Here is a 56046-nt window from a genome sequence, read left to right on the forward strand (position 1 = left end):
GCGGGCGGGCGCGGCGCGGGCCAGCAGCCGGGCGCGCTCGGCGCCGAGCCGGCCCTCGCTCCACTCCAGGGTGCGCAGCAGGAGTTCGTCCTTGGAGTGGAAGTAGTAGAGGAGATGGCCGCTGCTCATGCCGACCCGGCGGCCGAGCGCCGCCATGGTGAGCTTCTCCAGACCGCGTTCGGCGATCATCCCCATGGCGGCGGCGAGGACCTCCTCGCGGGGCGGGGCGTTCCTGCGTGCCCGTGCCGCTGCGGCCATGTCCCCGCTCCCCTGCTCTCGCTGCTCGCGTGCTCTCGTGCTCGCCCGTCGTCGGCCGGGGGTCAGACCCTCGGCTGCTGCTGGGTGACGCAGTGGATGCCACCGCCGCCGGAGAAGATCGTACGGGCGTCGACCAGTGTCACCGTCCGCCGCGGGAACAGCCGCCGGAAGACGTCCGCGGCGAGTTCGTCGCGCGGGTCGTCGAATCCGCAGAGCACCACGCCGCCGTTGCAGAGGTAGTGGTTGATGTACGACCAGTCGGCCCAGTGGCCGTCGGCCTCCAGCACGGTCGGGGCGGCGACCTCGACGACCTCCAGCCGGCGACCGCGCGCGTCGGTCTGCGCCCGCAGCAGTGCGACGGCCTCGCGGGTCACCTCGTGGTCGGGGTGCGCCGGGTCCGGCTGGCTGTGGGCGACGACGACTCCGGGGCGGGCGAAGGCGGCGACGATGTCCACATGGCCGAGGGTGCCGTAGCCGTGCGGGGGGTAGTCGGCGGTGAGGCCGCGCGGGAGCCAGATCGCCTTGCGGGTGCCGAGCATGGCGTGTATCTCCGCCTCGGCCTCCTCCCGCGTCCATCCCGGATTGCGTTCGGGGCCGAGCTGCACGGTCTCCGTCAGCAGGACCGTGCCCTCGCCGTCGACGTGGATCGCGCCGCCCTCGTTGACCAGCGGCGAGGCGTACGTCCGGGCTCCCGCGAGGTCCGCCACGTGCGCGGCGATCTTCGCGTCGTGCTCCCAGCGGGCCCAGGGCTGAGCGCCCCAGCCGTTGAACGTCCAGTCGACGGCGGCCAGTTCACGGCCGTTCGTGAGGAACGTGGGGCCGATGTCGCGCATCCAGGCGTCGTCGAGGTCGCGTTCGACCGTCTCCACGCCCGGGCCGAGGAGGGCGCGGGCCCCCGCCGACTGTCCGGGGCCGCACACCACGGTGACCGGCTCGAAGCGGCGGATCGCGCGGGCGACCCGGGCCCAGGCGGCGCGGGCGGCGGCCAGGCCGTCGGGGTCGTCGAAGGTGGGGTTGGGGCCCGGCCACGCCATCCAGGTGCGTTCGTGCGGGGCCCACTCGGCGGGCATGCGGAAGCCGTCGGCGGCTGCCTTGCTCATGGGACGGTCCTTGGTCGGTGGGGCGTCAGAGGAAGTAGAGGCGGTTGAGGGACACGGACTCGGCCGGTTCGGAGCGCAGCGGCTCGCCGTCGAGGGTGACCAGGCCGGTGCGCCCGTCGACGTCGACGGTTCCGGTGCGCGAGTTCAGGCGCAGGTCGGCGGGGCCGATGCCGCGGGTGCCGTGCACGGCGACCCGGCGGCGGCGGGTGGGCATCGAGTCGTTCCCCTGATCGAGGGCGGCCCGGGCGACGAAGGCGACGGAGAGGTCGGCGGGGGTGGCGCCGTACGCCCCGAACTGCGGCCCGAGGACGAGGGGTTCGCAGGTGTCGGTGGCCGCGTTCGGGTCGCCGGTCACCCCGTAGGCGGGGAAGCCGGACTTCAGCACGAGTTGCGGCTTGGCGCCGAAGAACTCGGGGCGCCACAGCACGATGTCGGCGAGCTTGCCGACCTCCAGGGAGCCGACCTCGTGCGACAGCCCGTGGGCGATGGCGGGGTTGACGGTCAGCTTGGCGATGTAGCGCAGGACGCGCTCGTTGTCGTGGTCGTCGTGCGGGGCGCCGAACTCGGCCTTCATCTTGCCGGCCATCGCGAAGGTGCGGCGCACGGTCTCGCCCGCGCGGCCCATGCCCTGCGCGTCGGACGAGGTGATGCCGATCGCGCCCAGGTCGTGCAGCACGTCCTCGGCGCCCATCGTCCCGGCGCGGATGCGGTCGCGGGCCATGGCGGCGTCGCCCGGCAGGTCGGTCTTGAGGTCGTGGACGGCGACGATCATCCCGTAGTGCTCGGCGACGGCGTCCCGGCCGAAGGGCAGGGTCGGGTTGGTGGAGGAGCCGATGACGTTCGGCACGCCCGCCATCTTCAGCACGTTGGGCACATGGCCGCCGCCGCAGCCCTCGATGTGGAAGGCGTGGATCGTGCGGCCCTCCAGGACGCTCAGGGTGTCCTCGACCGAGAGGCACTCGTTCAGCCCGTCGCTGTGCAGGGCGACCTGGACGTCGTGCTCCTCGGCGACGCGCAGCGCCGTGTCCAGCGCCCGGGTGTGGGCGCCCATGTCCTCGTGCACCTTGAAGCCCGAGGCGCCGCCCTCGGCCAGCGCCTCGGTCAGCGGGGCGTCGTGCGAGGACGAACCGCGGGCGAGGAAGCCGATGTTGACCGGCCAGGCGTCGAAGGCGCCGAACGCGTGCCGCAGCGCCCAGGGCGAGTTGACCCCGACGCCCCACACGGGCCCGAACTCCTGCCCGATGACCGTCGTCACGCCGGAGGCCAGCGAGGCTTCCATGACGCGCGGCGACAGCAGGTGGACGTGGGTGTCGACGGCGCCCGCGGTGGCGATGAGGCCCTCGCCCGAGACGATCGAGGTGCCGGTGCCGACGACGACGTCCACCCCGTCCAGGGTGTCGGGGTTGCCGGCGCGTCCGATCGCGTGGATGCGGCCCCGGCGGATCCCGATGGAGACCTTGCGGATCCCCAGCACCGCGTCGATCACGACGACGTTGCTGATCACGACGTCGCAGGTGTCGCGGACGGCGGCGGCCTTGAGGTGCAGGCCGTCGCGGGCGGTCTTGCCGAAGCCGGCGAGGAACTCGTCGCCGGGCTTCTGGGAGTCGGACTCGACGCGGACGACGAGGCCCGAGTCGCCGAGCCGGACGCGGTCGCCGGCGCGGGGGCCGTGGGTGGCGGCGTACTCGTGCGGGCTGAGGCGGCGGGCCTCGGCGGGGTGGCCTCCGGGGCGGCTCATCGCTCGTCCTCCCGGCCGCCCGGGGCCGCGGCGCCGAGGTAGCCGCAGGCGGCGGCGCGGGCCAGGGCCTCCTCGCGGGCGCCGGGGGCGTCCAGCGGGCCGTCGACCAGCCCGGCGAAACCGATGGCGACGCGGGCCCCGCCGATCGGTACGAGGCCGACCTCGAGCGACTCCCCCGGGCCGAACCGCACCGACGACCCCGCGGGTACCGCGAGCCGCATGCCGTAGGCCTCGGCACGCGCGAAGTCGAGGCGCGGGTTCGCCTCGAAGAAGTGGAAGTGGGAGGTGACGGAGACGGGCACGGCCGCGGTGTTGGTGACGGTGAGCCGCAGGGCCGCCCCGGGCTCGGGGTGCGCGGGCCCCGGCAGCAGCGCGCCCGGCCCGAGGCCGTCCGGTCGCCCGGTCCCCGCGCCGTCCGCCCCGACCGGGTCGCGGACGACGGCGAGCCGTGAGCCGTCGTCGAAGACGGCCTCGACGTGCACCTCGGTGACGACGTCCGCGACGCCCGGCAGGACGTCGCCGGGGCCGAGGACGGACCGGGCCCGCTCGATCGCCTCGGCGAGCCGGAGGCCGTCGCGGGCGGCCTCGCAGACGGTGTCGGCGACCAGCGCGGTCGCCTCCGGCACGTTGAGCCGCAGCCCGCGGGCCCTTCTCGCCCGGGCCAGCTCGGCGGCCCCGAAGAGCAGCAGCCGGTCCCGCTCGGTGGGGGTGAGTCGCACATGGCCTCCCTGAACGTTCTTAGAACGGCACTCTAAACGTTTCCCTCAATGATCAGAAGGCCTGACGGAAACTTTTAGAGCGCTGCTCAATAAGGAGGGCACGGCGGCGCGCGGGGGTGCGCAAACGCCGCAGGGCCGCCCGGTCCGGGGGCGGCCCTGCGGCGGCGTCGGAGGCGCCGGGGATCAGCCCAGGCGGTGCATCCAGCCGTGCTTGTCCTCGGCGGTGCCGCGCTGGATGTCCAGCAGGGCCTGCCGCAGCCGCAGGGTGACCTCGCCGGGCTCGCCGCCCGACTGCTGCCACTCGCCGCCGGTGCGCTTGACCGTGCCGACCGGGGTGATCACGGCCGCTGTGCCGCAGGCGAAGACCTCCCGCAGCGCGCCGCTCTCGGAGTCGCGCTGCCACTGGTCGACGGAGACGCGGCCCTCCTCGGCCTCGTAGCCCAGGTCGCGGGCGACGGTGAGGAGGCTGTCGCGGGTGACGCCCTCCAGGATGGAGCCGGTCAGCGAGGGCGTGACGATCTTGTTCCCGTAGACGAAGTACAGGTTCATGCCGCCGAGTTCCTCGACCCACTTGCGCTCGACCGCGTCGAGGTAGCAGACCTGGGCGCAGCCCTGTGCGGCGGCCTCGGCCTGGGCGAGCAGGGAGGCGGCGTAGTTGCCGCCGGTCTTGGCGTCGCCCATACCGCCGGGGACGGCGCGGACGTGGTCCTCGGAGACCCAGATGGAGACCGGCTTGACGCCGCCCGGGAAGTAGGCGCCGGCCGGCGAGGCGATCACGATGAAGAGGTACTCGTTGGCCGGCTTCACGCCCAGGCCCACCTCGGTCGCGATCATGAAGGGGCGCAGGTAGAGGGACTCCTCGCCGCCGTGCGCGGGCACCCAGTCCTTGTCCTGCGCGACGAGCGCGTCACAGGCCTCGATGAACGTCTCGACCGGCAGTTCCGGCATGGCCAGGCGGCGGGCGGACCGCTGGAACCGCTTGGCGTTCTGGTCCGGGCGGAAGGTGGCGACGGAGCCGTCGGGGCGGCGGTAGGCCTTCAGCCCCTCGAAGATCTCCTGCGCGTAGTGCAGGACGTTGGTGGCGGGGTCGAGGGGGATCGGCGCGTACGGAACGAGCTGACCGTCGTGCCAGCCGCGGCCCTCGGTCCACCGGATGGTCACCATGTGGTCGGTGAAGTGGCGGCCGAAGCCGGGGTTCGCCAGGATCGCCTCGCGCTCGGCGGCGGAGAGGGGGCTGGCGGAGGGCTTGAGCTCGATCGTGGGCGTCGTCATGAGTGGTTGTCCTTCACCGGTTGTGTGTGACGGGCCGCGCTCACGTCCGTACGGCCAGGGGCGTGTGCTAGGACGTCCGAGCATTGCCTGATACCGCGGCTCCGCGTTCGATTATCGCAAGCGGGGTGCACGGAGGAAAACGGCGTGCGTGCGACCCGGGGTCGATGGTGACACCCGGCAGGACATACGAGAAGCCGCCGGGTGCGAGGTGACCCGGCGGCTTCGTGGGGTGCCCCCGCTGCGGGAGCGGGAGTCGTGCGGTGCGCCGGGTCAGCCGGCTACTCGTGCGGAGAGCGCGTCGCCGATCTCGGAGGTGCTGCGGGCGGGCAGCGCGCCGCGCTCGGCCAGGTCGGCGGAGACGGCGTCCTCGATGCGGACCGCCTCGGCGTCGTGGCCGAGGTGGCGCAGCAGCAGGGCGACGGACAGCACCGTGGCGGTGGGGTCGGCCTTGCCCTGGCCCGCGATGTCCGGGGCCGAGCCGTGCACGGGCTCGAACATGGACGGGAACTCGCCGGAGGGGTTGATGTTCCCGCTCGCGGCGACGCCGATGCCGCCGGAGACGGCCGCGGCGAGGTCGGTGATGATGTCGCCGAAGAGGTTGTCGGTGACGATGACGTCGAACCGGCCGGGGTCGGTGACCAGGTAGATCGTCGCGGCGTCCACGTGGATGTAGTCCGTGGTGACGTCGGGGAACTCCTGGGCGACCCGGTTGAAGACGTTCGTCCACAGGTGGCCGGCGAAGGCCAGCACGTTGTTCTTGTGGACCAGCGTGAGCTTCTTGCGGGGGCGGGCCTGGGCGCGGGCGAAGGCGTCGCGGACCACGCGCTCGACACCGAAGGCCGTGTTCACGGAGACCTCGGTGGCGACCTCGTGCGGGGTGCCCTTGCGGATCGTGCCGCCGTTGCCGGTGTACGGCCCCTCGGTGCCCTCGCGGACCACGACGAAGTCGATCTCGGGCTGGCCGGCCAGCGGGGTGGCCACGCCGGGCAGCAGCTTCGAGGGCCGCAGGTTGACGTGGTGGTCGAAGAGGAAGCGCAGCTTGAGCAGGAAGCCCCGCTCCAGGACGCCGGAGGGCACGCTCGGGTCGCCGATCGCGCCGAGCAGGATGGCGTCGTGCCGCCTGAGCGCCTCGGCGTCGGCGTCGGTGAGGGTCTCACCGGTGGCGTGGTAGCGCCGGGCGCCGAAGTCGTACTCCTTGGTCTCCAGCTTCACGTCCTGCGGGAGGACGGCGGAGAGGACCTTGAGACCTTCGGCCACGACCTCCTGGCCGATGCCGTCACCGGGGATCACTGCGAGATTGAGGCTGCGAGACATACGGGAACCCTACTCCTCGTCCCATGGGATGACACGGACCGTCCGTCATGCGGACAGCATGTCGTGGGCGGGCGCGGGGTGCGCGGGGCGGCGCGGGGCCCGGCGTCCCGTGCGGTCGCCCGCGCCCACCCCTGTCCGACGGCCTGGGCTCAGTGGCCGGTCTCGCCGCCGTTGTCGCGGCGGTCGAGCGCGCGCTGGAGGGCGGCGGCTGCGTTCTTGCGGTCGGACTCGGTGCTGCGGGAGACGTGGCGGACTCGGCGGCGGACGGTCGTCTCGGCCATGGGAAATCGACTCCTTCTAGTTCCAGGGAGTGCGGAAGGGTTGCGAGACACCGGAAGGGGCGGGGAGCGGACCGCAGGGGTTGCCTGCACGGGGCCCGGCTCACGACCGCCGTTCGCTTGATCGAGCGAGACGTTCGGCTCCTACAAAACTAAGGGAGGAGCGCGCGCCTGTCTCCACAGTTACTCGGACTTCCTACTATCTGAGACGGAGACGGGTCATCTAACCGCTAAAAGTGCGTTGACTGGTTAGATGTGCTCGTGGTGCACTCGTGCCATGACCTTCCCAGCGCACCGTCAGGTCCGTCACCGCACCACCACCGTCCGCGGCCACGAGGTGTACTACCGGGAGGCGGGGCCCGCCGACGCGCCGGTCCTGCTGCTTCTGCACGGCTTCCCGAGCAGCTCGCACATGTTCCGCGACCTGATCCCGCTGCTGGCCGACCGCTACCGCGTCGTCGCCCCCGACCACCTCGGCTTCGGCCGCTCGGCGACGCCGGCCGCCTCGGAGTTCCGCTACCGCTTCGCCGAGCTGGCCGAGATCACCGACGCGTTCACCCGGCGGCTGGGCCTCGACCGGTACGCCCTCTACATCCAGGACTACGGCGCCCCCATCGGCCTGCGCCTGGCCCTCTCGCACCCGGAGCGGGTGACGGCGATCGTCACGCAGAACGGCAACGCCTACGAGGAGGGGCTGGGCGAGGAGGCCTGGGCGCCGGTACGGGCGCTGATCGAGCGGCGCACCCCGGAAACCGAGGCGGCCGTCCGGGAGATCAGCAGCCCGGAGGGCGTCAGGTGGCAGTACCTGCACGGCGTCCCCGAGGACCTGCGGGACCTCGTCGGCCCGGACGCCTACGAGCACGACGCGGCCCTCATGGCGCGGCCGGGTCAGGCGGAGATCCAGCTCGACCTGATCGCCGACTACGGCTCCAACTTCGCGCTGTACCCGGCCTTCCAGGAGTACTTCCGCACCAGCGGGGTCCCGCTGCTGGCGGTCTGGGGCGCGGGCGACGAGATCTTCGTCCCGGCGGGCGCGCTCGCGTACCGGCGCGACCTGCCGAAGGCCGAGGTGCATCTGCTGCCCACCGGCCACTTCGCCCTGGAGACGCACGCGGGGCAGATCGCCGCCCTCATGCGGGACTTCCTCGGCCGCGTCCTCTGAACGCGAACGCGAAGGGCCGGGCGGATCCCGCCCGGCCCTTCGCGTCACCCGGCCGCACCGGCCGGGCCGCTGGCGTCAGCCCATGTGCGGGTAGGTGTAGTCGGTCGGCGCGACCAGGGTCTCCTTGATGGCGCGGGTCAGGGTCCAGCGCATCAGGTTCTGCGGGGCGCCCGCCTTGTCGTTGGTGCCGGAGGCGCGGCCGCCGCCGAAGGGCTGCTGGCCGACGACGGCGCCGGTGGACTTGTCGTTGATGTAGAAGTTGCCGGCCGCGTAGCGCAGCTTCTCCATCGTGTACGCGGCCGCGGCACGGTCGCCCGAGATGACCGAGCCGGTCAGCGCGTAGTCCGACACCGACTCCATCTGCGTCAGCATGGCGTCGTACTGGTCGTCCTCGTAGACGTGCACGGCGAGGAACGGGCCGAAGTACTCGGTCGTGAAGACCTCGTTGGCCGGGTCCGTGCACTCGACGACGGTCGGGCGCACGAAGTAGCCGACGGAGTCGTCGTACGTGCCGCCCGCGACGACCGTGCAGGACGGGTCCGCCTTGGCGCGGTCGATGGCCGCCTTGTTCTTGGCGAAGGACCGCTCGTCGATGACCGCGCCGATGAAGTTCGACAGGTCGGCGACGTCGCCCATGGTCAGCTGGTCGACCTCGGCCGCGAACTCCTCCTTGAAGCCGGAGTTCCAGATCGACGCCGGGATGTAGGCCCGGGAGGTCGCGCTGCACTTCTGGCCCTGGTACTCGAAGGCGCCGCGGGTGAGGGCGGTCTTGAGCACCGCGCGGTCGGCGCTCGGGTGCGCGACGACGAAGTCCTTGCCGCCGGTCTCGCCGACCAGCCGCGGGTAGGAGCGGTACTTCTCGATGTTGGCGCCGACCGTCTTCCACAGGTACTGGAACGTCCTGGTGGAGCCGGTGAAGTGGATGCCGGCGAGGTCGCGGTGGTTCAGGGCGACCTCGGACACCTCAAGGCCGTCGCCGGTGACCAGGTTGATGACGCCCTTGGGCAGCCCGGCCTCCTCCAGCAGCCGCATCAGGAGCACGGCGGCGTGCGTCTGCGTCGGCGACGGCTTCCACACGACGACGTTGCCCATCAGCGCGGGCGCCGTCGGCAGGTTGCCCGCGATCGCCGTGAAGTTGAACGGCGTGATCGCGTAGACGAAGCCCTCCAGCGGGCGGTGGTCGAGACGGTTCCAGACGCCCGGGGAGTTGGCCGGGGGCTGCTCGGCGAGGATCTGGCGGGCGTAGGCGACGTTGAAGCGCCAGAAGTCGACCAGTTCGCAGGGACAGTCGATCTCCGCCTGCTGCGCGGTCTTCGACTGGCCGAGCATGGTCGACGCGGCGAGCGTCTCGCGCCAGGGGCCGGAGAGCAGTTCGGCGGCGCGCAGGATGATCGCCGCGCGGTCGTCGAAGGACATCGCGCGCCAGGCGGGCGCGGCGGCGAGGGCCGCGTCGATCGCGTCCTGGGCGTCCTGGCGGGTGGCGTTGGCGTAGGTGCCGAGGCGGGCCTTGTGGTTGTGCGGCTGCACGACGTCGAACCGCTCTCCGCCGCCCATCCGCCGCTCGCCGCCGATGGTGCAGGGCAGGTCGACCGGGTTGTCGGCCAGCTCCTTGAGCTTGGCCTCCAGCCGGGCGCGCTCCGGGGAGCCGGGGGCGTAGCCGTGCACCGGCTCGTTGACGGGGGTGGGGACCTGGGTCACAGCGTCCATGAGTTCCGTAACTCCTTACTGAGCGGTGTTGCGAGCGGGATGGCGAGCGGGGGCGGGGCTCAGCCCTTGCTGACCATCGAGCGGAGGAAGAACCGCAGGTTGGCGGGCTTCTCGGCCAGACGGCGCATGAAGTAGCCGTACCAGTCGGTGCCGTAGGCGGTGTAGACGCGCATGCGGTGGCCCTCGGCGGCCAGGCGCAGGTGCTCGTCGCCCCTGATGCCGTACAGCATCTGGAACTCGTACTCGTCGGGCTTGCGGCCGGCCCGGCGGGCCAGTTCCTGCGCGATGGAGATCAGGCGCGGGTCGTGGGACCCGATCATGGGGTATCCCTCGCCCTCCATCAGGATGCGCAGGACCCGGACGTACGCCTTGTCGATCTCGTGCTTCTGCTGGTACGCGACCTCCGCGGGCTCCTTGTACGCGCCCTTCACGAGCCGGACCCGGCTGCCGCTCGCGGCGAGGCGGCGGGCGTCGGCCTCGGTACGGAAGAGATAGGCCTGGATGACGCAGCCGGTCTGCGGGAAGTCCTTCCGCAGCTCCTCGTGGATGGCGAACATCGAGTCGAGGGTGGTGTGGTCCTCCGCGTCCAGGGTGACGGTGGTGCCGATGGCGGCGGCGGCCTCCACCACCGGGCGGACGTTGGCGAGGGCCAGCTCGTGCCCGCCCTCCAGCGCCTGCCCGAACATCGACAGCTTGACGGACATCTCGACGCGGTCGCCGAGCGTGAGCTCCGCCAGACGGTCGATCAGCGCCAGGTAGGCGTCGCGGGCGGCGCGGGCCTCGTCGGGGGTGGTGATGTCCTCGCCGACGACGTCCATCGTCAGCTCCAGCCCCTGGGCGGTGCGCTCCTCGATGATCGGCACGATGTCGTCGACGGTCTCACCGGGGATGAAGCGGTCCACGACCTGTTTCGTCACCGGGGCCGCCGAGATCAGGCGTCGCATCCGGTCGCTGCGCGACGCGGCGAGAATCACGGGACCCAGCACGGGGCACCTCCACAAACCAGCAGATAGAACCACCGTGAAACCTAAGGATCCCTCCGATCCTGAGCCATCGACAGCTGTCACGCATCCGTGCCGCAGATCTCAGACAGATGTATGAAGCGCCCGCGGGAATGAGGGAGAATGCCCCTGTGACGGCCGATGCTGCATCCTCCTCCCACGCGGGTGACTACCAGGAGCTCGTCGACGAGATCTCGGAGCTGCTCGGCGCCCCCGCGACCCTGGAGAACCGCGACTTCGAGCTGATCGCGTTCGGGGCCTACGACAGCGACGACGAGCTGGACGCGTCCGCGCTGGACCCGGTGCGCACCCGCTCGATCCTGACCCGGCGCTCGACGGCGGCCGTGCGCACGTGGTTCGAGGGCTTCGGCATCACCCGCGCCACCGGTCCGGTCCGCATCCCGCCCACCCCGGCGGCGGGGGTCCACCGCGGGCGCGTCTGCCTGCCCGTACGGCACCGGGGGGTGGCCCTCGGCTACGTCTGGCTGCTGGACGACGACCCCGGGCCCTCGGACGCCCAGCTCGCGGCCGCGATGGAGGTGACCGCGCGGATCGGCGCCCTGCTCGCGGACGAGGCACAGCACGGCGCGGATCTCACCCGGGAGCTGCGGGCGGTGCTCACCGCCGGCCGGGGCTGGCCCCGGGACATGGCGGTGGCGGAGCTGCGCACCGCGCTCGGCGCCCGCGCGGACGCGCCGCACACGGTGGTGTGCGTGGCCCCGTGGCCGACCGCCGACCCGGACGAGGCGCCCTCGCTGCGCACCCTGCCGGGGGCGACGGCGCTGTGCACGGTGCCGTGGGCGACGACCGGTCAGTGCCTGGCGGTGCTGGTGCGGCTGCGTTCCGCGGACACCCTCACCCCGGCGACCTCCGCGGCGGCACGGCTGCTGGAGCGGGCGGCGGGGGCGGCGGCGGGGGTGGCCGCCGGGCGCTTGGGGCTGGCCGGGCTCGGGGCGGCCTGGGAGGAGGCGTCGGCATCGGCGCGGGCCGCGCTGGCCGAGCCGCGCCTCGGCCCGGTCGCGCGGTGGGCGTCCGTCGGCCCCTACCGGCTGCTGACCTCGCTGCCGCCCGAGGTCGCCCGGGATCCCGGCGTGCTGCCCCTGCTGGCGCCCGCCCAGCGGGAACTGGCCCGCACCGCCGAGGTGTACCTCGACTGCGCGGGCCAGGCCGGCCGCACGGCCGCGGAGCTGGGCATCCACCGGCAGACGCTCTACTACCGGCTGTCGCGGGTCGAGCAGTTGACGGGCCTCGACCTGGACGACGGCGAGGACCGGCTGCTGCTGCACATGACGCTGAAGGCGGCCAAACTGCCCTGACCGACCGCCCTGCCCGGCGCGCGGGGGCGGTCAGTCGCGCGGGTCGCTCGGGTCGCTCGGGTCGCCCGCCGCGCCCGCGATCACCCGCCGCAGCCCCTCGGTGAGCTGCTCCGCGTCGGTCGCCGACGGGGGGTCGAAGAGCCACTGGACCATGAGCCCGTTGAGCAGGGTCTGGTAGAAGCGGCCCTCCGAGTCGACGGTCTCCTTGTCGAGTTCGCTCTCGGCGACGCCGGTGAACATGGGGACGATGCCGGCGCGGCCCTGCTCCTGCGCCACGGCGAGCAGCGAGCGCACCTCCTGCAACCGGTCGGCGTAGAGGATGACTTCGAGGCTCAGCATCCACACCCCCCGGGCCTCGGGCATCGACCGGATGATGTTCGCCCAGACCTCCTGGAAGCGCTCCAGCGACCTCGGGGCCGACGAACTGTCGCCGCCCGTACCCCAGCCGGGGTCGAAGGTGTCGCCGAGGCCCTCGATCAGCGAGACGTAGGCCTGCACGAGCAGGGCGTCCTTCGATCCGTAGTGGTAGCCGATCGACGCGAGGTTGGTCCCCGACTCCTTGACGATGTCGCGCGCCGTCGTGCGCACGAATCCCTTGTCCAGCAGGCAGCGCCGGGCGCCTTCGAGCAGATCCTCACGGTGTCCCATGCCCGCCACCCTACTCCGGATCCATACAGCCGTCCTAGACGCATGATTTATACAATCGTTCTAGACAACCGTTTAAGACGTCCGTACAGTCATCGGCATGACGAACCCGACGAGCACCGCCACACCCCCGGCCGCCCGCGCCGGACGACGCGAATGGACCGCCCTCGGCGTGCTGATGCTGCCGCTGCTGCTGGTCTCCATGGACGTCTCCGTCCTCTACTTCGCGATCCCCGCGATCAACGCCGACCTGCACCCCAGCGGCACCCAGCAGCTGTGGATCTTCGACGTCTACGCGTTCGTCCTGGCCGGGCTGCTGATGACGATGGGCTCGCTCGGCGACCGCATCGGCCGGCGCAGGCTGCTGCTGGTCGGCGCGGCCGCCTTCGGCGCCGCCTCGCTGACCGCCGCCTACGCCGACAGCGCCGGAACGCTGATCGCCGCCCGCGCGGTGCTCGGCATCGGCGGCGCGACCCTGATGCCCTCCACGATGGCCCTGATCCGCACGATGTTCGCCGACCCCGGCCAGCGCGCGAAGGCGATCGGCCTGTGGTCCGGCGTCATGACGGGCGGCATCGCGCTCGGCTCGGTGATGAGCGGCGTCCTGGTCCAGTACTTCTGGTGGGGCTCGGTCTTCCTGGTCAACCTGCCCGCGATGGCCCTGCTGCTGGTGCTCGGCCCGGTCCTGCTGCCCGAGTCGCGCGACCCCGCCCCGGGCCGCTTCGACTGGCCGAGCGTGCTGCTGTCGATGGCCGCCGTGCTCCCCGTGATCTACGGCCTCAAGGAGATCGCCGCGCAGGGCTGGCACACCGACTACGTCGTCTCGATCACCCTGGGCCTGCTCTTCGCCGCCCTCTTCGTCCACCGCCAGCGCACGACGGCCGACCCGATGATCTCCCCCGCCCTGTTCCGCGGCATGGGCTTCGGCCCCGCCGTCGTCCTGAACCTCGTGTCGTCGTTCGGGATGCTGGGCTCGGCGTTCTTCACCACGCAGTACCTGCAGTCGGTCCTCGGCAGGAGCGCGCTGGAGGCGGCGCTGTGGGCGCTGCTGCCCTCGGTCCCGATCGGCGCGGCGGCGCCCCTGGCCGCCTTTCTGGTCCAGAAGGGCGTCGACCGGGCCCACGTCGTCACCGCGGGCTTCGTGACCGGCGCGGCCGGCTACGGCCTGCTCACCCTCGCCGGCACCGACTCGATGTGGCTCGTCCTCACCGCCTGCGGGGTTCTCGCCTCCGGGATCGTCATGGTCCTGTCCCAGATGACGGACCTGGCGCTGGGCACGGCCCCCGTAGAGCGCGCCGGCTCCGCGTCCTCACTCCTGGAGACGGGCACCGAGTTCGGCGGCGCGCTGGGCATGGCGGTCCTGGGCTCCATCGGCACCGCGATCTACCGCCACGAGATGCCGGCCTCGGCCCCGGCGGAGGCCCGCGAGACCCTCGGCGGCGCCCTGGCCACCGCCGCCCACCTGCCCGGGCGCACGGGAGACGCCCTGGCCACCGCCGCCCGCGAGGCCTTCACCCAGGGGATGCAGGGGGCGGCGATCGCGGGAGCGGTGATCCTCGCCGCGGCGGGAATCGCGGCGACGGCCACCCTGCGACGAAGCCGCGTAGCCGGCGAATAACCGCACAGCACAAAAAAACGCCGGGCGGACCGGATCACTCCGGCCCGCCCGGCGTACACATTCGCCGAGCCCGGGCAGCGTCCACCTTCAAGCCCAGGTCGGATTTCCCAGCCCGTCCGGCGTTTGAGGACAAGGCCCGTTCAGGGCCGGAGCGGGGGCCGGGGGCGGCAGCCCCCGGACCGTGCGGCGAACCTCAGACCAGGTTCACGGCACGAGCAGACGTCGCGCCGATCTCCTCCGCCACCTCCGCCAGCACAGCCGCCGGCACCGTGTCGTCGACGGTCAGCACGGCCAGCGCCTCACCGCCGGCCACCGCACGGGCGACCTGCATGCCGGCGATGTTGATCCCGGCCTCGCCGAAGACCCGGCCGACCGTGCCGACGACGCCCGGCCGGTCCTCGTACCGCAGGACGACCATGTGGTCGGCGAGCGCGAGGTCGACGTCGTACTCGCCGACCGCGACGATCTTCTGGAGGTGCTTGGGGCCGGCCAGCGTGCCGGACACCGACACCTCCTCGCCGTCCGAGAGGGTGCCGCGCACGGTGACGACGTTGCGGTGGTCGGCCGACTCCGAGCTGGTCGTCAGCCGCACCTCGACACCGCGTTCCTGCGCGAACAGCGGGGCGTTGACGTAGGACACCGTCTCGTCGACGACGTCCTCGAAGACACCCTTGAGGGCCGACAGCTCCAGCACCTTCACGTCGTGCTGGGTGATCTCGCCGTACACCTCGACGTCGAGGCGGACGGCCACCTCGCCGGCCAGCGCGGTGAAGATCCGGCCGAGGCGCTCGGCGAGCGGCAGACCGGGCTTGACGTCCTCGGCGATGACGCCGCCCTGGACGTTCACCGCGTCGGGGACCAGCTCACCGGCGAGCGCGAGGCGTACCGAGCGGGCGACGGCGATGCCGGCCTTCTCCTGTGCCTCGTCGGTGGACGCGCCGAGGTGGGGGGTGGCCACGACCTGGTCGAACTCGAACAGCGGGGAGTCCGTGCAGGGCTCCTTCGCGTACACGTCGAGTCCGGCGCCGGCGACCCGGCCCTCCTTCAGCGCCGAGTACAGCGCCTCCTCGTCGACGATCCCGCCGCGCGCGGCGTTGACGATCCGCACGCTCGGCTTGACCTTGCGCAGCGCCTCGTCGCCGATCAGGCCGACCGTCTCGGGCGTCCTGGGCAGGTGGACGGTGATGAAGTCGGAGACCTCCAGCAGCTCGTCCAGCGACAGCACCTTGACGCCCATCTGCGCGGCGCGCGCGGGCTGCACGTAGGGGTCGTAGGCGACGACCTTCATGCCGAAGCCGGACATGCGCTGCGCGACGAGCGCGCCGATACGGCCCAGGCCGACCACGCCGAGCGTCTTCTCGGCCAGCTCCACACCCGTGTACTTGCTGCGCTTCCACTCGCCGTTCTTCAGCGCCGCGTTGGCCTGCGGGATGTGGCGGGCGGTGGCCAGCAGCAGACCGCAGGCCAGCTCGGCGGCGGTCACGATGTTCGAGGTGGGGGCGTTGACGACCATCACGCCGGCCTTGGTGGAGGCCGAGACGTCGACGTTGTCCAGGCCGACGCCGGCCCGCGCGACCACCTTCAGCCTGCTCGCGGCGGCGATCGCCTCGGCGTCCACCTTGGTGGCCGAGCGGATCAGGATCGCGTCCACGTCGGCGATGGCCGGGAGCAGTTCGGCCCGGTCCGCTCCGTTGCAGTGCCGGATCTCGAAGTCCGGGCCGAGCGCGTCCACGGTGGCGGGCGACAGCTCTTCAGCGATGAGTACGACAGGTTTCGAGCTCACGTGAGTCCTCACAAGTCCAGAGCGTGCGGACGGCCGTCCCGACGGCCGCAGGCGGAGGGAGGGGCTAGCCGCGTGGAAGACGCACGACGCTGTGGGCCTGAACGCGAATGTAGGCAGCAGTGTAGTGCTGCGACGGAGGTCGCCTCATGCCTCCGTGGAAGGATCACCCGTCCGTGGCCGGACGGAATGGCCAACGGGGCCGGAGCAGTAGGCTCCGGCCCCTCGTCCCGAGGCTACGCCTCTTCGTTCACCCAGCTCATCAGCTTGCGGAGCTGCTTGCCGGTGGTCTCCAGCAGGTGCTCGGAGTCGGCGTTTTTGTACTCGTTGTACTTCTTCAGACCGCCGTGGTACTCGTCCATCCAGTTCCGGGCGAAGGTGCCGTCCTGGATCTCGGCGAGGACCTGCTTCATCTCGGCCTTGGTGGCGTCGGTGATGATGCGCGGGCCGGTGACGTAGTCGCCCCACTCGGCGGTCTCGGAGACGCTCCAGCGCATCTTCTCCAGGCCGCCCTCGTACATGAGGTCCACGATCAGCTTCAGCTCGTGCAGGCACTCGAAGTAGGCGATCTCCGGCTGGTAGCCGGCCTCGACCAGGGTCTCGAAGCCCGCCTTGACCAGCGCCGAGGTGCCACCGCACAGGACGGCCTGCTCACCGAACAGGTCGGTCTCGGTCTCCTCGGTGAAGGTCGTCTTGATGACGCCCGCGCGGGTGCCGCCGATGCCCTTGGCGTACGACAGCGCCAGCGCGAAGGCGTTGCCCGTGGCGTCCTGCTCCACCGCGGCGATGGCGGGGACGCCGCGGCCCTCCTCGTACTGGCGGCGGACCAGGTGGCCCGGGCCCTTCGGGGCGACCAGGGCGACGTCGACGCCGGCCGGGGCCTTGATGAAGCCGAAGCGCACGTTGAAGCCGTGGGCGAAGAACAGCGCGTCGCCGTCCTTCAGGTTCGGGGCGATGGACTCCTCGTAGACCTGGGCCTGGATCGGGTCCGGGATGAGGATCATGATGACGTCGGCCTCGGCGGCGGCCTCTGCCGGGGTCACCACGCGCAGGCCCTGCTCCTCGGCCTTGGCCTTGGACTTGGAGCCCTCGTGCAGACCGACCCGGACGTCGACACCGGAGTCACGCAGCGACAGGGCGTGGGCGTGGCCCTGGCTGCCGTACCCGATGACCGCGACCTTGCGGCCCTGGATGATGGACAGGTCGGCGTCGGCGTCGTAGAACAGCTCGGCCACTTTGGGTTCTCTCCTTGGGGTGCAGGTGTTGCGTCCCACCGTATGACGGCGGGCGGAAGGGAAGTCTCGGGGTCTCGGCATACGGGCGGCCGGATGACGCCGGCCGCCCGTTCCGTGTCTTAAGCCGACCGGTCGAGGGAGCGCAGGGACCGGTCCGTGATCGAACGGGCGCCACGGCCGATCGCGATCGTTCCCGACTGGACCAGTTCCTTGATGCCGTACGGCTCCAGCATCTTGAGCATGGCGGACAGCTTGTCGCTGCTGCCGGTGGCCTCGATGGTCACGGCCTCCGGGGAGACGTCGACCGTCTTGGCGCGGAAGAGCTGGACGATCTCCACGATCTGGGAGCGCGTCTCGTTGTCGGAGCGCACCTTCACCAGAACGAGTTCGCGCTGGACGGCCTGTCCCGGTTCCAGCTCGACGATCTTCAGCACCTCGACGAGCTTGTTGAGCTGCTTGGTGACCTGCTCCAGCGGGAGGGCCTCCACGCTCACCACGATCGTGATGCGGGAGATGTCGGCGTGCTCGGTGACGCCGACGGCGAGCGAGTCGATGTTGAAGCCGCGGCGCGAGAACAGGGCGGCGATCCGGGCCAGGATGCCCGGCTTGTTCTCCACCAGGACGGAGAGCGTGTGCTTGGACATGTCTTCTTTACGTCTCTCTCGCTCAGTCGTCTTCGTTGTCGCCGAAGTCGGGGCGGACGTCACGGGCGGCCATGATCTCGTCGTTGGAGGTGCCGGCGGCGACCATCGGCCACACCATCGCGTCCTCGTGGACGATGAAGTCGACGACGACCGGGCGGTCGTTGATCGAGTTCGCCTCCTCGATGACCTTGTCGAGGTCGTCCGGGGACTCGCAGCGGATCGCGTGGCAGCCCATGGCCTCGGACAGCTTCACGAAGTCCGGGACGCGCGTGCCCCGGGCGTCCGGGTTCACGTCGTTCGGACCGGAGTGCAGCACCGTGTTGGAGTAGCGCTGGTTGTAGAACAGCGTCTGCCACTGGCGGACCATCCCGAGGGCGCCGTTGTTGATGATGGCGACCTTGATCGGGATGTTGTTCAGGGCGCAGGTGGTGAGCTCCTGGTTGGTCATCTGGAAGCAGCCGTCGCCGTCGATCGCCCAGACCGCCTGGTCCGGCGCGCCGGCCTTGGCTCCCATCGCGGCCGGGACCGCGTAGCCCATCGTGCCCGCTCCGCCGGAGTTCAGCCAGGTGGCGGGCTTCTCGTACTGGATGAAGTGGGCGGCCCACATCTGGTGCTGGCCGACGCCCGCGGCGAAGATCGTCCCCTCGGGGGCGAGCCGGCCGATCCGCTCGATGACCTGCTGCGGGGAGAGCGAGCCGTCGGAGGGCTGGTCGTAGCCGAGCGGGTAGGTCTCGCGCCAGCGGCTGAGGTCCTTCCACCAGGCGGTGTAGTCGCCCCGGTGGCCCTCGCTGTGCTCCTTCTGGACGGCCTGGACCAGGTCGGCGATGACCTCGCGCGCGTCGCCCACGATCGGGACGTCGGCGGTGCGGTTCTTGCCGATCTCCGCCGGGTCGATGTCCGCGTGGACGATCTTGGCGAAGGGCGCGAAGCTGTCCAGCTTGCCGGTGACGCGGTCGTCGAAGCGTGCGCCCAGCGCGACGATCAGGTCGGCCTTCTGAAGGCCGGTGACGGCGGCCACCGAGCCGTGCATGCCGGGCATGCCCAGGTGCTGCGGGTGGCTGTCGGGGAACGCGCCGAGCGCCATCAGCGTGGTGGTGACGGGTGCGCCGGTCAGCTCGGCGAGGACCTTCAGCTCGGCGGTGGCGCCGGCCTTGAGCACGCCGCCGCCGACGTACAGGATCGGCCGCTTGGCGGCGGTGATCAGCTTGGCGGCCTCACGGATCTGCTTGGCGTGCGGCTTGGTCACCGGCCGGTAGCCGGGCAGGTCCATGGCGGGCGGCCAGGAGAACGTGGTCTTCGCCTGGAGGGCGTCCTTGGCGATGTCGACCAGGACCGGTCCCGGACGGCCGGTGGAGGCGATGTGGAACGCCTGCGCGATGACCTGCGGGATGTCCTCGGCCCGGGTGACCAGGAAGTTGTGCTTGGTGATCGGCATGGTGATGCCGACGATGTCCGCCTCCTGGAAGGCGTCCGTGCCGATCGCCTTGGAGGCCACCTGGCCGGTGATCGCCACGAGCGGCACCGAGTCCATGTGGGCGTCGGCGATGGGGGTCACCAGGTTGGTGGCGCCGGGGCCCGAGGTCGCCATGCAGACGCCGACCCGGCCGGTGGCCTGCGCGTAGCCGGTGGCCGCGTGACCGGCGCCCTGCTCGTGCCGGACCAGGACGTGGCGGACCCGGGTGGAGTCCATCAGCGGGTCGTAGGCGGGAAGGATCGCACCGCCGGGAATGCCGAATACCGTGTCGGCGCCGACCTCCTCGAGAGAACGGATGAGGGACTGCGCACCCGTCACGTGCTCGACGGACGCGGAGTGCTGTCCTCCGGATCGGGGCCGCGGCTGCGGATGGGCCCCGGTGGCCTGCTCGGTCATCGGCATTCTCTTCTCGATGCTGAGGGTTTTACTGAGGGTCGTGCGGGTGGTGCGGGTCCTGCGGTGGTGCGGCCTGCGGGGTTTTGTGCAACAAAAAACCCCTCGTGCCAAAAGGCAAGCGAGGGGAGCGCGCCGGGTGTGGGTCGCGGTGTGTTCCGGTCCGACCGGACGTCACCAGCTTCAGCCGACGCGCTTTCCAAGTACGAGAATTCGGGTGCGCATGGCATTGACCCTCCCCTGGCGCGCACCGACTGTCAAGTGGGTGGGACGGGAGTCTCATTATGTGAGCGAAGGGCATTGCCGCTCCCGAGTACGGCCGTGACGCCGCCGGCGACGACGCCGCCTGCGTGGACACCACTGGTGTACACCCCCGCGCCCCCGCCCGCGAACGCGGGTTCCACGGGCTCGTGGGGCACCGGGAAGCGGCCCGTCGCCAGGGCCCGCCGCAGCCGGTACTCGTCCAGCGGCCCGGTGAAGGCCATGCCCTGGCCGTGGGTGCAGCCCATCGCGCGCAGGGCGACGACCTGCTCGGGAAGGTCCACCCCGTCGGCGACCGACTGAAGGCCCAGATCGCCGGCGATCCGCAGCAGCCCGCTGGTGATCTTGTGCAGTCGCGCGGACTCGACGACCCCCTCGACCAGCGAGCGGTCCAGCTTGAGGATGTCCACGGGAAGTCGGCGCAGCGCCGTGAGGGCCGCGTAGCCGCTGCCGAAGCCGTCCAGGGCGATGCGCACCCCGAGGCGCTTCAGAGCCCCCAGGCGGCGCTCCAGCTCGTCCAGCGGCACTCTGGGGTCGGTGTCGGAGAGTTCGATCACGAGGGAACCGGACGGCAGGCCGTGCCGGGTCAGCAGTGCCTCCACCGAGCCGAGGGGCAGCGAACGGTCCGTCAGCCGCCGGGCGCCCATGCGTACGACCACCGGCAGGACCAGTCCGCTCGCGGTGCGGTCGGCGGCCTGTTCGACGGCCTCCTCCAGCACCCAGCGGCCCAGCTCGGCCGTTCTGTCGCCGTCCTCCGCGACCCGCAGGAACTCGGCCGGCGTGAAGAGGACTCCCTGGGAGGAACGCCAGCGGGCCTGCGCGGCCACCGACGTGATCCGGCCGTCGTCCAGGCGCACCACGGGCTGGTGCAGCAGTGCGAACTCGCCGTCGTGCAGGGCGGCCCGCAGCCGTGTGGCCAGCTCCGCCTTGCGGACGACGTCCTGCTGCATCTGCGGCTTGTACAGCTCGACGCGGCCCTTGCCGCCGGCCTTGGCGCGGTACATGGCGAGGTCGGCGTTGCGCAGCAGTTCGCCCGCGCCGAGGCCGGGGTCGGCGAAGGCGACGCCGATGGACGCGGCGACCCGTACCTCGCCGCCGTCGATGAGGTAGGGCTGGGAGAGCGTGAGCCGCAGGCGGTCGGCGAGTTCCAGTATCTGCCGTTCCCGGGCGGCCCGGTCGCGGGCTCCGTCGCCGACGATCAGGGCCGCGAACTCGTCGCCGCCCAGCCGGGAGGCGGTGTCCGACTTGCGGACCGCTTCCTGGAGCCGGCGGGCGGCCTGGACCAGGAGCTGGTCGCCGGCCGCGTGGCCGATGGTGTCGTTGACGGCCTTGAACCCGTCGAGGTCGATGAACAGGACGGCCGTGCCCCGCAGGGCCTGGCCCCGGTCGGAGCTGCGCCGGCCGGACAGGGCCTGCTGGACGCGCCGGGTGAACAGGGCGCGGTTGGGCAGGTCGGTGAGCGGGTCGTGCTCGGCGTTGTGCTGGAGCTGGGCCTGGAGCCGCACGCGTTCGGTGACGTCCCGGCTGTTGAAGATCAGGCCGCCGTGGTGGCGGTTGACGGTGGACTCGACATTGAGCCAGCCGCCGTCGCCGGAGCGGAACCGGCACTCGATGCGGGTGGTGGGCTCGTCCTGGGGGCTGGCGGCGAGGAAGCGGCGCACCTCGTGCACCACGCAGCCGAGGTCCCCGGGGTGGATCAGGTCGGCCAGTTCGGTGCCCACCAGGTCCTCGGCGGGCCGGCCGTAGACGCCCGCGGCGGCCGGGGAGACGTAGCGCAGCACCCCGCTGGGCGCGGCGATCATGATGACGTCGCTGGAACCCTGCACCAGGGAGCGGAAGTGGTTCTCCTTCTGCGCCAGTTCCTGGGTGAGGGTGATGTTGTCGAGCAGCATGATCCCCTGGCGCACCACGAGGGCGAGCACGACCGTGCCGCCGGTCAGCAGCACCACGCGGTCGACGCTGCGGCCGTTGAGGACGTTGTAGAGGATCCCCAGGGTGCAGACGGCGGCGGCGAGATAGGGCGTCAGCGCGGCCAGGGAGCCGGTGATGGGCCGGGTGGACGGGAAGCGGCCGTGCTCGCCCTGCTGGGCGGGCGTCTGCGCATGGGGGTGCGCGGCGGTGTGCGCGGTCGGCCGGCCGGGCTGCGGCGCGCGGCCCTGGACGCGCGGCGGCGTCTGCGGGCGGCCGCCGGCGCGCTTGCCGGGGAGGTGTTCGAGGACCACGCGCGTGTGCCCCTCCTCCGCGGCCTGTCGGCGGGAGGCGGCCCAGGGGGCGTAGGCCAGGAGCAGCGAGCCGGCGAACCAGCCGGCGTCGAGGAGCTGGCCCGAGCGGTAGTTGTTGTGCAGCAGCGGCGAGGTGAACAGGGCGTCGCACATCACGGTCAGCGCGAGCGCGCCGACGGCCGTGTTGACCGCCGTGCGGTTCACCGAGGTGCGCCGGAAGTGCAGCACCAGCACCATGCTCACCAGCGCGATGTCCAGCAGCGGGTACGCCAGCGAGAGGGCGGCATGCGCCACGCTCGGCCCGTCGAACTTGGCGGCCTGGGCGAGCGCGAGACTCCAGGAGAGGGTGAGCAGCGAACCGGCGATCAGCCAGGCGTCGAGCGCCAGGCAGACCCAGCCGGCCTTCGTCATGGGGCGGGCGGCGAGCACCAGCAGCCCGACGATGGCGGGGGGCGCGAAGCACAGGAAGAACAGGTCGGCGAAGCTGGGGCTGGGCACGGGACGGCCGAGGACCACCTCGTACCAGCCCCAGACGAGGTTGCCGAGGGCCGCCATCGCCGAGGAGAGCGAGAACAGCAGCCAGGCGGATCGAAAGCGGACGCGGCGGTTGCGCGCGTAGAGGAGGCACGAGACGGCGGCCGTGCCGGCCGCGGCGGTGAGCCCGAAGTCGCCCATGATCAGTGCGAGTCGGTCGGAGCCCCAGCCCAGCGCGGAGCCGACGGCGTACACCGCGCAGACCAGGGCGAGCAGAAGTTGGTGGACCAGGTTCGATCCGGGGCCGTGGGCGGACGGCGGTCCGAGGCGCGGCCTCCCGGCGGGGGCCGCCTGGGTCCGCGGCGCTCCGTCGAGGAGGGGCGTGGAGGTCGACGGCGAACTCACCGCGGCCTCCCGGTCCGTGTGGCTCCCGGGCCCCTCGGGGTGCGGGGCGGTGGCTGCGTCCGCCTCCCGCGGCCGCCGCATCCCGAAGGAGGGGGGCCGTGGGGAGGACCGTGGTGGGTGCGGTGACCGTGACCGCCCGCGGCCGGATGCCAGGGTCGCCGCCGGCGGCTCCGCCGCGTCGGATCGTTCGTCCATAGGCCGTGCATCGCCCGTCGCCCCCCTCACAAGTCTGAAATGTCCGTCCCTGACGCCGATACTGCGCGGCGCAGCCCCTGTCGGGACGATACACCAGTCTCGTCACTCAGGGACATAGTTCCTCTACGCTGCGTGACGATCATCGGCATATGCATCCGGATGAGGTACAGAACGCGTCCGCAGGACTGCGGAGCGTGCCCGTACCTGGGCGGCGGAGTCCCGCGCCGTCGTCAGGATCCGTCGCCGGCGCCCGTCGTCACGATCACGTTCCGCAGTGGTTCACGGTTCACGAAGCGGGTCAACTGGTCCGCCAGCAGCCGCTCGGCGCGGGGACGGAAGGCGGAGGTGGGTCCGCCGACGTGGGGGCTGATGAGGACGCCCGGCGCGGTCCACAACGGGTGGCCCGGGGGCAGGGGTTCGGGGTCGGTGACGTCCAGGGCGGCGGTGAGGCGGCCCCGTCGCAGTTCGGCGAGCAGCGCCTCCGTGTCGACGACCGCTCCGCGGGCCACGTTGACCAGCAGCGCGCCGTCCTTCATCCGGGCCAGGAAGCCGGCGTCGACCAGGCCGCGCGTGCTGTCGTTCAGCGGCGTCGCGAGGATCACCACGTCCGCCTCGGGGAGCAGGGCGGGCAGTTCGGCGATCGGGTGCACGGGGCCGCGCGCCGTCGTGCGCCAGGAGCGCGCGACGCGCGCCACCCGCGCCACCTCGAACGGCACGAGCCGGTCCTCGATGGCGGCGCCGATGGAGCCGTACCCGACGACGAGGACGTTCTTGTCGGCGAGCGCGGGATGGAACGCGCCCTGCCAGCGCCCCTCGTCCTGCGCGCGCACGAATCCGGGGATGCCGCGCAGGGCGGCCAGGGTCAGGGTGAGCGCCAGTTCCGCGGTGCTGGCCTCGTGCACCCCGCGCGCGTTGCACAGCCGCACCCCGGGCACGAGGTCCGCCAGCCGCGCGGTGATGTCGTCGACGCCGGCGGTGAGGGTCTGCACGACCTGGAGGCGGCTCATCTCCCGCAGCGGCCGTACCTTCACGGGCTGCCGCTTCATGTACGGCACCACGTAGACGACGCAGCGCGCGGGGTCACCGGGGTAGGGCTGGTCGCCGCTCTCCCCGCCGTCCCAGAAGAGGTAGTCGAGCCCCTCGGGAAGCCCGTCGATCTCGTCGGGCGGGATGGGCAGCCATACGTCGCGTGCCAGGTCAGCGGTCATGCCAGGAGGCTATGTCAGGGGCGTGTCGGCCCAGCGGTTAGGTTGGGGGGTCCGGCGAGGGAGGGTCACGAGCAGGTGGAGCGCAGGACGATCGGCGCGGGGGCGCTCGAGGTGGGGGCCGTGGGCCTCGGGTGCATGCCGATGAGCTGGGCGTACAGCGGGTCGCGGCAGCGCGGTGCCGACTCGCTGCGGGCGGTGCACCGGGCGCTGGACGCGGGTTCGTCCCTGCTGGACACCGCGGACATGTACGGGCCGTTCACCAACGAGCTGTTGCTGGGGCGGGCGTTGAGGGAGCGACGGGCGGACGCGTTCGTGTCGACGAAGGTGGGGCTGCTCGTCGGTGAGCAGCACATCGTCGCCAACGGCCGCCCGGGATACGTGAGACGGGCCTGCGACGCGTCCCTGCGCCGCCTTCAGACGGACGTCATCGACCTCTACCAGTTGCACCGTGCCGATCCGGAGATCCCGGTCGAGGAGACCTGGGGCGCGATGGCGGAGCTGGTACGGGCGGGCAAGGTGCGGGCGCTGGGGTGGTGCGCGGTGGGCGCGCGCGGCGGCCGCCGGTCGGGCGGCCTGTACGACGGAACGATCCGGCAGCTGGGGCGCGTCCAGCAGGTATTCCCGGTGGCCGCGGTGGAGGCGGAGCTGTCGGTGTGGTCGCCCGAGGCGCTGGAGGCGCTGCTGCCGTGGTGCGAGGCGCGCGGCGTCGGCTTCCTGGCGGCGATGCCGCTCGGCAACGGTTTCCTCACCGGCACGCTGAAGCCCGGCCGGGGCTTCGAACCGGACGACCTGCGGGCCCGGCATCCGCGGTTCACCGCCGAGATGATGGCCGCGAACCAGCCGATCGTGGCCGGTCTGCGCCGGATCGCCGCCCGGCACGGCGAAGGGGTGACGGCGGCGCAGGTGGCGCTGGCGTGGGTGCTGTCGCGCGGCCGGCACGTGGTCCCGGTGCCGGGCGCCAAGCAGGAACGCTGGGTGGCGGAGAACGCGGCGGCGGCCGGGCTGCGCCTGACGCCGCAGGATCTGGCGGAGGTGGCGAAGCTGCCGGCGGCGCTGGGATCGTGGGAGTGAGTGCCCCTGGGGGGTGGTGCCGGCGCGGATCGGGAACCCTGGAGACGTGCGCTGCGTAGGACTGGGCGTAGGACGAATGGACCCGCCGAAGGAACCGCCGTGCCGAAGGGACCGTGATCGTGGAACGTCGAGCTGTGTCCGCCGTGTTGGCCGTGCTGGCCGGGGGCGCCCTGCTGGCGACGGCCGGCTGCTCACCGGGCGCCGGACCGGCGCCGCACGCCTCCGCCAGCCCCTCACCGGGCGGCGCGACCGCGCCGTCGACCTCCCCGTCGGCGGTGCGGACCCCGCCCGCCAAGGGCACGGTCTCGGTGGTGCGCACGGTCGCCGAGGGTCTGAACAGCCCCTGGGGCCTGGCCCCCCTTCCGGAAGGCGGTCTGCTGGTCGCCTCGCGCGACGAGGGGACGATCACCCGGGTCGACGGGAAGACGGGCGCGAAGACGCGGCTCGGCGAGGTGCCCGGCGTCTCCGCGGCCGGCGAGGGCGGCCTGCTGGGCCTCGCGCTGTCCCCCCGCTACGCCTCGGACCGCATGGTCTACGCGTACGTCACGACGGCCTCGGACAACCGTGTCGTCCGTATGCTCTACGACGCGAAGCGGCCGGCCGGGGACCAGCTGGGGGCGCCCGACACGATCTTCAAGGGCATACCCAAGGGCATGATCCACAATGGTGGCCGGATCGCCTTCGGCCCCGACGGGATGCTGTACGTCGGCACCGGCGAGAACGGCGACCGCGGGCTGGCCCAGGACCGCAAGTCCCTGGGCGGCAAGATCCTGCGGCTGACCCCGGAGGGCGAACCGGCTCCCGGCGACCCCTTCCCCGGCTCGCCGGTGTACTCCTACGGCCACCGCAATGTGCAGGGCCTGGCCTGGGACGCCGAGCAGCGGCTGTTCGCCTCCGAGTTCGGCCAGGACACGTGGGACGAGCTGAACGCGATCGCGCCGGGCGCCGACTACGGCTGGCCGCTCGCGGAGGGCAGGAGCGCCGGGGGCGGCGGCGCGGACGCGAAGTTCCGCGACCCGATAGCCCAGTGGCACACCGACGAAGCCTCCCCCAGCGGCATCGCCTACGCACAGGGGTCGATCTGGATGGCCGGTCTCAAGGGACAGCGCCTGTGGCGCGTCCCCCTCCGCGGGACGGCCGCCTCGGCGGCGCCGCAGGCCTTCCTGGAGGGCCAGTACGGCCGGCTGCGCACGGTGGTGTCGGCGGGCGGGGACCGGCTGTGGGTCACGACCAGCAACACGGACGGCCGCGGCAATCCGAAGCCGGGGGACGACCGGATCCTGGAGCTGCGGGTGAGCTGAGCGCCGTCAGCCGTCCCGGGCAGCGCCGTCAGCCGTCGCCGGCCGCAGGGGCCTCCCGGTCCGGTCCCCCGCGGACCGGCCCGTCCTCCGCGGGCTCATCGCCCCGCCCCTCCCCCGGCTCCGCATCGATCGGGCCGGCGTCGGCGGCCCGGACCACGACCTTTCCGGAGGCGAGGTCTATCGGTCCGTGCCCGGGATCGGCGTCGCCGACGTCCTCGCGGGTCAGCTCCAGCCGGTTCTGCTCGTCGCGGGTGTGCTTGCGGCCGGGCGCGAAGAGTTCCTCGAAGGGGTTGAACATCGTCCTCCTCCGGCGTGCCTGGTCAGCGGCCCGAGCCCATTATCGCGCGGCCACCCGGTCTTCGGCGTTCGGCGGGAACAGCCCCTGCCGGTGGGCCAGCGCGGCCGCCTCGCCCCGGCCCGAGACGTCGAGCTTGGACAGGATGTTCGAGACGTGGACGCTCGCCGTCTTCGGCGAGATGAACAGCTCCTCGGCGATCTGGCGGTTGGTGCGGCCTTCGGACACCAGCCGCAGGACGTCCCGTTCCCGGCTGGTCAGGCCGAGGGCGGTCAGCGGATCGACGGGAGCGGCCGGGGCGGCAGGGCGGTCCGCGAGGGGCGCCGGGCCCAGGCGGGCGCGCCGGCCGAGCAGGGCGGCGGCGTCGGCGAGGGGGCGGGCGCCGAGATGGGCGGCGACCGCGTCCACGAGGCGCAGCAGTTCGGCGGCCCGGTCGCGTTCGGCGGCGGCGCCGGTGGAGAGCAGGGCCTCGGCCAGCCGGAGCCGGGTGCGGGCGAGGTCGTAGGGGCGTTCCAGGCGTTCGAAGGCGGTGACGACCTCGCACCAGTCGTCGGGGCCGGCGCCGCCCTCGGCGCGCCGGATCTCGGCGCGCACCCAGTGCTCGTGGGCCTGCCAGACCGGCGCGATCGTGACGAGCTTCTTGGCGGCGTCGCGGATCCGGGCCAGGAGGCCGGCGCGGCCGGCGTCGGCGGCGGGCAGCGCGCGGGCGTCGCCCTCGGCGGCCGCCGCGGCGAGCAGCAGGGGCCAGGCGTCGCGCTGGGTGCCGGGCGGGAAGCCGTGGTCGAGGACGGGCACGACGTGGGCGCGGGCGTCCAGCGGGCGGCCCCGGGCCGCGGCCAGCTGGACGGCCAGGCGGGTGAGGGGCAGGTGGTGCTGCGGGGCGCGCTCCTGGGAGCCGAAGTAGTCGCGCCCCGCGTCGAGCCGGCGCGCGGCCTCGGCGAGGTCGCCGCGCGCGAGGGCGAGTTCGGCGCGCAGGATGGCGTGCACCCCGCGGACCGCCACGCCCTGGCCGACCCGGCCGGCGGCGGCGCACGCGCGGTCCGCCTCGTCCCAGCGACCCAGGGAGAAGAGGGATTCGGCGAGGTTCCCCCACACCCAGGCCTCGGTGTCGGGCGGTCCGTGCCGCCGAGCGAAGTCGAGGCCCTTCTCCAGCATCGGGACGGCCTCCCGGGAGCGGCCGACCGCCTCCAGTTCGGAGGGCAGGTTGACGTAGGCGTTGAGGGCGACGGCGGGGGCGTCCTCGGCGAGGGCCCGCTCCCTGACCTCGTGCAGCTCCGCGAGTCCGGCCTCGATGTGGCCGGCGTGGACCATGAGGACGCCCAGGATCTGGCGGGCGTCCAGCTCGGTCTCGCGGGAGCCGATCATGCGGGCGTACTCCACGGCGCGTTCGGCCGCCCGGTAGGCCTCGGGGCCGGGGGCGTGGATCGTGGACCAGTGGGCCAGGTGGGCGAGCACCTCGGCGTGCACCGCGCTGGGCGGCAGCCCGCGCAACAGCTCCTGCGCGGTGGCCAGTTCCTCGCGGCCGCTGCTGCGGCCGAGGGCGCGCGCGAGCCGTGAGCGCTGCATCCAGAACCAGGCGGCGCGCAGGGGGTCGTCCTCGTCCTCCAGCAGCCGCAGCGCCCGCTTGGCGATCTTCAGGGCGCGTTCGCGCTCCCCGCAGTAGCGGCCCGCGACGGCGGCCTCGGCCATGAGGTCGAGATAGCGCAGCGGGGTGGCGGCGGGGTCGCGGCCGCCGGGGGTCCCTCCGCACCTCTCGGGCAGGGGACGGGGGTAGGCCTCGGTGTGGTCGACGGCGCGCAGCGCGGCCCGCACCTCCTGCGGGGCGGACTCCCACAGTTCCATCGCCCGTTCCAGGAGCCGCAGTTGCTCGCTGTAGGCGCGCCGGGAGCGGGCCTCGACGGAGGCGTCGAGGACGGCGGGCAGGGCCTTGGCCGGGTCGTGGGCGTGGTACCAGTAGCTGGCCAGCCGCATGACGCGCTCGTCGGCGGGGACGAGTGCCGGGTCGGCCTGGAGGGCTTCGGCGTAGCGGCGGTTGAGGCGGGCGCGCTCGCCGGGCAGGAGGTCGTCGCTGACGGCCTCGCGGACCAGGGAGTGGCGGAAGCGGTAGCCGTCGCCGTCGGGGGTGGCGAGCAGGAGGTTGGCGTTGACGGCGGCGCGCAGCGCCTCGATGAGGTCGTCCTCGGCGAGCCGGGCCACGGCGTCGAGGAGCCGGTACTCGACGGTGGAGCCGCCCTCGGCCACGATCCGGGCGACGTGCTGGGCGCTCTCGGGCAGCGCCTCGACGCGGACGAGGAGCAGGTCGCGCAGCGAGTCGGTGAGGCCGGTGCAGCAGCCCTCGTGGGCGGCGACGGCGAGTTCCTCGACGAAGAAGGCGTTGCCGTCGGAGCGTTCGAAGATGTCGTCGACCTGGGCGGGGTCGGGTTCGTGGGCGAGGATGCCGGCGATCTGGCGGCAGACCTCGTCGCGGGTGAGGCGGGCCAGTTCCAGGCGGCGCACGGTGCGCAGCCGGTCGAGTTCGGCGAGCAGGGGGCGCAGCGGGTGGCGGCGGTGGATGTCGTCGGCGCGGTAGGTGGCGAGGACGACGAGGCGGCCGGTGCGCAGGGTGCGCAGCAGGTAGGACAGGAGGTGGCGGGTGGAGGCGTCGGCCCAGTGCAGGTCCTCCAGGACGAGGACGACGGTGTGTTCGGCTGCGACGCGTTCCAGGACGCGGGCGGTGAGTTCGAAGAGGCGGGCCATGCCCTCCTCGTCGTGGCGTCCGGTCCGGTTCGGCCCCAACTCCGGCAGGAGCCGGGCGAGTTCCTCCTCCTGGCCGGCGGCGCAGGCGGCCAGTTCGTCCGGCAGGGTGCGGCGCAGGGCGCGCAGGGCGGTGGAGAACGGGGCGAAGGGCAGTCCGTCGGCGCCGATCTCGACACAGCCGCCGAGGGCGACGACGGCTCCCCGGCGGCCGGCGGCCGCGGCGAACTCCTCGACCAGCCGGGTCTTTCCGACGCCGGCCTCACCGCCGATGAGCAGCGCCTGCGGTTCTCCCGTCGCGGCGCGGGAGAGCGCCTCGTTCAGGGTGTCCAGCTCGTCGGTGCGGCCGACGAACACGGGGCTGACTGACCTGGTCTCCACGAGGGCGAGCATGGCACGCGGAGACGACGAGGGCCCAGCGGATATCGCCGGGCCCTCGTCCGCGGGACGGCCGACCCCCGTGCGGCCGCCCCGCCCGGTGGCGGTGCTCACGCCGGCCGGGGGGAGCCGAACCGGCGCGGGCGGCGGGTATGCGGTTCGCTCTCGGTTTCGCCCTCGGAGCGTTCGGCGGCGCGGGCCGCGGCTTCGCGGCGGGCGGCGCGGGCGCCGCGGACGGCCTCGTGGGCCAGTCGCTCCTCGGCGGCCCGGCGGCGCAGTTCGGTGGAGCGGGCCTGGTGGAGTTCGAGCTCGTACATGGTGTGTCCCCTGAGAGGTCGGTGTGGGCTTCGCTTGCTGCGATGCCTCCACTGTCGTCTGCCAGGGGGGTGTGGCACATCGGGAGAGTTCCGCATCTTCGGCGGCGGGCGGGGGCCTTAGACGCGCCGGAGGGGCCTCAGACCGGCCGTAAGGTGCTTACGGCGGGTCTGAGGCCCCTCGTGACGTGCGCGGACTCAGCCGCCGGAGGGCAGGCCGAGCAGGGCGTCGGTGTACTTCAGGACGGCCAGCAGCAGGCCGACGACGCCGAGGACGACGCCGGCCCAGGAGACCGACTTGATCCAGGCCGCCTGCGGACGGGCCGGGCTGCCGAAGGCGGGGCGCGCCAGCACGACGACGCCGGTGACCAGCGCGGCCAGGGCGAACAGGCCGGCCCACAGGGCGGTGGCCTGCCAGGCGTCGCCGTAGATCGCCTCCAGCTGCTTGGCGACGGTCGTGCCGGAGGAGGCGGACGTCTGGAGCTGGCCGACGAGGGTCTGGCGGGCCCCGGCGAGGGTGCCGATCCAGCTGCCGGTGAGCGAGACGAAGCCGAGCACGGCGGAGACCACGGCGCCCGCGCCCTGGCCGACGCCGGCGGAGCCGTCCGTGACGGCGGCCTCGTTCCCCGCGGCGAGTTCGTCCGCGGCGGCGGGTCCGCCCGCGCCCTCCCCGGAGTGCGGGGCCTCCTCGGTCACCTCGCCCGTGGCGCCTACGACGGCGGCCTTCTCGTCGTCGGTCGTGGTCCCGGCGGTCTCGGCGCCGGTCTCGTCAGCAGTCTTGGTTCCCATACCCCGCACCGTACGGACGCTCTCTGAGAGGTCTCTTAATGATCGTCGTGAGCGGTACGCGCGCGTGCGTCGCGCCACTCCTGGGCCAGCACGGACCACACCTCCAGGTCGTGCCGCACCCCACGATAGGGGTAGGCCTGCCGGCGCACGCCGTCCCGGGTCATGCCGAGCCGCCGGGCGACGTCCAGGCTGGGCGTGTTCCCGGCGGAGGCGACCCATTCCACGCGCTGGATGCCGCGCTGCTCCACCGCGAAGTCGATCAGCACCCGGACGGCCCGGGTGACCAGTCCGCGGCCGGTGCCGGCGGGCTCCAGCCAGCAGCCGACCTCGCAGTTCCCGGCCTCGGCGTCGAAGTTGAGGAAGAGCACGCCGCCCACGAGCCGGCCGTCCAGCCACAGGCCGTGCAGCGAGCCGGTGTCGGCGGCCCGCATGTCGGCGTAGCGCTGGAGCACCTCGCGCGCCCCGGCCGCGTCGGTGGCCTTCGAGCCGAAGGGGACGTAGCGGTTGATGAAGTCGCGGCCGCGTTCGAGGTGGGCGAGGAACTCCTCGGCGTGCCAGGGCTCCAGGGGGCGCAGTTCGGCTCCGTCGTCACCCAGCGATGTCGCGTACATCCGGTCGCGGCTCCTTCTCCCGTAGGTGGGCTGCGTCCACAGCCCGGTCGAGCCTCTCATGGGCGGCGCGGCACTCGGGCGCCTCGATGCTGATCCTCGGCAGCCGCCGGTCGAGCCCGCGCGGCAGCCACCAGTTGGCGCCGCCGAGCAGGTGCATCAGCGCGGGCACCAGCAGCGTGCGCAGCACGAAGGCGTCGAGGGCGACGGCGGCGGCGAGGCCGATGCCGAACATGGCGATCACCCGGTCGCCGCTGAGGACGAAGGCCAGGAAGACCGAGATCATGATGACGGCGGCGGAGTTGATGACCCGGCTGGTCTCGGCGAGGCCGACGCGGACGGCGCGCCGGTTGTCGCCGGTCTCCAGCCACTCCTCGTACATCCGGCTGACCAGGAAGACCTGGTAGTCCATGGAGAGGCCGAACAGCACCGACACCATGATCACGGGGAGGAAGGGCTCGATCGGGCCGGCCCGGCCGAGGCCGAGCAGTTCGCTCCCCCAGCCCCACTGGAAGATCGCGACGACGACTCCGAACGCGGCGGCGACGGCGGCCACGTTCATCACGGCGGCCTTGAGCGGTATGCCGACGGAGCGGAACGCGAGCAGGAGCAGCAGCGCGCCCAGAGCGACGACGACGCCCACGAACAGGGGCAGTTTGCCGACGATGACGGCCGCGAAGTCGTCGTAGCCGGCCGTCAGCCCGCCGACGTGCACGTCGAGTGAGGTGCCGGCCTGCGCGCGGGGCAGCACCTCGGTGCGCAGCCGGTGGACGAGGTCGCTGGTGCGCGGCGACTGCGGCGAGGACCGCGGCACGACGGTGAGGTGGGCGGCGCGGCCGGCGGAGTCGAAGGTCACCGGCGTCACGGACGCCACGCCGCCGACGTCGCGCAGGGCCGTGCCGAGGTTGTCCAGGGCGAGCCGGTCCTCGGCGCCCCGGACCCGGGTCACGAGGGTCAGCGGGCCGTTCACGCCGGGTCCGAAGCCGTCGGCGAGGAGGTCGTAGGCCTGGCGGGTGGTGGCCGAGCGCGGTCCGTTGCCCTGGTCGGAGCTGCCCAGGCGCAGCGAGAGGGTGGGCAGGGCGAGGACCGTGACGACGACGAGGGCCAGCGCGCCGAGCAGCCGGGGGTGGCGCTCCACGAACGCCGACCAGCGGGCCGCGAGTCCGGTCGGCAGTTCGGGCCGGGGTCCGTGGTCGGCGAGGCGGCACCGTTCGCGGCGGCTGAGCGCGCGCATGCCGAGGAACGACAGCAGGGCGGGCAGCAGCGTCACGGAGGCGGCGACGGTGAGGACGACGGTCAGCGAGGCGGCGACCGCCACGCCGTTGAGGAAGCTCAGGCGCAGGGTGAGCATGCCGAGCAGGGCCAGGCACACGGTGGCGCCCGCGAAGACCACGGCGCGTCCGGTGGTGGCGACGGCGTTCGTGGCGGCCTCGGCGACGGGCAGTCCGCGTTTCAGCCCGCGCCGGTGCCGGGTGACGATGAACAGGGCGTAGTCGATGCCGACGCCGAGCCCGACGAGCAGGCCGAGCATGGGCGCGAAGTCGGCGACCGTCATGGCGTGTCCGAGCAGGGAGATCCCGGCGTACGCGGTGCCCACGCCGACCAGGGCGGTGGCGATGGGCAGCGCGGACGCGGCGAGCGAGCCGAAGGCGAGGAACAGCACGACGGCGGCGACGGCCACGCCGACTATCTCGGCGAGATGGCCGCCGGAGGACTCGGTGCGGGCGATCGCGGCCCCGCCCAGTTCGACCTGGAGGCCGTCGCCGCGGGCGGCCTGCGCGGTGTCGACGACGGCCCGCGCCTCGTCCCGGCCGACGTCCTCGGCGCGGTCCGCGAAGACGACGGTGGCGTAGGCCGTGCGTCCGTCCTCGCTGATCTGTCCGGCGCCCTGCTCGTCGTAGGGGCCGGCCACGGAGGCGACGCCGGGCAGCTCGGCGATCTCGTCCAGGGTCCGGGTCATGGTCTGTTCGACGTCGGCGGCGCGGACGGCGCCCGTCGTGGTGTGCCAGACGACGGTGTCGCTGTCGCCCCCGAGGTGCGGGAAGAGGTGCGGGAAGGCCTCGGTGAGCAGGAGGGCGGCGCGGCCGGACTCGGTGCCGGGGACCTCGTAGTCGTCGGAGTACGCGGAGCCGGCGACGACGGCGGCGGTGGCCGTGCCGCCGAGGGCGAGCAGCCAGAGCAGCACCACGAGCAGGCGGTTGCGGACACACCAACGTGCGAGGGCTGCCACTGACGTGCTCCCGGAGGTGAATTGTGGATCTTTGACCGGGAAACAGCCCGCAAAGAACGTATGAGCGATACGGGGTCACTCTCGCAGGCGCGCGAGATCGTTTGTCGCGTTCGTGTGGCTTTTCACAGGAGTGGGAGGCAGCTCACAGGACAACGACGCCCCCGCTGTCGGGGGAGGTCAGTCGGCCTGGTCGCCGAACGCCATCACGGTGACGCCCGCCACGAGCAGCCACAGGGCGCGCCGGGTGCGGCCCCGGGAGCCGAGGAACGCGGCGACGGCGCAGACGGCGGCGCCGAGGGCGTAGGCCGCCGGGACGAGGGCCGGGGCGGAGCGGGTGAGGCGCATGAGGGAGGCGGCGAGTCCGGCGAGGGTGAGCAGGGCGCCGGTGGCGGTCGCCGTCCAGCGGGCTTTGCGGGCGTCCTCGGCGCCGTACTCCTCGTCCGGGTCCCGTACCTCGTCCGGGTCCTCTATGCCGCTGTGGGGTTCGGAGTCGGTTCGTGCGCTCATGGCGGGCGAGCGTAGCGCGTCGCGCCGCGGACGGCGGAGAGGGGTGCGCCGGTCCCGGCACACCCCTCTCTTCTTGACCGCCGCGGGTCTCAGCCCTCGGTGACGCCCAGCTTCTCCAGGATCAGCTCCTTGACGCGGGCGGCGTCGGCCTGGCCCCGGGTGGCCTTCATCACCGCGCCGACCAGCGCTCCGGCGGCGGCGACCTTGCCGCCGCGGATCTTGTCGGCGATGCCCGGGTTGCCGGCGATGGCCTCGTCGACGGCCGTGCCGAGCGCCGAGTCGTCGGAGACGACCTTCAGGCCGCGCTTGTCGACGACCTCGTCCGGGCCGCCCTCGCCCGCGAGGACGCCCTCGATGACCTGACGGGCCAGCTTGTCGTTCAGGTCGCCCGTGAGCACCAGCTCGGCGACCCGGGCGACCTGCTGCGGCGTGATGGCCAGCTCGTCGAGCGCGACGCCCGACTCGTTGGCGCTGCGGGCCAGTTCGCCCATCCACCACTTGCGGGCCGAGGCCGCGTCGGCCCCGGCGTCGATGGTGGCGACGATCAGGTCAAGCGCGCCGGCGTTCAGGATCGACTGCATGTCGGTGGCCGAGATGCCCCACTCCGCGACCAGACGGTTGCGGCGGGCCAGCGGCAGCTCCGGCAGCCCGGCGCGGATCTCCTCGACCCACTCGCGGGACGGGACGACCGGCACGAGGTCGGGCTCCGGGAAGTACCGGTAGTCCTCGGCCTCCTCCTTCACGCGGCCCGAGGTCGTCGACCCGGTGTCCTCGTGGAAGTGGCGGGTCTCCTGGACGATCGTGCCGCCGCCGTTCAGGACGGCCGCGTGCCGCATGATCTCGAACCGGGCCGCGCGCTCCACGGACCGCAGCGAGTTCACGTTCTTCGTCTCGGAGCGCGTGCCGAACTTCTCCCGGCCGTGCGGACGCAGCGACAGGTTGACGTCGCAGCGCATCTGGCCCATCTCCATGCGGGCCTCCGAGACGCCGAGCGCCTTGATGACCTCGCGCAGCTCGCGCACGTAGGCGCGGGCGACCTCGGGGGCGCGCTCGCCGGCGCCCTCGATCGGCTTGGTGACGATCTCGATGAGCGGGATGCCGGCCCGGTTGTAGTCCAGCAGCGAGTGGGACGCGCCGTGGATGCGGCCGGTGGCGCCGCCGACGTGCGTCGACTTGCCGGTGTCCTCCTCCATGTGGGCGCGCTCGATCTGCACCCGGAAGGTCTCGCCGTCCTCCAGCTGCACGTCGAGGTAACCGTCGAAGGCGATCGGCTCGTCGTACTGGGAGGTCTGGAAGTTCTTCGGCATGTCCGGATAGAAGTAGTTCTTCCGGGCGAAGCGGCACCACTCGGCGATCTCGCAGTTCAGCGCGAGACCGATCTTGATCGCCGACTCGATGCCGATCGCGTTGACGACCGGGAGCGCGCCGGGCATGCCGAGGCAGGTGGGGCAGGTCTGCGAGTTGGGCTCGGCGCCCAGCTCGGTCGAACAGCCGCAGAACATCTTCGTCTTGGTGCCGAGTTCGACATGGACCTCGAGGCCCATGACGGGGTCGTACGACGCGAGTGCGTCCTCGTACGACACCAGGTCGGTCGTGGTGGTCACGGTGAAACTTCCCTCTCAGCCCAGCAGGACGTCGTCGTCGCCCAGCCGCTTCAGCTCGCGGTACAGGATGGCGAGGCCGGTGACGATGGCGACGGCGGACACGGTGGCGTCGATCAGGACGAGCGTGTCCTTCTCGGCACGGGCCTTCTTGAGCCGCTTGGCGACGCCGAACGCGCCGAACGCGGTCCCGGCGATGGACAGGTACGTACCGGACTTGGACTTCTTGAAGCCCTTGGCCTTGTTCAGTGCGCTCACAGCGACGGAGCCTCCTCGAGAAGCGGGTGCCCCCACCTTTCCACGAAGGCGGCCTCGATGGCGGCGCCGACCTTGTACAGCCGGTCGTCCTTCAGCGCCGGGGCGATGATCTGCAGACCGACCGGGAGGCCGTCCTCCGGGGCGAGGCCGCAGGGCAGCGACATGGCCGAGTTGCCCGCGAGGTTGGTCGGGATGGTGCACAGGTCGGCCAGGTACATCGCCATCGGGTCGTCGGCGCGCTCGCCGATCGCGAAGGCGGTGGTCGGGGTCGTCGGCGAGACGATCACGTCGACCTGCCCGAAGGCCTTCTCGAAGTCGCGCGTGATGAGCGTGCGGACCTTCTGGGCGGAGCCGTAGTAGGCGTCGTAGTAGCCGCTCGACAGGGCGTACGTGCCGAGCATGATGCGGCGCTTGACCTCGGCGCCGAAGCCCGCCTCCCGGGTGAGGGAGGTGACGTCCTCGGCCGAGCGGGTGCCGTCGTCGCCGACCCGCAGGCCGTAGCGCAGACCGTCGAAGCGGGCCAGGTTGGACGAGCACTCGGACGGCGCGATCAGGTAGTACGCCGACAGGGCGAGGTCGAAGGACGGGCAGTCCAGCTCGACGATCTCGGCGCCCAGCTCCTTCAGCAGTGCGACGGACTCGTCGAAGCGCTGGATGACGCCGGCCTGGTAGCCCTCGCCGCGGAACTGCTTGACGACGCCGACGCGCATGCCGTCGACGCTGCCGTTGCGGGCGGCCTCGACGACCGGCGGGACGGGCGCGTCGATCGACGTGGAGTCCAGCGGGTCGTGGCCGGCGATGACCTCGTGCAGCAGCGCCGCGTCCAGGACCGTGCGGGCGCAGGGGCCGCCCTGGTCGAGCGAGGACGAGAAGGCGACCATGCCGTAACGGGAGACCGCGCCGTACGTCGGCTTGACGCCGACCGTGCCGGTGACGGCGGCCGGCTGGCGGATCGAGCCGCCGGTGTCGGTGCCGATGGCCAGCGGCGCCATGTGCGCGGCCAGCGCGGCGGACGAACCGCCGCCGGAGCCGCCGGGGATCTTGGTCAGGTCCCAGGGGTTGCCGGTCGGGCCGTAGGCGCTGTTCTCGGTGGAGGACCCCATGGCGAACTCGTCCATGTTGGTCTTGCCGAGGATGACCACGTCGGCGGCCTTCAGCCGCTTGGTGAGCGTGGCGTCGTACGGCGGGATCCAGCCTTCGAGGATCTTCGAGCCGACGGTCGTCGGGATGCCCTCGGTGGTGAAGATGTCCTTGAGCGCGAGCGGGACGCCGGCGAGGGGGCCGAGCTTCTCGCCGCGTTCCCGCTTCTCGTCGACGGCGCGGGCCTGCGCGAGGGCGCCCTCGCGGTCGACGTGCAGGAAGGCGTGCACCTTCTCGTCGACGGCCTCGATGCGCGCCAGGTGCGCCTCGGTGACCTGGACGGCCGTGAGCGCGCCGGAGGCGATCCGCGCGGCGGTCTCGGCGGCGGTGAGCTTGATGATGGCGACGTTGTCCGTCATGGCGGTTAGTCCTCCCCCAGGATCTGCGGCACCTTGAAACGCTGCTGCTCCTGGGCCGGGGCGCCGGAGAGCGCCTGCTCGGGGGTGAGCGACGGACGGACCTCGTCCGCCCGCATGACGTTGGTCAGCGGGAGCGGGTGCGAGGTCGGCGGTACGTCTTGGTCGGCGACCTCGCTGACGCGGGCGACCGCGCCGATGATGTCGTCCAGCTGTCCCGCGAAGTGTTCGAGCTCTTCGGGCTTCAGCTCCAGACGCGCCAGCCGGGCGAGGTGGGCGACCTCCTCGCGCGTGATGCCAGGCATGCAGCGTTCCTCTGGGGTGGGGTGGGTGAGTGTGGTTTTGGGGCCAATCCTATGGGGCGGGCGGCGGTGGCCGTGACGCGGTTTCGCCCGGGGGCGGCGGGACCCGGGTGGGGGCGCCGGCACGGGGCCGCGCCGGCGGGCGGGCGGCCCGGCGGGTCACTCGTCGGAGGCCGCCGCGGGCAGCGCCGCCGCCGGGCGCTGCCAGCCGCGTGAACCGCGGGCGCGCAGCCAGGCCGTCGTCTCCTCCGGGGGCATCGCGGCGGCCACCAGCCAGCCCTGCACCGCGTCGCAGCCCAGGTCGCGCAGGCGCTCCCAGGTCTCGTCGTCCTCGACGCCCTCGGCGACCACCAGCAGCCCGAGGGAGTGCGCCAGGTCGAGGGTGCAGCGCACGATCTCGGCGTCCTCGGCGTCCACGGCCAGCCGGGCCACGAAGGAGCGGTCGATCTTCAGCTCGCTCACCGGCAGCCGGCGCAGGTGGACCAGGGAGGAGTAGCCGGTCCCGAAATCGTCCAGGGACATCTTCACGCCGTGGCCGGTCAGCGCGTTGAGGGTGTCGGCGGCTCGCTGCGGGTCCTCCAGCAGGACGTGCTCGGTGATCTCCAGCTGGAGCGCGCCCGCGGGCACACCGTGCCGGGCCAGGCGCGCGGCCACGGACCCGGCGAACCCGGGCGTGTGGACGTCGCGGGGCGAGACGTTCACCGCGACCGGCACGAACAGTCCCTGGGCCCGCCACCGGGCGACCTGGGCGAGCGCGGTGTCCAGCACGTACTCCGTCAGGTGGGGCATCAGCCCGGACGACTCGGCGATCGCTATGAACTCGTCCGGCGGCACCTTGCCGCGCTCCGGGTGCACCCAGCGGACCAGGGCCTCCAGGCCCGCCACCTGCCCGTCGAAGCGGACCTTGGGCTGGTAGTGCAGCTCGACCTCGTGCGCGTCCAGGGCGCGCCGCAGGTCGCCCAGCAGACCGAGCCGGTCGGGGGTGTTGGAGTCGCGCTTGGACTCGTACACCTCGACCCCGGTCCGGTCCCGTTTGGCCTGGTACATCGCCACGTCGGCCCGGCGCAGCAGGCCCTCGGCGTCGAGCGCGTGGTCGGGGAAGACGGCGACCCCGGCGCTGGCCTCCAGCACGAGGGTGAGGCCGTCGAGGTCGAGCGGCGAGCCGAGGTCGGCGACCAGGGCGCGGGCGATCCGGCTCGCGGAGGTGGTGGAGTCCGCGACGGGCAGTAAGACGGCGAACTCGTCCCCGCCGAGCCGCGCGACCTCGGCCCCGCGCGGGAGGGCGACGCGCAGCCGGTCGGCGATCTGGAGCAGCAGCCGGTCCCCGGCGAGATGGCCGAGAGTGTCGTTGACGGAGCGGAAGCGGTCGAGGTCGATCAGCATCAGGGCGGCCCGGGCGCCGATGCGCTCGGCGTCGTCCAGGGCGGTCCAGATGCGCTCCAGCAGCCACTGACGGTTCGGCAGTCCGGTCAGCGGGTCGCGCAGTTGCTCCTCGGCGCGGGCGCGCGCTATCCACAGGGTGGAGTCGAGGGCGATGAGCGGGATCGCGAACAGCGGCAGCAGGACGGGCTTGGCCAGGGCCACCACGCAGATCAGGGGGGCGATGCCCAGCAGGGCGACCGCCAGCAGACCCTGTCGGACCAGGGCGGTGCGGGCGACGGTCGGCAGTCCGCCGACGCGCGGCGCGTGCAGGTACCAGAGCAGGACGCGGGTGACGGCGAGGTAGGCGACGGCCACCAGGACGACCTGCGGGGCGGTGTAGAGCGTCCAGGTGTCCGGGGCCCAGGGGTGCTCCACGGACGGTATCCGCCCGCAGGCGGCCAGCAGGAGCGCGCCCGCCCCGATGCCGAGGACGTCCACCGCGCCGTGCAGGACGCCCTGCCGCCAGCGGTGGCGCCGGGCTATGCCGACCAGCACGACGACGGTGAGGCTGACCATCCCGGCGGGCACCCAGCCGTACAGCAGCAGCACGGCGAGGGTGAGGGCGGCGCCGGAGCCGGTGCCGCCCCACCAGCGGGCGCGGCCGAGCAGGACCAGATGTCCGACGATGACGCCGGCGAGGACGGCCAGCGCCCAGCCGGCCGTGCCGCACGGGAAGAGGGCGTGGCCGTCGGTGAAGGCGCGGTAGAAGCCCGCGCCGAGGGCGAAGGCGGCCGCGCCGACGACGGCCGCGGGCAGTGCGGGCCAGGACAGGTGCCGGTCGGACGCGGCGCCGCCGGGCAGACCGGGAGGCGGCTGGACGAGGGCGCGCGCGTCCAGCGTGGAGTGCGGCTCGGTGTGCGGTACGAACGCCTCCGCGCCGGGTCGCCCTCCGGAGCGCTCCGCCCACCAGCTCCCCCACCAGACGCCGGCGACCCCGCGTCGGCGCACCGTCGCGTCCGGGGCGGCGCTCTCGGTCGGTTCCATTCCCGTCCCTCTCACAGCCGGCGGTGCCCACGCCACGCGGCCCGTTGCCCGGCGATCCCGGGCGGCGCCGCGTTGGAAAACCCTTCCTTCTGCCCGCCTGGAGCAGAGGGATGCCCCGGCCGCAGCTGGGCACGGCAGGGCGCACGCCTCAACAGTAGGCCGCAGAAGGCTTCCACGGGCAGCGGTCGTCGGCGGTTGCCCGAATGCGCCCCGGCCACCCGTATGCATCTGGTATGCGCCGATCGGGTGGCCTTCAACCGCCGCCGGGCGCTACTCCTCGACGGGCAGGGCCGCTTCGGAGGCCGCCTCGGGGCCGCGTTCCAGCAGGACGGTGAAGCCGTCCTCGTCGAGGACCGGAACCTTCAGCTGCACCGCCTTGTCGTACTTCGATCCGGGGCTGTCACCCACGACGACGAACGACGTCTTCTTCGAGACCGAACCGGTGACCTTGGCCCCGCGGCTCTGGAGGGCGTCCTTGGCGCCGTCCCGGGTGAAGTGTTCGAGGGTGCCGGTGACGACGACGGTGAGCCCTTCGAGGGGGCGCGGCCCGTCGTCGCCGGCGGAGCCCTCCTCCTCCATGCGGACGCCGGCCGCCTTCCACTTGCGCAGGATCTCCTGGTGCCACTCCTCGGCGAACCACTCCTTCAGGGAGGCGGCGATGATCGCGCCGACGCCGTCGGTCGCCGCGAGCTCCTCCTCGGTGGCCCGCTCGATGCGCTCGATCGAGCGGAACTCACGGGCCAGCGCCTCCGCCGCGACCGGTCCGACATGGCGGATCGACAGGCCGGTGAGGATGCGCGCCAGCGGGCGTTCCTTGGCGGCGGCGATGTTGTCGAGCATGGCAAGCGCGTTCTTGCGGGGCTCGCCCGACTGGTTGGCGAAGACGGTGGCGATCTTCTCCTCGCCGGTCTTCGGATCCCGCTTGGGCAGTCCGCTGTCCTGGTCGAGGACGTACGCCCGGATGGGCAGCAGGCGGTCGACGGTGAGGTCGAACAGGTCGCCCTCGTCCGCCAGCGGCGGCTGCGCGGGCTCCAGCGGCTTGGTGAGGGCGGCCGCGGCCACGTACCCGAAGTGCTCGATGTCCAGGGCCTTGCGGCCCGCCAGATAGAACAACCGCTCGCGCAACTGGGCCGGACAGCCGCGGGCGTTGGGGCAGCGCAGGTCGACGTCGCCCTCCTTCATCGGCCGCAGCGCCGTACCGCACTCGGGGCACTCGGACGGCATCACGAACTCGCGCTCGTCGCCGTCGCGCAGGTCGACGACGGGGCCGAGGATCTCCGGGATCACGTCACCCGCCTTGCGCAGCACCACGGTGTCGCCGATCAGGACGCCCTTGGCCTTGACGACGTCCTGGTTGTGCAGGGTGGCGAACTCGACCTCGGAGCCGGCCACCGTCACCGGCTCCACCTGGGCGTAGGGGGTGACGCGGCCGGTGCGGCCGACGCCCACCTTGATGTCGACGAGCTTGGTGTTGACCTCCTCCGGCGCGTACTTGTAGGCGATCGCCCACCGGGGCGCCCGGGCCGTGGAGCCGAGCCGGCCCTGGAGCCGGATCTCGTCGAGCTTGACGACCACGCCGTCGATCTCGTGCTCCACCGAGTGCCGGTTCTCGCCGAAGTAGGCGATGAACTCCCGTACGCCGTCGAGGTCGTCGACGACCTTGTTGTGCCGGGAGGTGGGCAGGCCCCACGTCTTGAGCAGGTCGTAGGCCTCGGAGAGCCGGCCGAGGCCCTCGTAGCCCTCCAGGGCTCCGATGCCGTGCACGACCATGTGCAGCGGACGGGACGCGGTGACGCGCGGGTCCTTCTGGCGCAGCGAACCGGCCGCCGCGTTGCGCGGGTTGGCGAAGGGCTTGTCGCCGGCCTCGACCAGACGGGCGTTGAGCTCCTCGAACTTCTCCATCGGGAAGTAGACCTCGCCGCGGATCTCCACCAGGGACGGCACCCCGTCACCCGTGAGACGGTCGGGGATGTCCGCGATGGTGCGCACGTTGGGCGTGATGTCCTCGCCCGTGCGGCCGTCGCCGCGGGTCGCCGCGCGCGTGAGACGGCCCTTCTCGTAGGTGAGGTTGACGGCAAGGCCGTCGACCTTCAGCTCGCACAGGAAGTGGTGGGTGAGCGAGCCGACGTCCTTGTGGACGCGCTCGGCCCAGGCGGCCAGCTCCAGGTCGTCGAAGGCGTTGTCCAGCGAGAGCATCCGCTCCCGGTGCTGGACGGCCGTGAACTCCGTCTCGTACGCGCCCGCGACCTTCTGGGTCGGCGAGTCGGGCGTGCGCAGCCCGTGGTACCGCTCCTCCAGCGCCTCCAGCGCGCGCAGGAGCCGGTCGAACTCCGCGTCGCTGATGACGGGAGCGTCCTTCACGTAGTACCGGAAGCGGTGCTCCTCGATCTGCTCAGCGAGCTGCGCGTGCTGCTCCCGTGCCTCCGAGGGCACCGTCGTCTCCGCTTGCCTGTCGCCGGCCACCGTGTCGTCCTCCCGTTACTCAGGGTTGTCCGCGAGGGATCTCGCCGCCCGGACGCAGTGGGCGAGGGCCTGGCGGGCGTACGCGGGAGAGGCCCCCGCGAGTCCGCACGACGGCGTGAGCGTGACCGCCTCCGCGAGCAGCCCCGGTCGCAGTCCCAGCCTGCGCCACAGCGTCCTGACACCCCTGACGCTACCGGCAGGGTCCGACAACGGGGTGTCCACGCCCGGCACGACACCGGCGAAGAGCCGGGTGCCCGCCTCGACGGCCTCCCCGATCGCGTCGTCGTCACGCTCGGTGAGGAGCGAGAAGTCGAAGGAGACGGCCGCCGCTCCGGCCCGGCGCAGCAGGGCGAACGGGACGTCCGGCGCGCACGAGTGGACGACGACGGGCCCCTCGCCGTTCACTGCGGCGACGTCGCGCAGCGCGCCCTCCACGATCTGCCGGTCCACCGCGCGGTGGGTGCGGTAGCCGCTGGCGCTGCGGACGTGGCCGCGCAGGACGGCGGTGAGGGAGGGTTCGTCGAGCTGGAGGACGACGTCGGCGCCGGGGACGCGCCGCCGCACCTCGTCGAGGTGCAGGCGCAGGCCTTCGGCGAGGGAGCCGGCGAGGTCGCGGCAGGCGCCGGGGTCGGAGAGGGCGGCCTCGCCGTTCCTCAGCTCCAGCGCGGCGGCGAGCGTCCAGGGCCCGACCGCCTGCACCTTGACCTGCCCCTCGTAGCCCTGGGTGAACTCCTCCAGCGCGTCGAGGTCCTCCCCCAGCCAGGACCGCGCCCGTCTGGTGTCCCGGCCGGGCCGGTCCCCGATGCGCCAGCCGCTGGGCTCCACGCGCGCGTACAGCTCGACGAGCATCCCGGCGGTGCGGCCGATCATGTCCGCTCCGGGGCCGCGGGCGGGCAGTTCGGGCAGGTGCGGGAAGTCCTCGAAGGACCCGGTGACGGTCCGGGCGGCCTCGCGGGCGTCCCCGCCCGGCAGGGAGCCGACGCCGGTGGCGGGGCCGAAACTGAAGTGTGCGTTCACGGGTGAAGCCTACGTAGCCGCGCCGGCCCGTCCGCCCACCGGGAACCGGCCTCCCGCGCGCGGAGCCGGCCTCAGCTTCCCGGGCGCACCGTGAGGTCGTTGACCTCCGCGTCCCTGGGCAGGTCGAGCGCCATGAGGATCGTCGTCGCCACCGACTCGGGGTCGATCCACTCCGCCGGGTCGTACTCCTTGCCCTCCTGCTGGTGGACCTTGGCCTGCATGGGGCTGGCGGTGCGGCCGGGGTAGACGGAGGTGACGCGGACGCCGTTGCCGTGCTCCTCCTGGCGCAGGGAGTCCGCGAGGGCCTTCAGGCCGTGCTTGGAGGCGGCGTAGGCGGACCATTCGGCGCTCGCCCGCAGGCCCGCCCCGGAGTTCACGAAGAGGACGTGGCCGCGGGCGGCGCGCAGCTGGGGCAGGAAGTGCCGGGTCAGCTCGGCGGGGGCGATCAGGTTGACGTTGAGCTGGTGGCGCCAGGACTTCGGGGTCAGGTCGCCGACGGGTCCGAGGTCGACGACTCCGGCGACGTGCAGCAGGGAGTCGACCCGGCCGGGAAGCGTCTGGTGGGAGAAGGCCCAGCTCAGCTTGTCGGGGTCGGCCAGGTCGCCGACGAGCGTGCGCGCCCCGGGGAAGAGCGCCGCCAGCTCCTTCGCGCGGCCCGCGTCGCGCGCGTGCAGCACGAGGTCGTCCCCGCGCGCGTGCAGACGGCGGGCGACGGCCGCGCCGATGCCGGAGCCCGCTCCGGTGATCACATGAGTAGCCATGTCCGCCATGCTCGCATCACCGCCGGGTCACTCGATGCCCTGGCTCTCCTCCAGGCAGGCGAGCGCGCCCACCGGCTCCTCGGCGAAGAACACCAGGTCGGTGAGGGGCACGGGCAGGAAGCCCTCGTCCTCCATGCGGCGGAACTGCTCCTTGAGGCCGTCGTAGAAGCCGGCGGTGTTGAGCAGCACGACCGGCTTGTCGGTGTGTCCGTGCTTCTTCAGCTCCAGGATCTCGGTCGCCTCGTCGAGGGTCCCGGTGCCGCCCACCATGATCACCACGGCGTCGGACTTCTCCAGCAGCAGTCGCTTCCGCTCGGCGAGGTCGGCCGCGATGACCATCTCGTCGGCCCCGGCCCGCGCGGTGGCCGCGAGGAAGCCCACGGACACCCCGCACAGCCTCCCGCCGGCCTCCTGCACGCCGTCGGCGACGACCTTCATCAGGCCGACGTCCGAGCCGCCCCACACCAGGGTGTGGCCGCCCTTGCCGAGGAGTGCGGCGAACTCGCGCGCGGGCCCGGTGTAGCGGTCGTCGAGGTCGGCGGCGGAGAGGAAGACGCAGATACGCATGCGGCCACGGTACGCGGGAAGAACCGGGGGCCCGCGTGTGCTGTTCCGGTATGGCCAACGGACACACGATCACGATCGAGCGGGACGGCCGGCGCGTCAGGGCCGTCCACGGAGACCGGGTGCTCGCCGAGACCCGCCGGGCGCTCGCCCTGCGCGAGACCGGCTGTCCCGTGCGGTACTACATCCCCGCCGAGGACGTGCGGCTCGACCTCCTGACCCCTTCCGACACCCACACGTACTGCCCGTTCAAGGGCACGGCGTCCTACTGGTCGCTCCCGGACGCGGCCGACCTGGTGTGGTCCTACCCCGATCCGAAGCCGGACGTCGCCGAGATCAAGGACCATCTGTGCTTCTACGAAGTGGAAGTCGCGCCGGCGGAGGTGTCGTAGGCCGATGAGTGCCGTGCCGTGCGGCAGTCTGCATGAGCATGGACAAGAAGACTGTTTCCCGCGACGGCACCGAACTCGCGTACGAGAGCACCGGCCGGGGCCCCGCGGTCATCCTGGTGAGCGGGGCGATGTCCACGGGCGGCACCATGGCGCCCCTGGCCGCCCTGCTCGCGGACGGCTTCACGGCCGTGCGCTACGACCGCCGGGGCCGCGGCGAGAGCGGTGACACGGCTCCGTACGCGGTGGAGCGCGAGGTCGAGGACCTGGCGGCGCTGATCGAGGCGGTGGGCGGCGAGGCCGCCCTGTACGGCGTCTCGTCGGGCGGCGCGCTGGTGCTGGAGGCGGCGGCCGCCGGGCTGCCGGTGAGCCGGGCGGCCGTGTACGAGACGCCGTTCGCCCTGGACGAGGAGGCCGCGCGGGCACGCGCGCAGTACACCGCGAACCTCACCGAGGCGCTCGCGCAAGGCCGGCGCGGGGACGCCGTCGAGCTGTTCCTGCGGCTGACGGGACTGGCCGAGGAGATGATCCAGGGGGCCCGCCGCTCGCCCATGTGGGCGGGCATGGAGGCCGTCGCGCCGACCCTGGCCTACGACGACGCGGTCATGGGCGACGGGCGGCCGCCGAGGGAGCGGCTGGCGTCGGTCGGCGTACCGGTGCTGGCCCTGGCGGGCGGGGCCAGTCCGCCGTGGCTGCGGGAGGCCGTGCGCACGGTCGCGGAAGCGGTCCCGGACGGCGTGTACCGGACGCTGGAGGGCCAGACCCACATGGTCGACCCGGCCCTCCTCGCGCCGGTGCTGGCGGAGTTCCTCGGAGGCCGCGGGGACTGACGGGGTCAGGCGACCGGGGCCGCCGCCCGCACGGTGGAGGCGATGGTCGCCGAGCCCACCACGCGCGTGCCGTCGTACAGCACGATCGCCTGGCCGGGGGCGACGCCGCGGACGGGCTCGGTGAACGTCACCTTCAGGGCGCCGTCGACGAGTTCGGCGGCCACCTCGGTCTCGCCGCCGTGGGCGCGCAGCTGGGCCGTGTAGACGCCGGGGCCGGCGGGGGCGGCGCCGCACCAGCGGGGCTTGATCGCGGTGAGGGCCGTGACGTCGAGGGCGGCGGCGGGACCGACCGTCACCGTGTTGTCCACCGGGGAGATGTCCAGGACGTAGCGCGGCTTGCCGTCGGCGGCCGGGGTGCCGATGCGCAGGCCCTTGCGCTGGCCGATGGTGAAGCCGTACGCGCCGTCATGGGTGCCGACCTTCGCGCCGGACTCGTCGACGATGTCGCCCTCGGAGCGGCCCAGCCGGGTGGCGAGGAACCCCTGGGTGTCGCCGTCGGCGATGAAGCAGATGTCGTGGGAGTCGGGCTTCTTGGCCACCGCCAGTCCGCGGCGCTCGGCCTCCGCGCGGATCTCGTCCTTCGTCGTCACGGTGTCGCCGAGCGGGAAGAGGGCGTGGGCGAGCTGGCGGTCGTCCAGGACGCCGAGGACGTAGGACTGGTCCTTGGCCATGTCGGAGGCGCGGTGCAGTTCGCGCGCGCCGTCCGCGCCGACGACGACCTTCGCGTAGTGGCCGGTGCACACCGCGTCGAAGCCCAGCGCGAGGGCCTTGTCGAGCAGCGCGGCGAACTTGATCTTCTCGTTGCAGCGCAGGCACGGGTTGGGCGTGCGGCCGGCCTCGTACTCGGCGACGAAGTCCTCGACGACGTCCTCGCGGAAGCGGTCGGCGAGGTCCCACACGTAGAACGGGATGCCGATGACGTCGGCGGCGCGGCGGGCGTCGCGGGAGTCCTCGATGGTGCAACAGCCCCGGGCGCCGGTGCGGAACGACTGCGGGTTCGCGGACAGCGCGAGGTGGACGCCGGTGACGTCGTGGCCGGCTTCGGCGGCGCGGGCGGCGGCGACGGCGGAGTCCACTCCGCCGGACATGGCGGCGAGTACGCGAAGGGGGCGGGGGCGCGGCGAGGTCTCAGTCATAACCCTTCCAGGGTACGGGTCGCCGGGAACCGCGGCCCGCGAGTATCCGTTGACGATCTCGAGGGGCGAGGAAGGGCGCGGACATGGGGGAAGGCAAGAGCGACTCCGACCGGAGGATCGGGCGGCGGGCCCTGCTGATCGGCGGGGCGGCGGCCGCCGCCGGCACGGCGCTGCTCGCGCGTGAGGAGCTGGAGCGGCTGTACTGGCGCCTGCCGGGCGTGCACAAGGCGCGTGTGGAGGGCGCGGTGGACTTCCGGGGCGCGCGCTGGGTGGCGGCGTCGGAGGCGAACTTCCGCTGGGCGGACCGGCCGGACGACTACGACGTCGACATGGTCGTCGTCCATGTCACGCAGGGCGACCTCGGCAGCGCGGTGAAGGCGTTCGAGGACCCGGGACACAAGGCGGCCGCGCACTACATCGTGGGCCGGGACGGCCGCGTCACGCAGATGGTCCGCGAGCTGGACGTCGCGTACCACGCGGGCAACCGCTCCTACAACGAACGCAGCGTCGGCATCGAGCACGAGGGCTTCGTGGACCGGCCCCGGGACTTCACCGACGCGATGTACGCGGCCTCGGCCCGGCTGGCCGCCGCGGTCTGCCGGCGCTACGGCATACCCGTGGACCGCGAGCACATCATCGGGCACGTGGAGGTGCCGGGCACCGATCACACCGACCCCGGGGAGCACTGGGACTGGGATCGTTACCTGCGGCTCGTCGCCCGCGCGCACACGGCGGCGACCGCCTGAGGGTCACGCTGCCGGGGGCCGGGGCCGTCGGCCGGGGGCGGTGCGGGCGGGCCCCGTTCAGGCGCCGGGGGCCGGGGCGGCGCTCCCGTCGCCGCCGAAGATCCGGTCCAGGTGGTGGGCCGGCACCGCGGCGGCCGACTCCGGGCCGCGCCGGCCGACGAGCACGGCGGTGCCGAGCCCCGCGGACATGGCGAGCAGCCCCACGGCCTCGTACCGCGTGTCCACGCCGGGCGGCACCTGTCCCGCCTCCTGCGCCCGGCGCAGGAGTCCGGCGAGGGTGTCCTCGGCGGTCTCGGGGTTCCTGAGGAACGGCTGGGCGGCCCGCACCCCGTTGTACCCGGTGCTCGGCAGGCGCAGCCTCCTCGTGCACCCGGGGCGTCAGGTGGAACGCGTGCCGCGCCTGGTGCCGGGGGCGCGGGCCGAGATCGTCGCGGACACCGGTCACGGGCCGCAGATCGACCACGCCGACGAGATCAACCGGCGGATGCCGGCCTTCACGGACTCCGTCGGCTGACCGGCGGCCCGCCCGTCAGGTCAGGCCCGCGGCCCGGGCCCGTTCCACCGCGGGGCCGATGGCCTTGGCGACGGCCTCGACGTCGGCCTCCGTGGAGGTGTGGCCGAGCGAGAAGCGCAGGGTGCCGCGGGCCAGGTCCGGGTCGACGCCGGTGGCGAGCAGGACGTGGCTGGGCTGGGCGACGCCCGCGGTGCAGGCCGAGCCGGTGGAGCACTCGATGCCCTGGGCGTCGAGCAGCAGCAGCAGCGAGTCGCCCTCGCAGCCCGGGAACGTGAAGTGCGCGTTGGCGGGCAGCCGGTCGACGGGGTCGCCGCCGAGGATCGCGTCCGGGACGGCGGTGCGGACCGCGTCGATCAGGCCGTCGCGCAGGGCGCCGATCTCGCGGGCGAACCACTCGCGCTGTTCGGCGGCGAGGCGGCCGGCGACGGCGAAGGAGGCGATCGCGGGAACGTCCAGGGTGCCGGAGCGCACATGGCGTTCCTGGCCGCCGCCGTGCAGGACGGGCACGGGCGTGTGCTCGCGGCCCAGGAGCAGGGCGCCGATGCCGTAGGGGCCGCCGATCTTGTGGCCGGAGACGGTCATCGCGGCGAGGCCGGAGGCGGCGAAGTCCACGGGCACCTGACCGAAGGCCTGGACCGCGTCGGCGTGCAGCGGCACGCCGAACTCGGCGGCCACGTCGGCCAGTTCGCGGACCGGCAGGACCGTGCCGATTTCGTTGTTGGCCCACATGACGGTGGCCAGCGCCACGTCGTGCGGGTTGCGGGCGAGGGCCTCGCGCAGGGCGTCGGGGTGGACGCGCCCGTAGCGGTCGACCGGCAGGTACTCGACCGTGGCGCCCTCGTGCTCGCCCAGCCAGTGCACGGCGTCGAGGACCGCGTGGTGCTCGACGGGGCTGGCCAGGACACGGGTGCGGGTCGGGTCCGCGTCGCGCCGGGACCAGTACAGGCCCTTGACCGCGAGGTTGTCGGCCTCGGTGCCGCCGGAGGTGAGCACGACCTCGCTGGGGCGGGCGCCGAGCGCTTCGGCGAGCGTCTCGCGGGCTTCCTCGACCGTTCGGCGGGCCCGTCGGCCGGCCGCGTGCAGGGAGGAGGCGTTGCCGGTGACGCCCAGGTGCGCGGTGAGTGCCTCGACCGCCTCGGGGAGCATCGGCGTGGTCGCGGCGTGGTCGAGGTATGCCATGGTGGCCCCGATTCTACGGGGGTCCGGCGGCGCGCCTCGATGCCAGGTGGGCGCGACGGTCAGAAGCTCCAGGAGACGGTCGAGTCCGCCTGCATGAACGCCACCAGGACCAGCAGGTCGGCGACGCCCAGCGCGAGACCGAGGTAGGCGCGGCCGCGGCGGGCCGTGCCGCGCCACAGGGCCACCGCGGCCAGGACGATGGCGACCGGGCCGAGGAAGATGTTGAGCACGAGCAGGCCGAGCAGGCCGAGGATGAAGGACGCGACGGCCATGCCGTCGGCGTCGCGGACTCCGGTGCGGCGGGTGGCCGGTGCGGTGAGCTGCATGGTCGGTCGACTCCTGTCGGTGTGCGGGGCGGTCAGCGGGTCGGGGTGTGCCGGCGGCCGTGGCGCTCGCGCAGCGCGAAGATGCCGAGCCAGGCGGCGATCACGGCGGCGGCGACGGCGGTGAAGGCGAACGGCGCGTGGGCGACGGTGCCCATGACGACGCCCAGCAGAAGCAGTGCGGCGACGAGGAACAGCATGGGATCGGATCCCCCTCCGTGAAGTTTGGGTGAACACTTGTGGTTACACTTGTTCACTGACTTTGAGTCTAGCGCGTCCCACGGCTTTTCAATTCCGGAGAACAGTTGTTAACTGGATGACATGAGTCACATCCTCGGCGTTCGGCAGGCCCAGAAGCAGAAGACCCGGCAGGCCCTCATGGACGCGGCGTTGACGCTGCTGGAGGAGCAGAGCCTGAGCAGTCTCGGTCTGCGCGAGGTCACCCGCGCCGTCGGGGTCGCCCCGACCGCCTTCTACCGCCACTTCCGCTCCACCGCGGATCTCGGCGTGGCCCTGGTCGAGGAGGCGCTGGGCAGCCTGCACCCGATGATCCGGACCACGGTCACGTCCGCCGACTCCAGCGGCGAACGCATCAAGCGCGCTGTGGAGTTGATAGCCGGTCACGTGGACGCGTACCCCGCACACGTCCGTTTCATCGCCCGGGAACGACATGGCGGGGTCCAGATCGTGCGCGAGGCGATCCGCGACCAACTGGGCCGCTTCGCCGACGAGGTGAAGACCGAGCTGGCCAAGGACGCCCAGGCGCAGGGGTGGAGCGACGACGACCTGCTGATGCTCGCGCACCTCTACGTCGACCAGATGCTCATCACGGCCTCGCTGTTCCTGGAGGCGCTGGAGGCCTCGCCGCAGGAGCGCGAGCGGGTCGGCCTGCGCGCGACCCGTCAGATGCGGCTCATCAGCATCGGCCGCGACCACTGGCTGGACTGAACGGGTGCCGGAGCGGGAGCGGACGGCAGGAGCCCGCCCGCGCGCGGGCGCGGCGGACGGCCTTCGGCGCACGCTTCTGGCGAGAGGGCTGCGGGGTGGAGCACCGCGCGCCGGGAGTCACCTCACCGGAGCGGGAGTTCGCCCGGGCGCCCCGGCCGCCCGGGGTGCCCTGGGTGCGGGCCGGTACGGCCCCTGGGACGGGAGGGGCGGGAACCCGTCAGCCGAGCCTGACCCGGGCCAGCTGGCGCGACTGGGCGACCAGCCGGTCCGCGCTGTCCCAGACCTCGGCGTCCTCCTCCAGGAAGCCGCCGGCGAGATTGCGGGTGGTGATGGACACGCGCAGCGGGCCCGGGGCCGGACGGCAGCGGACGTGCACCGTCAGCTCGACGGTGGGGACCCAGCCGCGCAGACCGATCTCGAAGGCGGTGGGCGGCAGCGCGTCCACGGCGAGCAGAAGGGACAGCGGGTCGTGGTCGCGGCCGTCCTTGAGGCCGAACCAGGCCCGCATCTCGCCCTTGCCGGAGGGCTGCCCGAGCGCCCAGCCGAGGGTGGACGGGTCGAGCTTGAGCATCAGGCGCTCGGTGATGGCGGAGCTGCCGTCGACCGGCGCCGGCCCGTCCTCGGGGCCGAAGCACTGGTCGAGGGGCGGGATCGCGGGCGGCTCCGCGGTGGTGCGGACGTCGTCCGGCAGGGCGTCCAGGTCCCCGTAGGAGGCGAGGACGCGGATCCGCTCGACCTCTTCGCCGTGTTCGTCGTACTGGAGGAGCGAGGCCTGGCCGGTGGACAGGGTGCGGCCGGTGCGGACCACGTCCGTGCGGACCACGGCCGGGCCCGGCTGGGAGGCGGTCAGATAGTGCGCCGTGATCGTGAACGGGTCGCGGTGCGGCAGGGCGTCCGCGAGCGCGCGACCGAGGACGGCGAGGAGGTAGCCGCCGTTGACCGCGCTGATGATCGTCCAGCCGGCCGACAGGTCGATGTCGTAGACGCCGGGCCCGCGGCGGGTGAGCGCGGTGTCCCGGTCGAACTCGCTGTCCCCGACGGTGGCCCGCCGCGCCGTCGCCATAGCTGCTTCTGCCATGGCTGCACGGTACAACATGGCATTACTAAGCGGTAGCTTTTCATACGGCCGTACAGACGTACCTTCAGCCCGCCTCTGCAATTTCTTGGTAAGTGTCCGAACTCGTCCGTAACCTCGACGCCCCGTTTTCCCTCTGCTAAGGCATGAGCCTCACCGGGACTCCGTTCCTCTACACCCTGATCGCGCTGTCCGCCGTCGCCGTCGTGCTGCCGCTGCTGCTGTGGTCGCGACTGCGCGGGCCGCGCATCCTGCGCGCCGCGGCCCGGGTCATGATGCTGCTGTTCGCCCAGACCACGGCCGTGGGCCTGGTCTTCGTGCTGGTCAACAACTCCAACGGCCTGTACGACACCTGGGCCGACCTGCTGGGCACCGGTTCCCATGTCCAGCAGGCCGCCGACCTGGGCGCCGACGGCACCGGCGGCATCGCGCTGGACCGGCTGCCGCGGGTGCGGCAGAAGTTCACCCAGGCCGAGGGCCCCGGGATGCACGCGGCAGGCGGGGTGCGCGTCACCCAGGTGCAGGGCCGCGTCTCCGGCGTCAACGCCGAGGTCTACGTCTGGCTGCCCCCGCAGTACGACGAGCCGGCCTACAAGCACCGCGCCTTCCCCGTCGTGGAGCTTCTGCCGGGTTACCCCGGCTCCGCCAAGACCTGGTACGGCACGCTGCACGTGCACGAGCAGCTGGCCCCGCTGATGCGCGAGGGCAAGGTCGCGCCCTTCATCCTGGTCGCCCCCCGCACCACCCTGCTGCCCGGCGTGGACACCGGCTGCGCCAACGTCGCGGGCACCGTCAACGCCGACACCTGGCTCAGCGTCGACGTGCCGAAGATGGTCAAGGACAACTTCCGGGCCCTGCCCGCGCCCAAGGGCTGGGCCGTGGCAGGGTACTCGGCGGGCGGGCACTGCGCGACCAAGCTCGCCGTCGCCCACCCTGACCGCTACCGGGCGGCGGTGAGCCTGTCCGGCTACAACGACCCGGTGGTCGAGCGCGACTCGCTCGCCGCGCAGGACGCCCGGCTGCGCCGGGAGAACAACCCCTACCTGCTGCTGCGCAAGGCGGTCGCCCCGCCGCCGGTGGCGCTCTACCTGTCGGGCCAGCCGCACGACGGCTACGAGGCGGCCATGGCCCTGCGCCAGGAGGCGAAGGCCCCGACCACCGTGCACGTCGTGTTCATCCCGCGCAACGCGGGCGGGCACACCATGGGACTGTGGCGGCCGCAGGTGGCGCCGGCGTTCCGCTGGCTGACGACCCAGATGGGCCAGCGCGCGGTCGTCGACGGAAAGGGCTCTACTCCTCACGCACCGTCGAGCGGCGGTTCCAAGCGCGCGGAGCTCGCCAGTGGAAGCGCATCGCGAGCAACCGCAGGACGAAAGCGGTGACCGCGGCCACCCCGCCGGCCAGCGGCGTGAGCGCGTCGTAGCGGATGCACAGCGCCACCATGACGGCGCCGGCCATCGCGGGGACCGCGTAGAGGTCGCGGTCCCAGCGCAGCAGCGAGGGCACCTCGTTGGCGAGCACGTCACGCAGCACGCCGCCGCCGACGGCGGTCGCGATCCCGAGGGCCGCCGACGCGGTCAGGTTGAGCCCGTAGGCGTGCGCCTTCGTCGTCCCCGTGACGCTGAACAGGCCGAGGCCCGCCGCGTCGAAGACGTTGACCCCCAGCTGGATGCGTTCCACCTGGGGGTGCAGGAAGACGACCAGCAGGGCGGCGATCAGCGGCGTGAGGAAGTACCCCAGGTCGGTGAAGGCGGCCGGGGGCACGGCCCCGATCACCAGGTCCCGGAACACGCCGCCGCCCAGCGCGGTGACCTCGGCGAGCATGGCGATGCCGAACACGTCGAAGTTCTTGCGCACGGCCAGCAGCGCGCCCGAGATGGCGAAGACGAAGATGCCGACCACGTCGAGGGTGTGCTGGACGGAGGGGCTGAAGATTTGCTCGTACACCCCTACATTCTCACCCGGCGCGCGACCTTCGCCTTACATTACAAGGCCGGTCGGCCTCACAGGGACGGTTTTCCCGGGGTGAACAGCCAGGTCCGGAAGAGGTCGTCGAGCTGTCGTCCGGAGACCTTCTCGGCGAGGCGGACGAAATCGTCGGTGTCCGCGTTGCCGTAGCGGTGCAGGCGGGTCCAGGCGGGCAGCAGCCGGAAGAAGGCCCGGTCGCCGATCCGCTCGCGCAGGACCTGGAGGGCCATCGCCCCGCGCTGGTAGACGGCGGAGGCGAACATGGTGTCGCGCTGGGGGTCGCCGACGACCGTCTGCCAGAAGGCGTTGGCGGCGGGGCGGGCGTCGTAGCCGGCCAGGAAGGAGTCGTGCGCCGAGCGGACGCCCTGGTGCTCGGCCCACAGCCACTGGGCGTAGGTGGCGAACCCCTCGTTGAGCCAGATGTCCTTCCAGTGGGCCACCGACACGGAGTCGCCGAACCACTGGTGAGCCAGCTCGTGCACGATGGTGGACTCGTTGCGGACGGCCGAGTAGGCCGGCTTGGACTGCACCTCCAGGGAGAAGCCCGCCTGCGGCATGTCGTCGACGATCGCGCCGGTCTCCTCGAAGGGGTACGGGCCGAAGACCCGCGACCAGTAGTCGGTGGCCGCGGCGGTGACGGCGTACACGTCGACGGTGTTGCCGTCCGCGAGCACCGGGTCGATCGCGACGTAGATCGGGACACCGCCGGGCGTCCTCCCGGTCCGCACGTCGAACTTCCCGATCGTGGCGGTCGCGAGATAGCTGGCCATGGGCTTCGTCTCGCGCCAGTGCGTGTACGTCGAGGCGCCCTTGTCGTACGTCGAGACGAGCCGGCCGTTGGAGACCGCGGTCAGGCCGCGGGGCGCCTTGACACGGATGTCGTAGGAGGCCTTGTCCGAAGGGTGGTCGCTGGACGGGAACCAGGTCGAGGCGGCGTTCGGCTCGCAGGCCACGAAGACGCCGTCGGTCGTCTTCATCCACCCGTAGGAGGAGCCGAAGACGATGGGACCGCCGAGGGGTTCGGGGACGCCGCCGTAGGTCACGGCCACCTCGAAGGTCCGCCCCTTGCGGATCGTCTCGCGCGAGACGATGCGGATCTCGTCGCCGACGCGGGTGAACCGCGCCTTTCTGCCGTCCACTTCGACCCGGGAGACCTCCAGCTTCTGCAGGTCCAGATCGAAGGACGACAGGCTCTGGGTGGCGCGGGCGGTGATCGTCGTACGGCCGTCGAGACGGTCGGTGTCGGGGTCGTAGGCGAGGGAGAGGTCGTAGTGACGGGCGTCGAAGCCGCCGTTGCCGAGCTGCGGGAAGTAGGCGTCGCCGATTCCGTCGGAGCCCGGGGTGGGGGCGGAGGAGGCGGCGATGACGAGGAAGGAGGCCGCCGCTGTCGCGAGGGCCCCCCAACGTGCCGAACGGGAGAGTGCC

General features: G+C 72.7%; 49 protein-coding genes and 2 pseudogenes (2 of these 51 cut by a window edge). 11 read left to right on the top strand and 40 right to left on the bottom strand.

Features of this window, described 5'->3' with window-relative positions; translation table 11 throughout:
• From ACGFSH_RS25655 to ACGFSH_RS25685, 7 genes are all read right to left on the bottom strand, one after another.
• Positions 1-258, bottom strand: the start of a protein-coding gene (locus tag ACGFSH_RS25655) for a TetR/AcrR family transcriptional regulator (RefSeq protein ID WP_393352587.1). 357 nt of this gene lie to the left of the window's left edge; only the first 258 of its 615 coding nucleotides appear in the window; the start codon lies at positions 256-258; its stop codon lies off the left edge, out of view.
• Between the two features lie 62 nt (positions 259-320).
• Positions 321-1358, bottom strand: coding sequence for an agmatine/peptidylarginine deiminase (locus tag ACGFSH_RS25660; RefSeq protein ID WP_393352590.1), 1038 nt, complete (start codon positions 1356-1358; stop codon positions 321-323).
• A 25-nt stretch (positions 1359-1383) separates the two neighbouring features.
• On the bottom strand, positions 1384-3096 hold the full coding sequence (locus ACGFSH_RS25665) for an urease subunit alpha (RefSeq protein ID WP_393352593.1): 1713 nt from the start codon (positions 3094-3096) through the stop codon (positions 1384-1386).
• A complete protein-coding gene (ureA, locus tag ACGFSH_RS25670) occupies positions 3093-3815 on the bottom strand; it encodes an urease subunit gamma (RefSeq protein WP_393352596.1) in 723 nt (240 codons plus the stop codon). Before ureA ends, ACGFSH_RS25665 begins: the two co-directional genes overlap by 4 nt.
• Before the next feature lie 183 nt (positions 3816-3998).
• On the bottom strand, positions 3999-5087 hold the full coding sequence (locus ACGFSH_RS25675) for a branched-chain amino acid aminotransferase (protein WP_393352599.1): 1089 nt from the start codon (positions 5085-5087) through the stop codon (positions 3999-4001).
• A 270-nt stretch (positions 5088-5357) separates the two neighbouring features.
• Positions 5358-6401 (bottom strand): 3-isopropylmalate dehydrogenase, encoded by a 1044-nt coding sequence (locus ACGFSH_RS25680; protein WP_393352602.1) that lies wholly within the window; start codon positions 6399-6401, stop codon positions 5358-5360.
• A 149-nt stretch (positions 6402-6550) separates the two neighbouring features.
• Positions 6551-6682, bottom strand: a complete 132-nt coding sequence (locus ACGFSH_RS25685) for a hypothetical protein (protein ID WP_329413920.1) — start codon at positions 6680-6682, stop codon at positions 6551-6553.
• 274 nt (positions 6683-6956) lie between these two features.
• On the opposite strand from ACGFSH_RS25685, the gene ACGFSH_RS25690 reads away from it, so the two are divergent.
• Entirely contained in the window at positions 6957-7841 is an 885-nt protein-coding gene (locus ACGFSH_RS25690) for an alpha/beta fold hydrolase (protein ID WP_393352607.1), read from the top strand.
• A gap of 75 nt (positions 7842-7916) precedes the next feature.
• Here the strand turns inward: ACGFSH_RS25690 and pruA are convergent, their stop codons facing one another.
• On the bottom strand, positions 7917-9548 hold the full coding sequence (pruA, locus tag ACGFSH_RS25695; RefSeq protein ID WP_393352610.1) for an L-glutamate gamma-semialdehyde dehydrogenase: 1632 nt from the start codon (positions 9546-9548) through the stop codon (positions 7917-7919).
• A gap of 59 nt (positions 9549-9607) precedes the next feature.
• Positions 9608-10534 carry a proline dehydrogenase family protein gene (locus tag ACGFSH_RS25700; protein WP_393352612.1) on the bottom strand — a complete coding sequence of 309 codons (927 nt, stop codon included), beginning with the start codon at positions 10532-10534 and terminating at the stop codon, positions 9608-9610.
• A gap of 128 nt (positions 10535-10662) precedes the next feature.
• On the opposite strand from ACGFSH_RS25700, the gene ACGFSH_RS25705 reads away from it, so the two are divergent.
• Entirely contained in the window at positions 10663-11865 is a 1203-nt protein-coding gene (locus ACGFSH_RS25705) for a PucR family transcriptional regulator (RefSeq protein ID WP_393352614.1), read from the top strand.
• A 30-nt stretch (positions 11866-11895) separates the two neighbouring features.
• On the opposite strand, the gene ACGFSH_RS25710 is transcribed toward ACGFSH_RS25705, so the two are convergent.
• The gene (locus ACGFSH_RS25710; protein WP_393352616.1) at positions 11896-12513 is read right to left on the bottom strand and encodes a TetR/AcrR family transcriptional regulator; all 618 of its coding nucleotides are present in this window, start codon (positions 12511-12513) and stop codon (positions 11896-11898) included.
• 97 nt (positions 12514-12610) lie between these two features.
• Between ACGFSH_RS25710 and ACGFSH_RS25715 the strand changes: the two genes are divergently transcribed.
• Positions 12611-14128, top strand: coding sequence for an MFS transporter (locus ACGFSH_RS25715; protein WP_393352618.1), 1518 nt, complete (start codon positions 12611-12613; stop codon positions 14126-14128).
• Between the two features lie 193 nt (positions 14129-14321).
• Here ACGFSH_RS25715 and serA read toward each other — a convergent pair whose 3' ends face one another.
• From serA to ACGFSH_RS25745, 6 genes are all read right to left on the bottom strand, one after another.
• Positions 14322-15911, bottom strand: a complete 1590-nt coding sequence (gene serA / locus ACGFSH_RS25720; protein WP_393352620.1) for a phosphoglycerate dehydrogenase — start codon at positions 15909-15911, stop codon at positions 14322-14324.
• A gap of 233 nt (positions 15912-16144) precedes the next feature.
• Complete coding sequence (gene ilvC / locus ACGFSH_RS25725; RefSeq protein WP_393352622.1) at positions 16145-17143, bottom strand: ketol-acid reductoisomerase; 999 nt, start codon at positions 17141-17143, stop codon at positions 16145-16147.
• Between the two features lie 119 nt (positions 17144-17262).
• A complete protein-coding gene (gene ilvN / locus ACGFSH_RS25730; protein WP_069770471.1) occupies positions 17263-17787 on the bottom strand; it encodes an acetolactate synthase small subunit in 525 nt (174 codons plus the stop codon).
• 22 nt (positions 17788-17809) lie between these two features.
• Complete coding sequence (locus ACGFSH_RS25735; protein WP_393352624.1) at positions 17810-19657, bottom strand: acetolactate synthase large subunit; 1848 nt, start codon at positions 19655-19657, stop codon at positions 17810-17812.
• Between the two features lie 254 nt (positions 19658-19911).
• The gene (locus ACGFSH_RS25740; protein ID WP_393352626.1) at positions 19912-23016 is read right to left on the bottom strand and encodes a putative bifunctional diguanylate cyclase/phosphodiesterase; all 3105 of its coding nucleotides are present in this window, start codon (positions 23014-23016) and stop codon (positions 19912-19914) included.
• A gap of 425 nt (positions 23017-23441) precedes the next feature.
• Positions 23442-24419 (bottom strand): 2-hydroxyacid dehydrogenase, encoded by a 978-nt coding sequence (locus ACGFSH_RS25745; RefSeq protein WP_393352628.1) that lies wholly within the window; start codon positions 24417-24419, stop codon positions 23442-23444.
• A gap of 75 nt (positions 24420-24494) precedes the next feature.
• On the opposite strand from ACGFSH_RS25745, the gene ACGFSH_RS25750 reads away from it, so the two are divergent.
• Positions 24495-25490 (top strand): aldo/keto reductase, encoded by a 996-nt coding sequence (locus tag ACGFSH_RS25750; protein WP_393352630.1) that lies wholly within the window; start codon positions 24495-24497, stop codon positions 25488-25490.
• A gap of 143 nt (positions 25491-25633) precedes the next feature.
• Complete coding sequence (locus tag ACGFSH_RS25755; protein WP_393352847.1) at positions 25634-26791, top strand: PQQ-dependent sugar dehydrogenase; 1158 nt, start codon at positions 25634-25636, stop codon at positions 26789-26791.
• A gap of 28 nt (positions 26792-26819) precedes the next feature.
• Here the strand turns inward: ACGFSH_RS25755 and ACGFSH_RS25760 are convergent, their stop codons facing one another.
• The 16 genes from ACGFSH_RS25760 to ACGFSH_RS25835 form a co-directional block, all read right to left on the bottom strand.
• Positions 26820-27089 (bottom strand): DUF6191 domain-containing protein, encoded by a 270-nt coding sequence (locus tag ACGFSH_RS25760; protein WP_393352632.1) that lies wholly within the window; start codon positions 27087-27089, stop codon positions 26820-26822.
• A gap of 39 nt (positions 27090-27128) precedes the next feature.
• A complete protein-coding gene (locus ACGFSH_RS25765) occupies positions 27129-30212 on the bottom strand; it encodes an AAA family ATPase (RefSeq protein ID WP_393352634.1) in 3084 nt (1027 codons plus the stop codon).
• A gap of 95 nt (positions 30213-30307) precedes the next feature.
• Positions 30308-30514: a hypothetical protein gene (locus ACGFSH_RS25770; RefSeq protein ID WP_393352636.1), complete on the bottom strand. Its 207-nt coding sequence runs from the start codon at positions 30512-30514 to the stop codon at positions 30308-30310.
• A 195-nt stretch (positions 30515-30709) separates the two neighbouring features.
• The gene (locus ACGFSH_RS25775) at positions 30710-31300 is read right to left on the bottom strand and encodes a hypothetical protein (RefSeq protein ID WP_393352638.1); all 591 of its coding nucleotides are present in this window, start codon (positions 31298-31300) and stop codon (positions 30710-30712) included.
• Positions 31301-31335: 35 nt separating this feature from the next.
• The gene (locus tag ACGFSH_RS25780; RefSeq protein ID WP_393352641.1) at positions 31336-31911 is read right to left on the bottom strand and encodes a GNAT family N-acetyltransferase; all 576 of its coding nucleotides are present in this window, start codon (positions 31909-31911) and stop codon (positions 31336-31338) included.
• A complete protein-coding gene (locus ACGFSH_RS25785; RefSeq protein WP_393352644.1) occupies positions 31889-34138 on the bottom strand; it encodes an MMPL family transporter in 2250 nt (749 codons plus the stop codon). The genes ACGFSH_RS25780 and ACGFSH_RS25785 overlap by 23 nt, the downstream gene beginning before the upstream one ends.
• A gap of 177 nt (positions 34139-34315) precedes the next feature.
• Entirely contained in the window at positions 34316-34645 is a 330-nt protein-coding gene (locus ACGFSH_RS25790) for a hypothetical protein (RefSeq protein ID WP_393352646.1), read from the bottom strand.
• Between the two features lie 89 nt (positions 34646-34734).
• Positions 34735-36249 (bottom strand): Asp-tRNA(Asn)/Glu-tRNA(Gln) amidotransferase subunit GatB, encoded by a 1515-nt coding sequence (gene gatB, locus ACGFSH_RS25795; RefSeq protein ID WP_393352648.1) that lies wholly within the window; start codon positions 36247-36249, stop codon positions 34735-34737.
• Positions 36250-36264: 15 nt separating this feature from the next.
• Entirely contained in the window at positions 36265-36504 is a 240-nt protein-coding gene (locus ACGFSH_RS25800; RefSeq protein ID WP_020131415.1) for a hypothetical protein, read from the bottom strand.
• Positions 36501-38003 (bottom strand): Asp-tRNA(Asn)/Glu-tRNA(Gln) amidotransferase subunit GatA, encoded by a 1503-nt coding sequence (gene gatA, locus ACGFSH_RS25805; RefSeq protein ID WP_393352651.1) that lies wholly within the window; start codon positions 38001-38003, stop codon positions 36501-36503. The genes ACGFSH_RS25800 and gatA overlap by 4 nt, the downstream gene beginning before the upstream one ends.
• Before the next feature lie 5 nt (positions 38004-38008).
• Positions 38009-38305, bottom strand: coding sequence for an Asp-tRNA(Asn)/Glu-tRNA(Gln) amidotransferase subunit GatC (gatC, locus tag ACGFSH_RS25810; protein WP_007384860.1), 297 nt, complete (start codon positions 38303-38305; stop codon positions 38009-38011).
• A 156-nt stretch (positions 38306-38461) separates the two neighbouring features.
• Entirely contained in the window at positions 38462-40708 is a 2247-nt protein-coding gene (locus ACGFSH_RS25815; protein ID WP_393352653.1) for a putative bifunctional diguanylate cyclase/phosphodiesterase, read from the bottom strand.
• 270 nt (positions 40709-40978) lie between these two features.
• Positions 40979-43171 (bottom strand): NAD-dependent DNA ligase LigA, encoded by a 2193-nt coding sequence (ligA, locus tag ACGFSH_RS25820; RefSeq protein WP_393352655.1) that lies wholly within the window; start codon positions 43169-43171, stop codon positions 40979-40981.
• 15 nt (positions 43172-43186) lie between these two features.
• A complete protein-coding gene (locus ACGFSH_RS25825; RefSeq protein ID WP_393352657.1) occupies positions 43187-44188 on the bottom strand; it encodes a methionine synthase in 1002 nt (333 codons plus the stop codon).
• 71 nt (positions 44189-44259) lie between these two features.
• Positions 44260-44949, bottom strand: a complete 690-nt coding sequence (locus ACGFSH_RS25830; protein ID WP_393352659.1) for an SDR family oxidoreductase — start codon at positions 44947-44949, stop codon at positions 44260-44262.
• Between the two features lie 27 nt (positions 44950-44976).
• Positions 44977-45516: a TIGR00730 family Rossman fold protein gene (locus ACGFSH_RS25835; RefSeq protein WP_393352661.1), complete on the bottom strand. Its 540-nt coding sequence runs from the start codon at positions 45514-45516 to the stop codon at positions 44977-44979.
• 50 nt (positions 45517-45566) lie between these two features.
• Between ACGFSH_RS25835 and ACGFSH_RS25840 the strand changes: the two genes are divergently transcribed.
• Both ACGFSH_RS25840 and ACGFSH_RS25845 read left to right on the top strand, forming a co-directional pair.
• Positions 45567-45905: a DUF427 domain-containing protein gene (locus ACGFSH_RS25840; RefSeq protein ID WP_393352663.1), complete on the top strand. Its 339-nt coding sequence runs from the start codon at positions 45567-45569 to the stop codon at positions 45903-45905.
• A 38-nt stretch (positions 45906-45943) separates the two neighbouring features.
• Complete coding sequence (locus ACGFSH_RS25845; RefSeq protein ID WP_393352666.1) at positions 45944-46732, top strand: alpha/beta fold hydrolase; 789 nt, start codon at positions 45944-45946, stop codon at positions 46730-46732.
• A gap of 5 nt (positions 46733-46737) precedes the next feature.
• On the opposite strand, the gene mnmA is transcribed toward ACGFSH_RS25845, so the two are convergent.
• Positions 46738-47868, bottom strand: a complete 1131-nt coding sequence (gene mnmA / locus ACGFSH_RS25850; protein WP_393352669.1) for a tRNA 2-thiouridine(34) synthase MnmA — start codon at positions 47866-47868, stop codon at positions 46738-46740.
• Positions 47869-47951: 83 nt separating this feature from the next.
• On the opposite strand from mnmA, the gene ACGFSH_RS25855 reads away from it, so the two are divergent.
• Positions 47952-48614 (top strand): N-acetylmuramoyl-L-alanine amidase, encoded by a 663-nt coding sequence (locus ACGFSH_RS25855; protein ID WP_393352671.1) that lies wholly within the window; start codon positions 47952-47954, stop codon positions 48612-48614.
• A gap of 57 nt (positions 48615-48671) precedes the next feature.
• Here the strand turns inward: ACGFSH_RS25855 and ACGFSH_RS25860 are convergent.
• Positions 48672-48935: pseudogene (locus ACGFSH_RS25860) on the bottom strand (TetR family transcriptional regulator C-terminal domain-containing protein); the annotation flags it as partial.
• A 1-nt stretch (position 48936) separates the two neighbouring features.
• Between ACGFSH_RS25860 and ACGFSH_RS25865 the strand changes: the two are divergent.
• Positions 48937-49128, top strand: a pseudogene (locus ACGFSH_RS25865) (alpha/beta fold hydrolase); the annotation flags it as partial.
• Positions 49129-49143: 15 nt separating this feature from the next.
• Here the strand turns inward: ACGFSH_RS25865 and ACGFSH_RS25870 are convergent.
• The 3 genes from ACGFSH_RS25870 to ACGFSH_RS25880 are packed head-to-tail and all read right to left on the bottom strand — an operon-like array spanning position 49144 to position 50830.
• On the bottom strand, positions 49144-50307 hold the full coding sequence (locus ACGFSH_RS25870) for a cysteine desulfurase family protein (protein ID WP_393352674.1): 1164 nt from the start codon (positions 50305-50307) through the stop codon (positions 49144-49146).
• Positions 50308-50366: 59 nt separating this feature from the next.
• A complete protein-coding gene (locus ACGFSH_RS25875; RefSeq protein ID WP_393352676.1) occupies positions 50367-50633 on the bottom strand; it encodes a DUF4190 domain-containing protein in 267 nt (88 codons plus the stop codon).
• Between the two features lie 32 nt (positions 50634-50665).
• Complete coding sequence (locus tag ACGFSH_RS25880) at positions 50666-50830, bottom strand: hypothetical protein (RefSeq protein WP_256913981.1); 165 nt, start codon at positions 50828-50830, stop codon at positions 50666-50668.
• Positions 50831-50951: 121 nt separating this feature from the next.
• On the opposite strand from ACGFSH_RS25880, the gene ACGFSH_RS25885 reads away from it, so the two are divergent.
• Positions 50952-51578 carry a TetR family transcriptional regulator gene (locus ACGFSH_RS25885; RefSeq protein ID WP_393352678.1) on the top strand — a complete coding sequence of 209 codons (627 nt, stop codon included), beginning with the start codon at positions 50952-50954 and terminating at the stop codon, positions 51576-51578.
• Between the two features lie 217 nt (positions 51579-51795).
• Here ACGFSH_RS25885 and ACGFSH_RS25890 read toward each other — a convergent pair whose 3' ends face one another.
• Positions 51796-52656, bottom strand: coding sequence for a thioesterase family protein (locus tag ACGFSH_RS25890; RefSeq protein ID WP_393352681.1), 861 nt, complete (start codon positions 52654-52656; stop codon positions 51796-51798).
• A gap of 143 nt (positions 52657-52799) precedes the next feature.
• Between ACGFSH_RS25890 and ACGFSH_RS25895 the strand changes: the two genes are divergently transcribed.
• The gene (locus ACGFSH_RS25895; protein ID WP_393352684.1) at positions 52800-54035 is read left to right on the top strand and encodes an alpha/beta hydrolase; all 1236 of its coding nucleotides are present in this window, start codon (positions 52800-52802) and stop codon (positions 54033-54035) included.
• On the opposite strand, the gene ACGFSH_RS25900 is transcribed toward ACGFSH_RS25895, so the two are convergent.
• Positions 53944-54600 (bottom strand): trimeric intracellular cation channel family protein, encoded by a 657-nt coding sequence (locus ACGFSH_RS25900; protein ID WP_329413851.1) that lies wholly within the window; start codon positions 54598-54600, stop codon positions 53944-53946. The genes ACGFSH_RS25895 and ACGFSH_RS25900 overlap by 92 nt on opposite strands.
• A gap of 56 nt (positions 54601-54656) precedes the next feature.
• A protein-coding gene (locus tag ACGFSH_RS25905; RefSeq protein WP_393352687.1) for a M1 family metallopeptidase crosses the window boundary here: on the bottom strand, positions 54657-56046 show its 3' portion. Its footprint extends 2 nt past the window's final position; the window shows 1390 of its 1392 coding nt (coding positions 3-1392); only part of the start codon is in view: it crosses the right edge, with 1 base visible at position 56046; it ends in the stop codon at positions 54657-54659.

Origin of the sequence: Streptomyces sp. NPDC048481, from assembly GCF_043200075.1 — a bacterium.
Classification (GTDB): domain Bacteria; phylum Actinomycetota; class Actinomycetes; order Streptomycetales; family Streptomycetaceae; genus Streptomyces.

Coding starts and splice junctions, on each gene's coding strand:
- ACGFSH_RS25855 (WP_393352671.1), top strand. CDS start 47,952: ATGGGGGAAGGCAAGAGCGACTCCGACCGGAGGATCGGGCGGCGGGCC.
- ACGFSH_RS25770 (WP_393352636.1), bottom strand. CDS start 30,514: ATGTACGAGCTCGAACTCCACCAGGCCCGCTCCACCGAACTGCGCCGC.
- ACGFSH_RS25715 (WP_393352618.1), top strand. CDS start 12,611: ATGACGAACCCGACGAGCACCGCCACACCCCCGGCCGCCCGCGCCGGA.
- ACGFSH_RS25890 (WP_393352681.1), bottom strand. CDS start 52,656: ATGGCAGAAGCAGCTATGGCGACGGCGCGGCGGGCCACCGTCGGGGAC.
- ACGFSH_RS25840 (WP_393352663.1), top strand. CDS start 45,567: ATGGCCAACGGACACACGATCACGATCGAGCGGGACGGCCGGCGCGTC.
- ACGFSH_RS25780 (WP_393352641.1), bottom strand. CDS start 31,911: ATGTACGCGACATCGCTGGGTGACGACGGAGCCGAACTGCGCCCCCTG.
- ACGFSH_RS25685 (WP_329413920.1), bottom strand. CDS start 6,682: ATGGCCGAGACGACCGTCCGCCGCCGAGTCCGCCACGTCTCCCGCAGC.
- ACGFSH_RS25790 (WP_393352646.1), bottom strand. CDS start 34,645: ATGAGCGCACGAACCGACTCCGAACCCCACAGCGGCATAGAGGACCCG.
- ACGFSH_RS25760 (WP_393352632.1), bottom strand. CDS start 27,089: ATGTTCAACCCCTTCGAGGAACTCTTCGCGCCCGGCCGCAAGCACACC.
- ACGFSH_RS25690 (WP_393352607.1), top strand. CDS start 6,957: ATGACCTTCCCAGCGCACCGTCAGGTCCGTCACCGCACCACCACCGTC.
- gatA (WP_393352651.1), bottom strand. CDS start 38,003: ATGACGGACAACGTCGCCATCATCAAGCTCACCGCCGCCGAGACCGCC.
- ACGFSH_RS25895 (WP_393352684.1), top strand. CDS start 52,800: ATGAGCCTCACCGGGACTCCGTTCCTCTACACCCTGATCGCGCTGTCC.
- ACGFSH_RS25735 (WP_393352624.1), bottom strand. CDS start 19,657: ATGACCGAGCAGGCCACCGGGGCCCATCCGCAGCCGCGGCCCCGATCC.
- ACGFSH_RS25815 (WP_393352653.1), bottom strand. CDS start 40,708: ATGGAACCGACCGAGAGCGCCGCCCCGGACGCGACGGTGCGCCGACGC.
- ACGFSH_RS25675 (WP_393352599.1), bottom strand. CDS start 5,087: ATGACGACGCCCACGATCGAGCTCAAGCCCTCCGCCAGCCCCCTCTCC.
- ACGFSH_RS25660 (WP_393352590.1), bottom strand. CDS start 1,358: ATGAGCAAGGCAGCCGCCGACGGCTTCCGCATGCCCGCCGAGTGGGCC.
- ACGFSH_RS25835 (WP_393352661.1), bottom strand. CDS start 45,516: ATGCGTATCTGCGTCTTCCTCTCCGCCGCCGACCTCGACGACCGCTAC.
- mnmA (WP_393352669.1), bottom strand. CDS start 47,868: ATGACTGAGACCTCGCCGCGCCCCCGCCCCCTTCGCGTACTCGCCGCC.
- ACGFSH_RS25680 (WP_393352602.1), bottom strand. CDS start 6,401: ATGTCTCGCAGCCTCAATCTCGCAGTGATCCCCGGTGACGGCATCGGC.
- ACGFSH_RS25765 (WP_393352634.1), bottom strand. CDS start 30,212: ATGCTCGCCCTCGTGGAGACCAGGTCAGTCAGCCCCGTGTTCGTCGGC.
- ilvN (WP_069770471.1), bottom strand. CDS start 17,787: ATGTCCAAGCACACGCTCTCCGTCCTGGTGGAGAACAAGCCGGGCATC.
- pruA (WP_393352610.1), bottom strand. CDS start 9,548: ATGGACGCTGTGACCCAGGTCCCCACCCCCGTCAACGAGCCGGTGCAC.
- ACGFSH_RS25885 (WP_393352678.1), top strand. CDS start 50,952: ATGAGTCACATCCTCGGCGTTCGGCAGGCCCAGAAGCAGAAGACCCGG.
- ACGFSH_RS25875 (WP_393352676.1), bottom strand. CDS start 50,633: ATGCAGCTCACCGCACCGGCCACCCGCCGCACCGGAGTCCGCGACGCC.
- gatC (WP_007384860.1), bottom strand. CDS start 38,305: ATGCCTGGCATCACGCGCGAGGAGGTCGCCCACCTCGCCCGGCTGGCG.
- ACGFSH_RS25880 (WP_256913981.1), bottom strand. CDS start 50,830: ATGCTGTTCCTCGTCGCCGCACTGCTTCTGCTGGGCGTCGTCATGGGC.
- ACGFSH_RS25830 (WP_393352659.1), bottom strand. CDS start 44,949: ATGGCTACTCATGTGATCACCGGAGCGGGCTCCGGCATCGGCGCGGCC.
- ACGFSH_RS25775 (WP_393352638.1), bottom strand. CDS start 31,300: ATGGGAACCAAGACTGCTGACGAGACCGGCGCCGAGACCGCCGGGACC.
- ACGFSH_RS25665 (WP_393352593.1), bottom strand. CDS start 3,096: ATGAGCCGCCCCGGAGGCCACCCCGCCGAGGCCCGCCGCCTCAGCCCG.
- ACGFSH_RS25705 (WP_393352614.1), top strand. CDS start 10,663: ATGAGGGAGAATGCCCCTGTGACGGCCGATGCTGCATCCTCCTCCCAC.
- ACGFSH_RS25845 (WP_393352666.1), top strand. CDS start 45,944: ATGGACAAGAAGACTGTTTCCCGCGACGGCACCGAACTCGCGTACGAG.
- ACGFSH_RS25870 (WP_393352674.1), bottom strand. CDS start 50,307: ATGGCATACCTCGACCACGCCGCGACCACGCCGATGCTCCCCGAGGCG.
- ACGFSH_RS25745 (WP_393352628.1), bottom strand. CDS start 24,419: ATGACCGCTGACCTGGCACGCGACGTATGGCTGCCCATCCCGCCCGAC.
- ACGFSH_RS25710 (WP_393352616.1), bottom strand. CDS start 12,513: ATGGGACACCGTGAGGATCTGCTCGAAGGCGCCCGGCGCTGCCTGCTG.